A 57,671-nucleotide genomic window follows, 5' to 3' on the forward strand; every position below is an offset into this window, starting at 1 on the left:
CCGACCGTCAGACGGGCGGCACCTCGGGAAGCCCCGTGCGCAGCTCGAACGGCAGGTGGGCGACGTCGTTGTGGCTCACGAGCGTCCAGGGTCTGCCCTGCTTCTGCGCCAGCACCGTGAGGCCGCAGTTGGCCTGGTTGAGCGTCATCCAGCGCCATTCCGCCGCGCCGAGGACCTCGCGCACGAACCAGGAGATGACGAAGTTGTGCGAGATGATCAAGTCGTGCGCGTCGCCCTGTTTGCGCACGAGGAACTCGCCGATCGCGTCGGACATCTGCGCCGTGCCGGCCTCGATCTCGGCGTCGCTGATCCCCCCGAAGAACGGCTCGTACACGGACGGCGTCTCTTCCGTCATCCCCGTCGGGACGCAGTCGAACAGGAGCGCGTGCGGCTGCGGATCGATCGCCGGCATGCGCTCGGCGAGGATCTTCGCCGTCTCGGTCGCCCGGACGAGGGGAGAGTGCCAGACGGAGTCGAAGGGAACGCCGGACAGCCGATCGGCGAGCAGCGCAGCCTGGCGCACACCGCGCGGCGAGAGAGGGCCGTCTTCGAGCCCGTGCTCCGCGTGCTGATGCTCGCCGTGGCGGACAAGATAGATGTAGTGCGTCACAGCCGTTCGCTTCGTCGATTCGATTCGGGCGCAGCGGACCGTTCGGGCACCGTTGCTCCCCCACCCTACCGCGACGCGACGCGGTCGAGCCGCGACAGCTGCGCACGAGTGAGAAGCGTTCCCGCCCCCTGGGCCAGGTCGTCGATCTGGTGCGTCGCGAACGCGTCCACGACCGGTGCCACGACGCCCGGCTGCGCGAGCGACCAGGCGAATGCCGTCGCCGACGGCGTCAGCCCCGCTTCGTTCGCGACGTGCTCGAGCACGCGCAGAAGCCGCCCCCGACGCCGCAGGAGGCGGATCATGCCGCGCCGACCGGACGGCACATGGTCCCGGCGCAGGAAGCCGCGTGGAACCGTGCGCGACGGCATGACGGCGATCCGCTGCGGCAGCACGACGTCGCGGAGGTCCTCCTCGTATCCCGCGCGGTCGCCGAGGCTGTACGGAACGTCGAGGACGTCGATCCGCGGATACCCCGCGGACGCGAAGACGCGCGCCTCCAGGAGCTGGGCCGCGTCGAGACCGTGCGCGCCGAGCACACGCACGACGCCGCTGCTGACGAGGCGCTCCGCCACGGCGAGCGCGTCCTCGAAGTGCGCGCGGGCCGATGGATCCGCCGACGCATCGAGCACGAGGACGTCGATCCGATCGGTGGCGAGCCGCGTGAGCATCTCATCGACGGCCCGCGAGAGGCGATCGGCGTCGAGCCCCGGCTCGGCCGACGCGCCGACGCGAGCGGTCACAACCATGTCGTCGCGCACGCCGCGCGAGCGCATCCAGTCGCCGACGACCTGCGCAGATGCCGCCCCGGCGTCGTCCGACACGTGGATGGCGTTTCCGCCGACCTGCGCGTACCGGTCGAGGACGGCCGTGGCGACGCGGGACTCGGCGAGGGTCTCGAACTCGGCCGTGCCGAGGGCGAGCGGAAACACCTCGATTCCCGTCCTCCCGAGCGGTGACCGCACCCCCGCGCCGATCGGCGGGCCCACTTCCGGCAGCGGAGCGGACGGATGAGGCGAGACGACTCCCGTCGCCTGCCCGCGAGTGATCTTCTGCGAGGCCTCGTCTGTTCGCGAAACCGGTACGTCGGTATCCATGTGTCCCCCTGTGCTCAGTAGAACCCACGCGGGGGAACGAACGGCGAAGACACGCGCACGATCCGATGACGAACAGCGGGCCGCCGGATGGTGTGAGCGACGCGCGACGCCCGCGATCCTTGCGGAACGCCACACGGCGTCCGCGCGGCACGGTCGGCTACGCTGATATCCCGCATCCCCCACCCCGAAACGGAGTGTGACAGCCGACGATGGACTCGCCCGCGAGCCCGAGGCCGGTCTCAGAAGAGCCGCACCACCACCCCTTCGCGGTCGCCGCGGCCCGCGGCCGCCGCCTCGGCGAGGTGAGGCCCGCGTGATCATCGCGGCGCTCCTTCTTCTCGCAGGGATCCTCGCCGTCCTGGCGATCATCGCGGCCAACGGCTACTTCGTCGCCCAGGAATTCGCCTACATGTCGGTCGACCGGTCGCGACTTCGCGCCCTCGCCGAGTCGGGTGACGTGCGCGCCGAGCGCGCGCTGCGTGTCACGCGACGCACGTCGTTCATGCTGTCGGGTGCCCAGCTCGGCATCACCGTCACGGGACTGCTCATCGGCTACGTCGCCGAACCGCTGATCGGAGAATCCCTGGGGAAGCTGCTCGGCGGCGCCGGCCTGCCCGCCGCGGTGAGCATCACCATCGGCACCGTGGGCGCCCTCGTCCTCGCGACGATCGTGCAGATGATCTTCGGCGAGCTCTACCCGAAGAACCTCGCGCTCGCGAGCCCCGAGCCTCTGGCAAAGGCCCTGTCGCGGTCGACCCTGATCTACCTGACTGTGTTCGGCTGGCTCATCGCCGTGTTCGACCGGGCCGCGAACGGTCTTCTGCGGCTGCTCCGCATCGAGCCCGTGCACGACATCGCCCCGACGGCCTCGCCGGAGGAGCTGCGGCGCGCCGTCGCCGACTCTCGAGAGAGCGGGCACCTCCCCGCGGAGCTCTCTCTGCTCATCGACCGCGTGATCGAGTTCCCCGATCAGGACGTCGCCCACGCGATGGTCCCGCGATCGCGGGTCGACACCGTACGAGAACACGCGTCGGTGCGAGAGGTCCGCCGGCGGATGGCGGAGGGACACACGCGGTACCCCGTCCTGGATGTGGACGACATGCCCACGGGCGTCGTCGACATGGCGGCCGTGCTCCGCCTCGACCCCGCTCGCGGTGAGGACCCGGTGACAACCATCATGCGCACGCCGCTCATCATCCCGGAGCTGATGCCGCTTCCGGACGCGCTCACGCGGATGAGCGCCGAACGGCGCCAGCTCGCCTGCGTCATCGACGAATACGGCGGGTTCGCCGGCATCCTCACGATCGAGGACATCGCCGAGGAGATGGTCGGCGAGCTGACGGACGAGCACGATGCGGAGAGACAGGAGGAGGCCGTGTCGATCGGCGACGACGTCTGGCACATGGACGGCGACGTCCACATCGACGAGGTGCGCCGCGCTGTCGGCCATTCGCTGCCGGACGGCGACTACGAGACCCTCGCCGGCCTCGTCATCGCGACCCGCGGAGCCCTCCCCGCGCCCGGCGAGCGCGTCGTGATCGACCTGCCGCGCGACGCCGTCGACCTCGTCGCGGACGAGTCGGTGCGCCGCTCGATCGACGTCGAGATCCTCGAGGTGGAGAACCACGTGCCGAGCGAGCTGCGGATCCGACTCGTCGAGCACCCGGCGGACGACGATAGGGAGACGGCATGATGCCCGTGGTCGTGGTCATCGTCACCGTCCTGCTCATCGGCGCGAGCGCGTTCTTCGTGGTCATCGAGTTCGCGCTGCTCGGCGCGCGCCGCACGCGCCTCGAACAGGACGCTCCGAACAGCGCCGCTGCGCGCGCCGCCCTCCGCGGCATGAACGAGCTCACGATGATGCTCGCCGTCGCCCAGCTCGGCATCACCGCCTGCACCTTCACGCTCGGCGCCGTCACCAAGCCGGCGGTCGATGCGTGGCTCGTCGTCCCGCTCGAGGCGACGGGACTCCCCTCGTGGCTCGCGGACGTCGTCGCGTTCGCGCTCGCGCTTCTCATCGTCACCTTCCTGCACCTCGTCGTGGGCGAGATGGCGCCGAAGTCGTGGGCGATCGCGCATCCCGAACGCAGCGCGAAGCTGGTCGCGCTCCCCGCACGCGCACTGGAATGGGCGCTGCGCCCGCTTCTCGTGTGGATCAACCGCATGGCGAACCGCCTGGTCGCCGCGAGCGGCGTGGAGCCCGTCGATCGCGCCGCCGTCGGCGGACAGGATGCCGAGACGATCCGACAGCTGGTCGAGCAGTCGGCCGCCGCCGGCACGCTCGACGCCGGCTTCCGCGCCCAGCTCGACGAGATCCTGGGTCTGCAGAAGTCGTCGGTGCGCGACCTCGTCGCGCCCGACCACCTCCCGACGTCGGTGCCTGCCGGCACCACGGTCGGCGAGGTGCAGGAGGCCGCGGCACGATCGGGACACATGCGGATCCTCGTCGTGCGCGACGATCGGCGAGACACCCGCGTCGTGCACGTGCGCGACACCCTGCTCGACGACCCATCCGATGCCGCCGCTCCGCATTCGCGGCCAGCGCTCGCCCTCGACGGCACCACCACCGCGGGCGAAGCTCTGCAGATCATGCGCGAGAGCGGAGAGCAGCTGGCCGTCCTCGTCGAGGACGGCCGCCTCGACGGCGTCGTCACGGTGAGCGACGTCCTCGCCCACGTGCTCCCCCGCTCGCGCTGACACCGACGGAAGACGCGGAACGGCCCGACCGCTCGAGATGAGCGATCGGGCCGTTCCGTCTGGTGCGGAGGATCAGGCCTCTGCGGGAGCCTCCTCCGAGGCTTCCGCTGCCACGTCCTCCTGGACGAGCTCGAGCGAGAGCTTGCCGCGGTCGTCGACCTTCGAGATCTTGACGAGGACCTTCTGGCCCACCGAGACGACGTCCTCGATGTTCTCGACGCGCTTTCCGCCGTTGAGCTTGCGCAGCTCGGTGACGTGGAGCAGGCCGTCCTTGCCGGGGAGGAGCGAGACGAACACGCCGAACTTGGCGATGTTCACGGCCGTACCGAGGTACTGCTCGCCGACCTCGGGGTTGGTCGGGTTGGCGATCGCGTTGACCTGGGCACGGGCGGCATCGGCCGCCGGGCCGTCGGTCGCGCCGATGTACACCGTGCCGTCGTCCTCGATCGAGATCGTCGCACCGGTCTCGTCCTGGATGCCGTTGATCGTCTTGCCCTTCGGGCCGATCAGCTCGCCGATCTTGTCGACGGGGATCTGGACGCTGATGACGCGCGGCGCCGTCGGCGCCATCTCGTCGGGAGCGTCGATCGCCTGGTTCAGGACGTCGAGGATCGTCAGACGCGCGTCCTTGGCCTGCGTGAGCGCGCCGGCGAGGACCGACGACGGGATGCCGTCGAGCTTCGTGTCGAGCTGCAGTGCCGTGACGAACTCGCTGGTTCCGGCGACCTTGAAGTCCATGTCGCCGAGCGCGTCCTCGGCGCCGAGGATGTCGGTGAGGGCCGCATAGCGGGTTTCGCCGTCGACCTCCTCCGTCACGAGGCCCATGGCGATGCCGGCGACGGGAGCGCGGAGCGGAACGCCCGCGTTCAGGAGCGACAGCGTCGAGGCGCAGACCGATCCCATCGAGGTGGATCCGTTCGAGCTGAGCGCCTCGGACACCTGGCGGATCGCGTAGGGGAACTCCTCGCGCGACGGCAGGACCGGGACGAGCGCGCGCTCGGCCAGGAAGCCGTGGCCGATCTCGCGGCGCTTGGGGCTGCCCACACGACCCGTCTCACCCGTCGAGTAGGGCGGGAAGTTGTAGTGGTGCATGTAGCGCTTGCTCGTCGTCGGCGACAGCGAGTCGATCTGCTGCTCGAGCTTGAGCATGTTGAGCGTCGTGACGCCCATGATCTGCGTCTCGCCGCGCTGGAAGATCGCGGAGCCGTGCACGCGCGGAATGACCTGCACCTCGGCGTCGAGCGGACGGATGTCGGCGAGACCGCGACCGTCGATGCGGGCGCCCTCCGTCAGGATGCGTCCGCGCACCACCTGCTTGGTGACGCCCTTGTACGCGGCAGAGAACTCGAGCGGCGCCGCCGCGGGGAGCTCGTCGGCCTCGACCTTCGCGAGCAGCGCGGCCTTGGCGCGAGCCTTGAGCTCGTCGTCGGCGGTCTGGCGCTCCTGCTTGTCGCTGATCTGGTAGATCTTCTCGAGCTCGGCGAGCGTCTCGCCCTTCACGAAGTCGAACGTCTCGTCGCTGTACGCCGGGAAGGTCGGGAACTCGAGCGGCTCGCGCGTCGACTTCGCGGCCATCTCGGCCTGCGCCTCGACGAGCTGCTTGATGAACGGCTTGGACGCCTCGAGGCCGCCCGCGACGATCTCCTCGTTCGGCTTCGTCGCGCCGCCGCGGATGAGCTCCCAGCTGTGCTCCGTGGCCTCGGCCTCGACCATCATGATCGCGACCTCTCCGTTGTCGAGCACGCGGCCCGCGACCATCAGGTCGAAGACGGCCTCGGAGAGCTGCTCGTTGTTCGGGAACGCGACCCACTGGTCCTCGTTCTGCCCGAGCCCCGGGATGAGCGCGAGACGCACACCGGCGATGGGACCCGAGAACGGCAGACCGGAGATCTGCGTCGAGGCGCTGGCGGCGTTGATCGCGAGCGCGTCGTAGAACTCGCCGGGTGCGATCGAGAGCACCGTGACGACGATCTGCACCTCGTTGCGGAGACCGCCGACGAACGAGGGGCGCAGAGGCCGGTCGATGAGGCGGCAGACCAGGATCGCGTCGGTCGAGGGGCGACCCTCGCGACGGAAGAACGAGCCGGGGATCTTGCCGGCGGCGTAGGAACGCTCCTCGACGTCGACCGTCAGCGGGAAGAAGTCGAATCCCTCGCGGGGGTGCTTGCCGGCGCTGGTCGCCGACAGGAGCATCGTCTCCTCGTCGAGGTATGCCGCGACGGCACCCTGCGCCTGCTGCGCGAGGCGACCGGTCTCGAAGCGGATCGTGCGGGTGCCGAAGCGGCCGTTGTCGAGAACGGTCTCCGCGGCGGTGATCTCAGGACCTTCCAAGAGGTCTCTCCTTCTGTCGTGCCCGCGTCGTGCGGGCGCTGAAAGGAGCAGGAGCGAGGAGTGACGTGCTGGCCACCAGGAGAAATCCACCGGACGCGCCGGGAGACCACTTCTAGGGACCAGCTCCTGCGAGCCTGCTCCGCGGGTGTTGAATTGTGAATCCGTCAGACGGATCCCCCGTCAGCCTATCAGCGCGGCGCCGATCAGAGGGCGGGGGCTCCGTCGGACCCCTGACGCTCATCATCCCGCCGACGGCCGGGCACGATGACATAGTCGCCGTGCTTCGCGACCATGCCGTCGCCGGCCCGGCGGCCGTGGAGACGCCGCCAGATCCACGGGAGCGCGTGACCCGTGAGCCACGGGCGCCCGTCGCCATCGACGTCGGTGTGGAGCGCATCGTCGAGGTCGGCGAGGGCGACCGCATCCGGGATCCCGAGCACCTCCGCCGCTCGATACGACAGCAGTCGGTGTCCGCGCGACGCGAGATGGACCCGGTCCTCGGCGAACATCTCGAGCGCCGTCAACTCGGGCAGCGCCTCGACGTCGACGAGCATCGACTCCGTCTCACGGGCGACGCGGCGCAGTTCGTGAGCGAAGCGCGCGAAGCGTCCCTGCATCACGCGCACCGACCGCCGCCGCGGCAGGAAGGGCGTCACGAGAAGGACATCGGCGCCGGACTCCCGGAGCCGGACGACGCCCTGCTCGAGCTCGCGCGCGGTCCGCTCGGGATCCGCCATGTGTCCGATGAGGTCGTTGGAACCCATGAACACGGCCGCGAGGTCGGGCTTCAGGTCGAGGGCGGCGGGGATCTGATCCTCGATGAGGTCGCGCACGCGCCGGCTGCGCACGGCGAGGTTGGCGTAGCGGAAGTCCTCTCCGGCGCTCTCGGCGAGCATCGTCGCCAGACGATCGGCCCAGCCGCGGTACTGCCCGCTCTCCATGCGCGAGGTGTCGCAGAGGCCCTCCGTCAGCGAATCGCCCAGCGCGACGAACTGACGCCAGCTGCGGCGCTCAACCGGGGCGACAGGTGCGAGGGGGCGCGTCGCGGATCGCACGACGAGGCTGTCGTCGAAGCCGCGCAGGCGCGTCGCCTCGACGTAGTGGCCGACCAGCTGCTCTGTGAGCGCGCCCCACGTGCGCGCGCGCACGCCCTCGCGCGCCGCCTCGCCGAACGAGCGGCGCTTCGCCTCGTCGCCCAGCAGGTCCTCGACGCGCGCGCGGAGATCCTCGAGATCGCCCGGCGTGTAGAGCCACCCGTCGATCGAGCTGCGCACGAGGTCGACGGGCCCCCCGGATCCCGTGGCGACGACCGGGACGCCGCTCGAGAGCGCCTCCTGCACCGTCTGACAGAAGGTCTCGGACTCGCCGGGATGCACGAAGACGTCGAAGCTCGCGACGGCGCGACCGAGGTCGTCGCCGAGGAAGCCCGTGAAGACGGCGTCCGGGAGCTCGCGCTCGAGGCGCGCCCGCTCCGGGCCGTCCCCGACGATGACGAGGCGCGTGCCCGGCAGATCCGCGAGCACGCGCAGATCCTCCACCTGCTTCTCCGGGGCCAGGCGCCCCACGTATCCGACGATCCGCTCGCCGGGCGCGATCTGCGCACGCCAGTCGTCGTCGCGGCGCGCGGGTGAGAACCGCTCCGCGTCCACACCCCGCCCCCATCGCCACAGCCGGTCGACGTCGAGGGCGGCGAGCTGCTGCTCCGCCGCGGTCGACGGCACGAGCGAGAGCGTCGCCCTCCGGTGCAGGCGGGCGACGTGCGCCTCCGCGAGGGCCGCGACACCGGGGACGCCGTACTTGGCGGTGTAGGCGACGATGTCGGTCTGATAGATCGCGACCGTCGGGATCCCGAGGCCGTCGGCTGCGACGAGCCCCTGCCACCCGAGGACGGCGGGCGAGGCGAGGTGGACGACGTCCGGCCGGTAACCCGCGAGGATCCGCCGCAGCTGAGCGACGGGGGCGAGGGCGACGCGCACCTCGGGATAGCTCGGCAGCGGCACCGAGGTGAGGAGCGCCGTCTCGCTCGGCATCTCGACGCCCGCCACCCCGTCCGGCTGGCCCGACGCCTTCGGCGCGATGACGAGGGTGTCGTGACCGAGCGCCTTCAGGTGGCGCACGACCTGGAGCACGGAGTTCGTGACCCCGTTCATGTGCGGGAGATAGCTCTCGGCGACGATCGCGACTCGCATGGGGCCAGAATGACGTGCGCGCCCCGCCCAGAAAGCCGGAAACGGGCGCCTTCGCGAGATGTTCACGGCGTGCATCCGACTGTTCAGCGGCTGGCTCCCGCTGTTCACCGTCGGTTCGCCCGCGGTTCTCCCGCGGCGAGCCGGCCGTGCGCGCACGCGTCCGCCGTGCGCCTCTGCGATGTCAGAGACGCACGGCGGACGCATGGTCGCGCGACAGCGCCGCGGTGCGCTACGGCACGGCGTCGTACGAGACGTCGCCCGCGTACTCCGTGCCGTCGGCGCCGATTCCCGTCACCGTGATCGAGCCCGCGGCCAGCTCGCCCGAGCGCGTGTTCACCCGCGCCGACTCGGTCTCGCCCGGCCCCACCGTCATCTCCCGCGTGCCGAACTCGGTCGACACCGTGACATCGGCCGCGGTGTCGTCCGGGTTGTGCACCGTGGCGACGAGGTGCACGAACGGGCCGTGCCTGCGCGTCTCGACGCTCGGCTCGAGGTCCAGGTGCTCCGCCTCCTCGCCCGCCACCGCGAGCCACGAGATCACCGGATCGGAGGTCCCCGCTCCCTCGCTCGTGACCAGGTAGTCGACGGTCGCCGCCTCGTCCAGCGTGAACGTCAGATCCGCCGACACGCGGTCGTTCGCCCCCGACAGATCGATGTCGCTCGTCGCGAGCTGCTCCCCGTCGACCGACACCGACTGGATCATCGGGCGCGTGACACCCCACCACTCGGCGAATCCCGCGGTGAGCGTGTATGTGCCCGCTTCCAGCGGCAGCCGATAGCTCAGGTCGGAGGTGTCCTGCCAGAGCCCCGTCGAGTACTTGTCACCGAGGTCGGCGCTGCCCTTCACGTGCATGCCGTCCGGACGGTGGCCCCACTCGCCGGCGCCCGCGGACGCGCGGTCGGCGACGTCGTTGCGCAGATCGGGGAAGGAACCCTCCACGGCCAGATACTGCGGGGACTCCTCGCCGGCGCCCGAGTCGACGTAGTACCGGATGCCCTCCGGCACGACCTCGTACTCGGCCTCGACAGCGGTCGTCTCGTCGATCATCCCGCGCACGGCGAGCGTCTCATAGGCAGTGCGGGAGGCGTCGACCGACTCCTCATCCCACGTCACGGCACGCTCGGTGCCGTCGACGACCACGGTCTCGGGAAGCTCCGCGTCCGCGGAGACCGCACCGGCGAGGCCGATCTCCTCGACCTCGACGGCGTCGAGCTGCTCGGCCGCGCGGTCGAGACGCTCGGCGAGGCCGTTCGCCCCCTCCGTGTCGAGGCCATGGGCCAGCGGATCCGCCGCGGCCGCGCGGGCGTGGGCCAGCGTCGTCTCCACGAGGGCCCACTTGTCCGGATCCTTCCCGTCGCCGGTGAGCTCCTCCGCCTCGGCGATCGCGTCGGTCAGCCTCGACGCATCCGCCTGCTCGGCGTCGGCCATCCGCTTCACGACGCCCACGGCATCGATGTTGAATTCGGCATCGTCGGCCGTCTCGAACCGCACCGTGTGCTCGCCGTCTGGCAGTCCGCGCAGCCGCAGCGCGGTCTTCTCCGACCCCGCCTGCTGCGTCGGCGCACCGGTCAGGATGCGCTCTCCGTCGACCGTGACGTCGAACGTGGTCTCGCCCGAGTTGCTGCCGATGAGGTCGAGCCCCGTGCCGGTGAAGGCGTACGTCATGCTCGCGCCCTGCCCCGTGGTGAGCGAACGGGTCCGCTGCCACTCGTACATGCTCTGGCCGTTGACGTGCTGCCAACCGTCGTCGAACTGGAGCACGGGTTCGGACGAGTCCGCCCAGCTGACCTGGTGCATGCCGTCGACGACATCGGTGTAGTACGGCGTATAGCCGTCGATCGGCGTGACCCGCAGATTGTCGAACTGCACGAACGAGAAGCTCGAGCCGAGCTGGATGCGGCCGGTGGCCTGGGGCGACGGGTCGACGTACTCACCGACCTCGACGCCGTTGACGAGTGCGGTGTAGGTGTCGCCCGCCACTCGGACGGCGATCGTGTTCCACACATCGGGTCCGGTCGCGAAGCCGGCGTCGGGAGCATCCGCCGTGCGGCCTTCGGCCACCGTCTCACCGTAGCGCTGCAGTGACCACGCCCCGTCCGGATCGAGCCGGAGCTCCGCGGCCGATACGTTCTGCCCGTTCGAGGTGCCGCCCTGCTCGCGCGCTCCGATCGAGGCGTACTGATCATCGCCCGGCTCGAACAGCACGTCGGCCGACGCGGTGTAGTTCGCCCATCGGAAGTCGCCGATCGTCGTCTTCGGGTCGCCTCCGTTCCAGGCACCGCCGACCATGTCGGGGCCGATCTGCTGGCGCAGCACGCGACCGTGCTCGGTGTCGTCCGTCGCGACGGACTCGAACGCGCCGTTGGTGTCGTGCGTGTACCGCGGCGTCGCACCGGCGTCCTCGACCCCGGCGCCCGGCGTGCCCTCCGGCTTCGGCTTCGCGCCGCGGGACTCGAGATATCCCTCATCCGAGTCGACGAGCTCTCCGCTGTCCGGGTCGTACGTGACGATCGCGCCCTTCTCGTCGTAGTCGAAGTCATCGGCATAGATCACGCCGTCGTCGACGACGCCGTTGTCTGTGCCCGTCGCGTCCGTGTCGAGCACGTCGCGACCGCCGTCCTCTGCGGTGTGCTCGGGCGCCGTCGGAAGCCGGTTGCCCGCGCCCTCCCTCGGCACGAGCGCGCCGTCGTCGCCCACCGTGGCCTGATCGAGCGTCGTCGCGGTGACCGCGGACCACGGCTCGACGGTCACCGTGTAGGTGCCCGCTGCGTCGGGCTGCAGCTCGGCGACGGGCGAGACGTAGTCTGCGTCGTAGGCCTCACCATCGTCGGCGGCGCGCGACTGCCACACCTCCATCGTCGCGTCGTCGCCCAGACCGAGGTCGCTCGCGGTGATCTCGTACGTGCGGGTATACGAGCTGTCGTTGACGATCACCGTCGAGAAGTCGGACGCATCAGGGGCGGCGAGGGTCGTGTACGAGTTCCCCCCGGCCAGGGCGCCGCTGGGCGGGTTGCCGCGCCCGAGCGTGCTGTCGGAGGCCTGCGGGATCGCTCGCCAGATGCCGTTCGCGTCGGCGTCGCCGGTGGGGTTCTCCCACCCGAGCTGCGCGAACTGCGTGAAGTGCTGGAGGACGGCGAGCCCCGCGTCGTAGTACAGCCATCCCGACCAAGGATCGCGGGCGCTTACGAGCTCCTTCGAGGAGTACTGGAACCCGTCGTAGAACGAGCCGATGGCCGGCTGGTAGATCGTCATGGTGCGGCGCGACGCATCGAATCCGGTCGTGATCCAGTTCGCCATCTCGAGCGGACCGTTCACACCGCCCATGTCGGTGCCTGTCCCGCCGGCGCCGTCGTCGTTGGTGTTGTTGGGCCGGTCCGCCGAGTTCGAGAACGTCGCCTGTCCCTCGGAGTTCCACACCTCCATGTCCAGCTCCTCGGCGGCACGCGTCATGTTGCCGTTGCCGTCGTCTGCGCTGCTGTAGTGGAAGGCGGCGATGTCGACCGCGTCGCGCAGCGTCGCATCGTCCGGATCCGTCAGTCGGTCGCCGAAGTCGGTCGGGGGCGTGCCGACGGTGTCACCTGCGACGGTCTGGATCGCCTGGAAGAGCGCGCGCTCCTCGTCCGACACGTATCCGTTGTTCGGGTCGTCGGCGGTCACGCCTTCGTACCCGGCCTCGTCCGCGGCCACCTGCGCCGAGAACTCGACGAAGACGCCCTCATCGGGGTCGTGGGTCTCGTTGTGGTCGGGGTTGATCGAGTCGACCATGATGCCGTACTCGCGGTACGCCGCGAGGGCCGTGTTCTTGAACCAGATGTACTCGTCAGCCTTGTCCGTCACCCAGGCGGGGGTGGTCCAGCGCAGGAGACTCAGATGGATGTCGCCGTCCGCGACGCGCTCTGCGTCGGCGGCGAGCTGGAATCCGGGTTCGCGCTGCACGTTCGGATACTCATCGCGGCCGCGCATGGTCGACGCGTTCGGACCGGTCGAGGTGTTGCGGTCGTTGCCCATCTCGATCTTGACGGTGTTCATGATCGGGCGCTCGCCGCCGTAGAGCACCTCGAGGAGCTCCCAGTACTTCTCCGGCTGCTCGGCCTTGTAGTCCATCAGCAGCGAGCTGGTCGAGTTCGCCGACAGCACGCCGAACCCCTTGAACGTGAGTCCGTTGCGATTCTCCGCGGCCGCGGCGACGTCGGCGCCGGTGACGGCGACCGAGACGACGTCCTCCGGCGCCGCGGTCGCGACGCTCGGCGTCACGAGCGCGCCGACGACGGCGACCGCGGTCGCCCCTGCGGCGAGCACCCGGCCTCGTGCTCGGCCGGTGATCGGTGGGCATGGTCGTGTCATGTCGTTCCCTCTGCGTGTCACGGGCGGCGTCGTCGCCGCCGCACGGCCGCGCCGTCGCTCAGGCGTCGCGCGGGCAACTGCGTCGTTGCCTGCCCCAGTAGAGGGGCACGCCCGGACACCGGTCAAGGGAAACGAACACGTTCAATCCGGTTGGGTCCGAGTCGAACAATTTCGAGCGTGATTGCGGCGGATCAGCCGCGCGGCAGGTTCGTCAGCAGGTCCGCGAACGATCCCCCCTCGCCGAGGTACGCCTCCGGGCTGTACGGATCCGCTCGACGCTCCTGAGCTCCGCCGACGATGCGCTCCGCGAGCTCGCGCGCCCCGCGGTCGACGCGCTTCTGCAGCGGCGCCACCTGATCGGCGCTCTCCCCCCAGTCCGCGCTCGCCGCGAAGACCGCGGTCGACACGGGCTCGGCGTGCAGGTACGTGAGGACGGGGCGGATCGCGTAGTCGAGCGCGAGCGAGTGCCGCGGCGTTCCCGCGGTGGCACCGATGAGAACGGGTGTGCCATCGAGCGCGTCGCGGTCGAGCACGTCGAGCCAGCTCTTGAACAGACCCGAGTATCCCGCCTGGAAGATCGGCGTCACGACGATCAGCGCGTCGGCCGCCGACACGTCGGCGTTCATCTCGGCGAGCGCCGTCGGAGCGAAGCCGGTCAGCATGCTGTTCGTGATGTCGTGGGCCACGTCGCGCAGCTCATGCACGCTCGCTGCGGCCTCGATGCCGCGCTCGCCCAGCTGGTGCGTCGCCGAGATCAGGAGCCTGTCGGCGAGCATGCGGCTCGACGACGGGTCCGAGAGCCCTGCCGAGACGACGGAGATCCGCACCGATTCGGATGTCACCGGTCTGCCGCCTTCCCGAACGCGGAGACCTCGGGCTGCGCGGTCGCATCCTGGTACGGAGAGCCGCCCGTCACGTTGTCGCCGCGGTTGTCGTTCGGACGCGGCTGCCGCGCCGGCCCGTCGCCGTACTTCTCGGCGACGCGACGCGCGTGCGTGGGGGCGTCGGGGACGTTCGCCGGGCGATCCTTCCGCAGCTCCCGGCGAAGTACGGGGACGACGTCCTCACCGAGGAAGTCGATCTGCTCGAGCACCATCTTGAGCGGCAGGCCCGCGTGGTCCATGAGGAACAGCTGGCGCTGGTAGTCACCGAAAGTCTCGCGCATCGATGCGTAGCGGTCGATCACCTGCTGCGGAGATCCCACGGTGAGGGGCGTCATCTCCGTGAAGTCCTCCATCGTCGGACCGTTCCCGTATACGGGTGCGCTGTCGAAGTACGGACGGAACCTGTCGACGGCGTCCTGCGAGTTCCTCGCCATGAACGCCTGCCCGCCGAGACCGACGATCGCCTGCTCGGGAGCGCCGTGACCGTAGTGCGCAAACCGCTGGCGATACAGGTCGATGAGCCGCTGGTAGTGCTCTTTCGGCCAGAAGATGTTGTTCGCGAAGAACCCGTCGCCGTAGTAAGCGGCCTGCTCGGCGATCTCGGGCGTGCGAATGGATCCGTGCCACACGAACGGCGGCACGTCATCGAGTGGACGCGGCGTCGAGGTGAAGCCGCTGAGCGCCGTGCGGAACTTCCCGTCCCAGTCGACGACGTCCTCGCGCCAGAGTCGATGCAGCAGGTTGTAGCTCTCGATCGCGAGGGGAAGGCCCTGGCGGATGTCCTTTCCGAACCAGGGATACACGGGCCCCGTGTTGCCGCGCCCCATGACGAGGTCGACGCGCCCACCGGCGAGGTGCTGCAGCATCGCGTAGTCCTCGGCGACCTTCACGGGATCGTTCGTCGTGATGAGCGTCGTCGCCGTCGAGAGGATGATGCGCTCGGTCTGCGCCGCGATGTACGCGAGCGTCGTCGTCGGCGACGACGAGAAGAACGGCGGATTGTGGTGCTCGCCGATCGCGAAGACGTCGAGACCGGCCTCCTCCGCGTGCCTCGCGATCGTCGTGATGTCGCGAATCCGCTCGGCCTCGCTCGGCGTCTGCCCCGTCACGGGGTTGCGCGTGATGTCGCTGACGGAGAAGAGCCCGAACTGCATGCCCTTCCAGCTCTCGGCTCCCGCTGTCTGCTCACTCATGGTGTGCTTCCCTTCGTCGCGGGTGGATCCGCGAAAGTTCATGCGACTGAATATACATGAGTCAACGTCGAGACGTCGAGAGTATTCCGCGCCCACCCCTGGGAGTCGCCTGCACGCACGAAGAAGCCGCCCCACACCGTGGGACGGCTTCTCAGAAGTCAGATTGAACGCTGGTGCGCTCTCACCACCTGGTGCTCAGCGACGGAGGCCGAGACGCTCGATCAGCGCACGGTAGCGCTGAATGTCCGTCTTCTGCACGTACGTGAGCAGGCGGCGACGCTGGCCGACCAGCAGGAACAGGCCACGGCGCGAGTGGTGGTCGTGCTTGTGGCCCTTCAGGTGCTCGGTGAGGTCGCTGATGCGACGCGTCAGGAGAGCGACCTGCACCTCGGGGGATCCGGTGTCACCGGGGTGCGTCGCGTACTCTTCGATGATCGACTTCTTGACGTCTGCTTCCAGTGCCATAGAACGATCCCCTTTCGTGTCGTTGCGCGGCGCCCGTCACCTGATGCGACGAGCTCTCTTTATCCGCGGCCGATGAAACGGCAACTGCTCAAGAATACCCCATGACGGCCACCTGCGCCCCCAGAGTCCTCCCAGACGACGGATCCCCGCCCCGCCGAAGCGGGACGGGGATCCGGATCCTCGCGATGCCTACGCCTGCAGCGCACCCTGAAGGTCGAGGGTGATCTTGACATCCTTGCCGACGAGGACGCCGCCGGTCTCGAGCGATGCGTTCCACGTCAGCCCGAAGCTCTCGCGGTCGATCTTCCCCACAGCCGTCGCGCCGGCCTTGTAGTTACCCCATGGGTCGGTGCCGAAGCCGCCGAGCTCGAGCTCGAACGTGACGGGCTTGGTCACGCCCTTGATCGTGAGGTCGCCGTCGACGAGGACGTCATCGCCATCGGCGCGAACTGCCGTGCTCTCGAACGTCATGTAAGGGAACTTCTCCGCGTCGAAGAAGTCCTCGCCGCGCAGGTGCGCGTCACGCCCGTCGTCGCCCGTGTCGATCGAGGCGACCTCGACCTTCGCCGCGACGGATGCCTCGAGCACGTTCTCGGGAAGCGTGATCGTCGCCTCCTTGACCGCGAACTGGCCGCGGACCTTCGAGATCATCATGTGGCGGACTTCGAAGCCGACCTCGCTGTGGGCCGGGTCGAGAACGTAGGTGCCTGCCTTGTAGCCGGGGATGTCGAGTGTCATGAGTGCTCCTGACGATGTCGGGGTCGGATCCGCTGGTCGCGGTGACGAGCAACAGAATAATCATGCATGCGCATGGAAATCAAGTCAAGTGAATACAACTGAAACAGTCCGCAACACGCCGATGACGCACGAAGGGCGGGCCCGGAGGATCCGGACCCGCCCCTGTCTCACCTGCGTCAGGCCGACTCGATGAGGTCGATGATGAAGATGAGGGTCTTGCCGCTGAGGAAGTGCCCGGCGTTTCCGTAGGCGAGCTCGGGCGGCACCGTGAGCTGACGGCGTCCGCCGGCCTTCATGCCGGGAATGCCCTCCTGCCAGCCCTTGATGAGCATGCCGAGCGGGAACTGCGCGGGCTCGCCGCGGTTCCAGGAGGAGTCGAACTCCTCACCCGTGTCGTAGTCGACGCCCGCGTAGTGGATCGTCACGGTCGCGCCGGCCTTGGCCTCGGCGCCATCGCCCACGATGATGTCGCGGATCTCGAGCTCGGCGGGCGCGGGCCCCTCGGGGGCGTCGAACTCGGGCTTCGTGCGGTCTGCAGTCATGGACTCCATCCAACCTGCTGGCGCGCACGGCGTCAAAGGACCGAGCCGGATCCCTCAGCGGATCCATACCCTCGCAACGCCCTCACACAGAGAACCAGCGCCCGGGTCTCGGCGATGCCGGAGGACTCTCGAGGCGCTGGTCTATGACTACAGAATGCGCCTCGCAGCACAGGTTGTCAACGGATTTCTCGATGTCGAGATCCGGCGCGTCACCGTGCAGCCGGCGCGAGCAGCTCTGCCCGTCGCCGCATCATGCGCGCGAGCAGCACGTGCTCGTCGTACGCCGCCTTCGGGTCGCGCCCCGTGAGCGCGCGATGTCGAGCGCCCGCGAGCCTCGCGCCGTCGTGGATGAAGCGCTTGAGCACGCCGCGCCGCCCGCCTGGCAGCGTGGCGGCCCAGGCGAGCCCGGCTCGGCGCCCCGCGCGCGTCGACAGCATGTCGGCTTCCTGGGGAGTGAACCACCCCGCCCGCACGTAGTCGTCCAGCGCGACGCGACGGATGCGCAGCTCTTCGCGGCGGATCCGGATGGCGCCCGTCACGAAGATGGCGAACAGGGGCATCTGCACCACGACGTACGGGATCAGGAAGCCGGCGAAGACGGACGACGCGTTCCAGATCATGTGCAGGAGGATCGCCCCGGCGAGTCCCGCCAGCCAGGGCAGAAGCACATTCTTCCCGCGCCGCACCGCCAGTCCCACTGCGAAGCCGCACACGGCGGTGAACATGATGTGCGCGAACGGCGACAGGACGGCGCGCAGAAAGAACGTGTGCGTCATGTCCGAGATGCCGCCGAGGAAGAGCGAGTCGACGAAGTACTTGATGTTCTCGACGAATGCGAAGCCGGCCCCCACGAGGCCGCCGTACACGATGCCGTCGAGCGCGCCGTCGAACGTGCGGCGCCCCATCGCGAGGATGAGGAGGATCCCGATGCACTTGAGGAGCTCTTCGACGATCGGCGCGCGCACGACCGGTCCGAACCAGGAGCTCGCGAGGACCTCGGGCCAGACGATCGCGATCGCCGTGCCGATGATGAGCGTGAGGATGATCGACACGCCGCCGCCCCAGGCGGCGGCGAACACGAGGAGTGCACGGGGCTCCGGCTCCCAGCGATCGAGCCAGACGAGCGCGAGGACGACGGCCGCGAACGGGATGAGGGCCAGGAGGAACGGGATCACCGGCGCCACGAGTCCGTAGCTCACGACGAAGAACGCGATCGTCGCGACGGCGAACAGCCCGAGCACCGCCCAGAGCCACGGCCACACGCGACGCCCCTGGCGGACCAGCTCGGGCTCGGGACGCGGGGCGACGGCGATGTGCGGCTCGGCCGCGGGCGCTTCCCCGATCGGGGCGCCCGGCGCATGCAGGGGCTGGGCGAAAGCGCTCTGATAGCTCGGCTGCGCGCCGGAGGTGCGAGGGATGTGCGGCATCCTCGCGATCCTATTCCTCCCGCACGCACGCGGGAGTCTCACCGGCCGCGCCGATAGGCTGGTGACCATGCGTTTCGCCCACGTGCGCCTCCCCGGCGCCGATGCCCCAGAACTCGCCCACGTCACCGACGCCGGGGTGCTTCCCGTCGCGCAGCTCGTCGACGGCGGCCCGCGCACGCTCGAGCAGCTGCTCGCCGGCGGATCCGCGCTTCTCGATGCGGTCCGCTCGGCGGGCGATGCCTTCTCCGGCGAGCGCACCCCGACCGCCGACGTGACGTTCGCGGCCGCCGTCACCGCTCCCCCGTCGATCATGGCCGTCGGCCTCAACTACGGCGCGCACGCGGGCGAGCTCAACCTCAAGAGCGACGACACCCCGACGGTGTTCACGCTGTGGCCCAACTCCCTCGCCGGCCACGAGGGCACCACGACGTGGTCGCGTGCTCAGAGCGAATCGGTCGACTACGAGGCCGAGCTCGGCGTCATCATCGGATCGCCCACCAAGAACGTCTCCGAAGAGGAGGCGCTCGACCACGTGTTCGGCTACACGGTGGTCAACGACATCTCGGCACGCAACATCCAGTACTCCGAGGCGCAGTGGTGCCGCTGCAAGTCGCTCGACGGCTTCACGCCCGTCGGCCCGTACGTCGTCACGGCCGACGAGATCCCCGACCCGCAGGCCCTCTCGATCTGGACCCGCGTCGACGGCGAGCTGCTGCAGGACGCGACGACGGGCCAGATGATCCGCTCGGTCGCGAAGCTCATCTCGCACCTCTCGCAGGGCATCACGCTGCTGCCCGGCACGCTCATCTCGACGGGCTCGCCCGGCGGCTCCGGCTACTCGCGCACGCCGCAGGTCCTGCTGCAGGACGGATCCACCGTGACGGTGGGCGTGGAGGGCGTCGGCGAGCTGACGACCCACTGCCGCACAGTCGCCTGACGACGGACATGCGAGAGCCCCGGCCCTGTGGCCGGGGCTCTCATCGTGTCACGGGAGGTCCTCCGGGGAGATGACCGAGACCGCCGTCGTGATCGGCTCGAGGCCCGAGAGCCGCTCGGGGCGCAGCTGCTTGTCGACCTGCGCGCGATCCATGAGGCCGGCGTCGACGACGAGATCGCCGACGTCGCGTCCTGTGAGCAGCGCCGTCTTCGCGAGCGCGGCGGCCGACGAGTAGCCGATGAACGGCGTGAGCGCCGTGATCACGCCGACGCTCCGGCCGACCATCGCGCCGAGGCGCTCCGTGTTCGCCGTGATGCCGTCGACGCAGTTCACGCGCAGCGTGCGCATGGCCTGGCGCATCCAGATGATCGACTGGAACAGCGAGTGGGCGATGACCGGCTCGAACGCGTTGAGCTGGAGCTGCCCCGACTCGACGGCCATCGTGACGGTCGTGTCCGCGCCCGCGACGGCGAACGCCACCTGGTTGACGACCTCGGGGATCACGGGATTGACCTTGCCCGGCATGATGCTCGAGCCCGCCTGCCTCGCCGGGAGGTTGATCTCGCCGAATCCCGCCTGCGGGCCCGACGAGAGCAGCCGCAGGTCGTTGCAGATCTTCGACAGCTTCATCGCGGTGCGCTTGATCGACCCGGAGAACGACATGAACGCGCCCGTGTCGCTCGTCGCCTCGATGAGGTCGCGCGCCGTGCGGAGCGGCAGACCGGAGATCTCGGCGAGGTGCACGCGCACCGCATCGGCGTAGCCGCGCGTCACGTTGATGCCCGTGCCGATCGCCGTCGCGCCCATGTTGATCTCGAGAAGGAGCTTCGAGTTGTCCGTCTGGCGGTGCCAGTCCTCGCTGAGCGTGTTGGCGAAGCCCTGGAACTCCTGGCCGAGCGTCATCGGCACGGCATCCTGGAGCTGCGTGCGCCCGACCTTGAGGATGTCGTGGAACTCCGTGCCCTTGCGCCCGAATGCGCGACGCAGCTCGTCGAGCTCATCGAGCGCCGAGACGTGCGCGAGCAGGACCCCGATCTTGAGGGCCGTCGGGTACACGTCGTTCGTGGACTGCGAACGGTTCGTATGGTCGGTCGGCGACAGGTAGGCGTAGTCGCCCTTCTCGCGCCCGGCCATCTCGAGCGCGATGTTCGTGATGACCTCGTTCGCGCACATATTGGTCGACGTGCCCGCGCCGCCCTGGATGACCCCGACGGTGAACTCCTCGTGGAACTCTCCGTCGATCACCCGCTGGGCCGCGCGATCGATGAGGTCGGCCCGCACGTCGTCGATGTCGCCCAGCTGCCTGTTGGCACGGACGGCCGCCTGCTTCACCATCGCGAGACCCGTGATGAGCTCGGGGTAGACCGAGATCGGGCGCTTCGTGATGTCGAAGTTCTCCTGTGCACGGAGGGTGTGGATCCCCCAATAGGCGTCGGCGGGGATCTCCCGCGAGCCCAGGGAGTCGGTTTCGGTTCGCGTCTTCGCGGATTCCATGCCGTTCAGCGTATGTCGCGGATCCTCTCGACACGCTGGCCTCGGGGGCGAAACTCAGCTTCCCGAGCAGACACCGCGGACCTTGCTCTTCCCGAGGCCGTCAGGCGCGCTTCCGGGAGAAGAACTCGAGTCGCTCCTCCGGCGCCATCGCGTCGACTCGGCGGTACCACTCCGGCGTGAAGAACGCGGCCGGGTCGGCGGCGTCGACCGGCACGACCGTCGACGTGACCTGGTCGTCGTAGACGTGCACCAGGTGAAACGACTGCCCGGCGTCCATGCCGTTGACCTCGCGCGCCGGCCGGGCGACATCCATCGTGTAGCAGCTGGCTGCGGCGACGAACGTCGGGATCCCGTGGAAGGAACCGCTCATCGAGTAGTGCAGGTGCCCCGCGAGGATCGCGCGCACGTCGGAGCCCTCGATCGCCTCCGCGAAGCGCGGCTGGTCACGGAGCTCGAGGATGTCGAACATCGGGATGTGGCTCGGCAGCGGCGGATGGTGCAGCGCAAGGATCGTTCCCCGCGGGGCGTCTTCTGCGAGCTGCGCCTCGAGCCATTCGAGCTGGGCGTCGTCGAGCGCGCCGTGGTGCCATCCCGGCACGGATGAGTCGAGCGCGATGAGACGCAGTCCACCCAGATCCCACGCTCGCACGATCGCGTCCTGGGTCGCCTTCTCGCCGAGGAGATCGCGCCGCATGGCGGGGCGCTCGTCGTGATTGCCCGCGACCCACGCGACGGGGACCCCCATGCGCGCGGCGACGGGATCGACCAGATCCTTCAGCTCCCGGTACGCGCCGGGCTCGCCGAGGTCGGCGAGGTCGCCCGTGAAGACGAGCGCATCGGCTCGGTCGAGCTGCTCGATGCGCGCGAGCAGCGCGGAGAGGTTCGCCGTCGTGTCGTAGCGGCCGCCCAGTCGGGCATCGCCCGCGAGCAGGTGGGTGTCGCTGACGTGGACGATCGTGCGCGCCGCGGGCGCGTGCTGGCCGTACTGCATGCGGCCAGGCTATCGGCGGCTCGCGACCAGCGGGCATCACCTAGCGTGGGTGGGTGACTTCCGACGCATCCGCTCCCGTGAGCCCGTCCGCCCCGATCGCCCAGAAGGTTCCCGTGCGGCGCACGCATCACGGCGACGCCTTCGTGGATCCCTACGAGTGGATGCGCGACAAGGAGTCGCCCGAGCTCGTCCGGCATCTGGAGGCCGAGAACGCGTATGCCGACGCCGCGCTGGCCCATCTCGAGCCGCTGCGCGAGAAGATCTTCCAGGAAATCAAGGGCCGAGTCCGCGAGTCCGATCTGTCGGTTCCCGTGCGACAGGGTGACTGGTGGTACTACGGGCGCTCGATCAAGGGGCAGCAGTACGGCCTGCAGTGCCGCGCGCCGATCGCCTCGGCCGACGACTGGACGCCGCCGAATCTGACCGCCGAGCAGGACGTCCCCGGCGAGCAGGTGCTGCTCGACGCCAACATCGAGGCCGAGGGCGAGGAGTTCTTCTCGCTCGGCGCGTTCAGCGTGACGACCGACGGATCCCGCCTGCTCTGGGGCGTCGATGTCCGGGGAGACGAGCGCTACCTCGTGCGCGTGCGCGACATCGCCACGGGGGAGATGCTGCCCGACGTGCTCGAGGAGATCGGCGCCGGCGCGCAGTTCACGCCCGACGGATCCTTCATCCTCTACTCGACCGTCGACGAGGCCTGGCGCCCGGACCGGGTGTGGCTGCACCGCGTCGGCGACCCGACGCGCGAGCACGACGTCGAGATCTTCCACGAACCCGATGAGGCCTTCTGGGTCGGCGCGGGGTTCACCCGCAGCGATCAGTTCCTCGAGATCGTGTCGGCGTCGAACACGACGAGCGCCGTCGACATGATCCGCACGGCCGACGTCCCCCGGCTCTACGCCGGCGGCGACGACGTCGATTCGATCTCCGTCTTCTCCCGCGACGAGCACGTCGAGTACTCCGTCGACCATGCGGTCATCGACGGGCGCGACTGGCTCTACGTGCTGCACAATCAGGGCGCGCAGGACTTCACCCTCGTCCGCCTTCCGGCAGACGACGAGAACGCGACGCCAGAGACCGTCATCTCCCACCGCCAGGGAGTGCGCCTCGAGGACGTCGACTGCCTGCGCGACTTCGCGGTGGTCGAGTACCGCTCAGGCGGGATCCCCCGAGTCGGGATCCTCGACTACGCGACGCACGAGGTGCGGGAGATCGCGTTCGACGAACCGCTGTTCACCGCCGGCTCCGCCGGCAACCCCGAGTGGGAGCAGCCGACCGTACGTCTGCACTTCGGATCCTTCGTCACACCCGGCACGGTGTACGACTACGACGTCGCGTCGCACGAGCTGCACCTGCGCAAGCGCGCGACGATCCTCGGCGACTACTCCCCCGACGACTACGGCCAGGAGCGCCTCTGGGTACCCGCCGGCGACGGCACGGAGATCCCGGTGTCCCTCGTCTGGAAGCGCTCGTTCGGCGCCCCCGGATCCGCCCCTCGCCCCGTCCACCTGTACGGCTACGGCGCATACGAGCACTCGATCGACCCCGCGTTCTCGACAGCGCGCCTGTCGCTGCTCGATCGCGGCGTCGTCTTCGCGATCGCGCACGTGCGCGGCGGCGGCGAGATGGGCCGCGCCTGGTACGAGGGCGGCAAGCTGACGCACAAGCGCAACAGCTTCACCGACTTCGTCGACGTCGCTCGCCATCTCGTGAACGGCGGCTATACGACGCCCGCGCAGATCGTCGCCGAGGGCGGATCCGCAGGCGGCCTTCTGATGGGCGCGATCGCCAACCTCGCGCCGGAGATGTTCGGCGGCGTGCTCGCGGACGTGCCGTTCGTCGACACGCTCACGACGATCCTGGATCCGTCGCTCCCCCTGACCGTCATCGAGTGGGAGGAGTGGGGCGACCCGCTGCACGATCCCGATGTCTACGCCTACATGAAGTCGTACTCGCCGTACGAGAACGTGCGCGAGGGCGTGCACTACCCGCGGATCCTCGCGATGACGTCGCTCAACGACACGCGCGTGTACTACGTGGAGCCGGCCAAGTGGGTGCAGCGCCTGCGCGAGGTCGGCGCCGACGTGCTGCTGAAGTGCGAGATGGTCGCCGGACACGGCGGCGTGAGCGGCCGATACAACGCGTGGCACGAGCGCGCCTTCCAGCTCGCCTGGATGCTCGACGTGCTCGGCATCCGGGACTAGTCCGACGCGACAGGAGGGGGTGGAGGCGCACAGCGCCTCCACCCCCTCCTCGCTGGGTCGTGTGGGTCAGCCGAACAGCGCCGCGGCCTCGTCGAATCGCTGCTGCGGGACCTCGTTGAGCTCGCCGAGCGCCTCGTCGAACGAGACGCGCGCGATGTCGGTGCCCTTCATCGCGACCATCTGTCCCCACGCCCCCTCGACGACCGCGTCGGCGGCGTGGAGGCCCAGACGCGTCGCGAGCACGCGGTCGAACGCCGAGGGCGACCCGCCGCGCTGGATGTGGCCGAGCACGGTCGAGCGGGTCTCGATGCCGGTCTTCTGCTCGATCATCGGGGCGAGCACTTCGCCGATGCCGCCCAGGCGCGGACGGTTGAACGCGTCGAGCCCTTTGTCGGAGTAGGCCTCTTCCTGTCCCTTGAGCTTGAAGCCCTCGGCCACGACCACGAGCGGCGCACGGCCGCGCTCGCTCGCGCTCTCCACCTGCTCGCAGATCTCCTCGATTGTGAGGGGGACCTCGGGGATGCAGATGATGTGCGCGCCGGCCGCCATCCCCGAATGGAGGGCGATCCAGCCGACGTGGCGTCCCATGACCTCGGCCACCATGCAGCGCTGGTGCGAGTCGCCCGTCGTCCGCAGGCGGTCCATCGCCTCGGAGGCGATGTTCACGGCCGTGTCGAAGCCGAACGAGTAGTCGGTGGCTCGCAGGTCGTTGTCGATCGTCTTCGGGACGCCGACCACGGGGACGCCGTCGTTCCACAGGCGGTTGGCCGCCGCGAGCGTGCCCTCGCCGCCGATCGCGATGACGCCGTCGAGCTTGTGGCCCCACATCGTCTTCTTGATGTTGTCGGCGCCGCCGCGGTCGCCCTCGTACGGGTTCGTGCGGCTGGTCCCGAGGATCGTGCCGCCGACCTTCGACAGGCCCTTCACATCGCGGCGCTGCAGGGGGAAGAAGTCGGCGTCGACGAGGCCCCGCCAGCCATCGCGGATGCCGACGAAGTCGATGCCGTACTTGCGCGAGCCCTTGAGGACTGCTGCGCGGATGACGGCGTTGAGGCCTGGGCAGTCGCCGCCCGAGGTGAGGATCCCGATCTTCATGAGTTCGACACTATTGCCTCACAGCTCACGACGCACAGCGACGGCCCGGGAGTTCACGCGCGCCGCGCTCAGGATCCGAGTTCGTCGCGCAGGAGCGACTTGAGAGCCGCCAGCTGCACCGACTCGACGGCGTCGTCGCCCGTCTTCTCGCCGTCGAGTGCCCGCGCCGCGAGACCCTCCTTCTGGTCGATGAGCTCGGCGATCTTCTGGTCGATCGTGTGCGCCGCGATGATGCGCCACGCCGTGACCGGCTCGTCCTGGCCGATGCGGTGCACACGGTCGATCGCCTGCGTCTGCTCGGCCGCCGTCCAGCTCAGCTCGGCGAGCACGACGTTCGACGCCGCCTGCAGGTTGACGCCGACGCCGGCAGCCGTGAGCGAGCAGACGGCGATCCCGACCTCGGGGTCGTCGTTGAAGGCGTCGATCGCCTGCTGGCGGGACGTGGTGCTCTGCTCCCCGCGGATGGAGACCGACGAGATGCCCGCCTCCTTGAACTGCTTCTCGGCCTGATCCATGACGTCGATGTGCTTCGCGAAGAAGACCACCTTGCCGACGGACCGCACGAGCTGCGCCGCGTAGTCGGCGGCCAGCTGAGCCTTGCCCTGGCCGATGCGGCGCACCATCGTGAAGACGTTGTCGCCGTCGCCTCCCGCGGCGCGCGACTCCTCGAGCTCCCCCATCGCCACGAGGTGCACGATGTCCTCGTCGATCTCGCCGGGTTCGAGGCCGCGGTCGCCGCGCGCCTCGAGGATGCGGCGATAGCGGGCCGCGAGGCGCCGCGCGAGCTCGCGCTCCGCCTGAGCGATCGAGCGGCCGAACTCGTCGTCGAGCTGCACGGGCATGTCTGCCACGAGCTTGTCGGGCAGGTCGCGCGCGACGTCCTTCTTGCGGCGGCGGACGATGCCCAGGTCGATGACCGCCTGGCGGGCGGCCGGATAGAACGACTTGTCGGCGGGCGTGTAGCCCGTGGCGTCGAGGCGATCCATGAGCTCGGCGCCGGGCTTGGTGCCGTCGGTCCAGCCGAGGAAGCGCCAGATGGCGTCGAAGTCCTCGACGTCGTTGATGAGCGGGGTGCCGGTCAGCGCCATCATGAGCGGGTTGCCGTCCGGCGTCGTGTCGCGCACGCGCTGGGACAGGGCGAGCACGTTCTGCGAGCGCTGCGACGAGAGGTTCTTGATGAAGTGCGCCTCGTCGACGACCATGCCGCGCAGCCCCACCTCGGCGAGCCAGCCGAGATGGCGGTCGAGGATCTCGTAGTTGACGATGAAGACGTCGGCGAATGCATCGATGTCGTGGCCGTCGCCCATGATCACGCTGGCCGTGCGCTGGGGCGTCCACCGCTCGACCTCGCGCGCCCAGTTCATCTTCACGACGTTGGGCACGACGACGAGCAGCGGGTACGCGTTCGCAACCGACGCCGCGAGCACCGACTGGGCCGTCTTGCCGAGGCCCGGCTCATCGGCGAGCAGGAAGCTGCGGTGGCCCTCGCGGACCGATTCGAGGAAGCGCGACTGATGCGGCATGACGGTGAGCCCGCGCGGGGAGAGCCGGTCGAACTCGGGAATCTCGGGCAGCGGCATGACGGCCGGGCCGCCGCCGGCGCCCTGTGCGAATGACTTGTAGAGCGGTCCCATGAGCTCCCAGTCGTCGAGGCGATGACGGGAGTGCGGCGTCGGCTCGAGGCGGGCGGGATCCGGCGCGAGGAAGGGATTCGACTCGATGCGCGCGTCGACCTGCGACGGACGGACCGCGCGCTCGGACGCGACAGCCGGCACGATCGACTGCTGCGCGACGGGCTTCGCATCGTCGATCACGAGCTCCTCCGGCGCGAGCTCGACGCCCGCGTCGAGCAGCCAGTCGCGGCGCATGCGCTTCGCGACCGGTGTCGTCGCCTGGTCGACCTCGAGCAGCTGGATCAGCGACGTGTCGCGCGCCGCCGTCTTCGCCAGGATCGTCGCGACGCCGTCGAGGCGCTTGAGCAGATCCGCGCGTCCGGCGTCGCCCAGCGATGCGTCGGCCTTCACGCGAGCTCGCTCCTCGCGGACGAGGAACGCGATCACCTGGAACTTGACGCGGTTCGTCGGCCCGAGCTTGTTCTTCTGGGCCTTCGCCTCGACCTCGCGCACCTTGCGCGCGAGGATCGGGATGATGGGCGCCTCGTCATCGCGACGGGCGGACGAGGACTTCTTGCGCTGTCGCGCGGGCGCCGTGGTCGGCATGCTCCTCCTGAGCGTTGATCACCGCGGGCCGTGAAGCCGGCGGGCCGTGAGATCGTGCGTCCGCGGAACAGGGCGCAGGACCTGCCATGGTCGAGCGCGAGCCGGAGAGCCCGGCCGAAGTGCGCCGCGGGTGACGACGGACAGTCTACGCCATGTCGCGGCGTGTCCGCGGATTCTCGCAGGTAGCCTGGGGATATGGCAGTCGAGCTCACAGAAGCACACGTCGCGCAGGCGATCGATCACGCGATCCTCAAGCCCAACTTCACGCGGGCGGAGGTCGATCGCGAGCTCGACATCGCGGCCGAGTGGGGCGTCTTCAGCGTCTGCGTGCGCCCATCCGACATCCCCTACGCCGTGAAGCGCCTCGACGGCACGGGCGTCGCGGTCGGCACCGTCATCGGCTTCCCGCACGGCACCACGTCGTCGGCCGCGAAGGTCGCCGAGCTGCGGCAGGCAAAGGCAGACGGCGCGATCGAGTTCGACATGGTGATCCACATCGGCGGCCTCCTCTCGCGCGAGGACGAGCGCGTCGTCGACGACATCCGTGCGGTCGTCGAGGCGGCCGACGGATCCGTGTCGAAGGTGATCCTCGAGACCAGCTTCCTCGACGACGAGCAGATCGCGCGCGGCTCGCGACTCACCGAGCAGGGCGGCGCGACGTTCGTCAAGACGTCGACCGGATTCGCAGGCGGCGGCGCGACCATCGAGCACGTGTCGCTCATGCGTGCGAGCGTCTCCCCCGCGGTCCAGGTCAAGGCCTCGGGCGGCGTGCGCGGCCTCGAGGCGGCAGAGGCGATGCTCGCGGCCGGTGCGACGCGGCTCGGAACGAGCGCCAGCGCGACGATCCTCGGCGAGCTGCGCGCCCGCACCTCCGGCCTCACGGCGACCCTCTCCGAGGACTCCTCGAGCTACTGAGCGGGCGTCAGCGCAGCAGCTCGCGCGCACGATCGACATCGCTCCGCATCTGCGCGATGAGCGGCTCGAGGCCGTCGAAGGCGACCATGCCGCGGATCCACGCGACGAACTCGACGTCGACGCTGCGGTCGTAGAGGTCGAGGTCGTCGCGATCGATCACGTGCGCCTCGACGACGCGCTGCGGGACGTCGTCGAAGGTCGGGTTCGTCCCGACCGAGATCGCCGCGGGATAGCGCGACCCCGTCCCCAGCTCGCCCTCGGGGCGGCGCACGATGAGCCAACCCGCGTAGACGCCGTCAGCGGGCACGAAGCCCGCGAGGTCGGGCGCGAGATTCGCGGTCGGGAAGCCGAGTTCGCGCCCGCGCTGGAGTCCGTGCACGACCTCGCCGCGCACCGCGTGGCTGCGGCCGAGCAGCTTCGCCGCCCGCTCGACGTCGCCCTCGCTCAGCAGCTCGCGGATCCACGTCGACGAGACGCGCCTGCCCGCATCGGCGCCCGCGGCCGCGGCGCTCGCGACGTCGCGCATCTTCTCGACCGTGAACCCGTGCTCCGCTCCCATGCGGCGCAGCAGGTCGACATCGCCCGCGCCGTGCGCGCCGAAGCGGAAGTCCTCCCCGACGAGCACGCGCTGCGTGCGCAGCCCCTCGACGAGATAACGCATCACGAAATCCTCAGCCGGAACGGACGCGAGCGCCTCATCGAAGGTCAGGACGAGCGCGGCGTCGAGGCCGGTTGCCGCGAGGAGATCGATCTTCTGCTCGACGCCGACGACCTGCTCCGGACACCGCTCCGGGGCGATCGTCGCCAGCGGATTGCGGTCGAAGGTGACCGCGACCGTGCGCGCGTCGCGCGACGCGGCATCGACGAGGAGCTTCTCGACGATGGCGCGATGACCCGCGTGGAGACCGTCGAACTTGCCGATCGCGACGACGCTCTCGCCGAAGTCGCTCGGGATCGACGAGGCGTCGCGGAAGACGATCACGCGGCGCGCTCCGTGTGCGGCGGGCGATGGGCGCGGAGGTACCACATCCCGAGGACCGGCAGAACCAGCGGGATCCACACGTAGCCGGCCCCGTACAGCGACCAGACCGTCGCGTCGGCATGGAAGACATCGGGCATCGCCCAGCTGAGCGTGCCGATCACCAGGACGCCCACCAGCTCGAACGCGACCGCGATCTGCGCGATGCGATGCCACGTGCCGCTGCGCGACAGCAGCAGTGCGACGGTGGCGAGGATGTACACCACTGCCGCGAGTGCGCTCAGCAGATACGGAACAGGCGCCTCGTCGAACCGGCCGACGATCTGCACGAACGAGCGGCCCGTGGCGGCGAGCGCCATGACCGCGTACACGAAGGTGAGAACGGTTCCGACGCCCGTGATGCGGCGCCCCGAGACGGTGTCAGGCATATCGGTTCGATTGTAGTCGGCGCGTCCGACGCGAGCGTCTCGCCGATGCCGCTGCGGCACAGCGGCGGAAGGAGTGCGTTCCGGGTGCGCGTGTCGATCTCCGAGGCGCCGACGGCACCCCGCGCGCGAGTCGCTCACGCGATCTGCACGGTCCAGATGACGTGCATGCGGTAGATCATGACCGCGACGGCCAGCGCGAGCACCCCCATGACGACGACGCTCCACCGGCCGCGATCGACGAACGCCCACACGATTCCTCCGACGGGGAGGATCGCGGCGGACACGAGATACGTCCAGAACTCGAGCAGGCTTCCCGTCGGAACGTTGCCGACGAGCGGGGCGACGATGGCCAGGACGATCTGCGCGAGCAGCAGGAGCTGGACGAGGATCAGGGACCCGACCGAGACGTCACCGGGGCGCCGGCCGACGAGGCCGAGCACGATGCAGAGCGCGCCCGCGGCGCACGCGATCGCGATCTGCGCGATCGTGAACCAGAGGATCATCGCTGCCGTTCCGGCATGTTCATGACGCTCTTCATCGCCGAGCCGCGACGCTCCACGACGCCGACGAGCTCGCCGTCCGGGTCGATCGCCGCGCGCTGCCCGTCGAATGACTCGGGCACGTCCGTGCGCTTGCCGTGCCGCAGGTCGCGCGCCGTATCAGCCGGCACATCGATGCGGCCGAGCACGAGCGCCGCCGCGTCGGCCGGCGAGGTGAGGGTCGCATCCGCGATCTCGTCGACGACGGCCGCCCCCGCGACCTCGAACCGCCCCACGTGCGTCCGGCGCAGCATCGTGAGATGGCCGCCGACGCCGAGATCCGCTCCGAGGTCCCGTGCGAGAGCGCGGATGTACGTGCCGGAGGAGCACACGACCTCGACGTCGAGCTCGATCGCGTCCTCCGCGCGACGCACGTCGGCGACGTCGAAGCGGGAGATGACCACGTCGCGTGCCTTCAGCTGCACGTCCTCCCCCGCGCGCACGCGGTCGTATGCGCGCTTCCCGTCGACCTTGATCGCCGACACGGCGCTCGGGATCTGGGAGATCTCCCCCGTCAGCGCCGCGACGCCTGCGCGGATCCGCTCCTCCGTCACCCGCGCGATCGCCTCCGACGATGCCACCCCGACGATGTCGCCGTCGGCGTCGTCGCTCGTGGTCGTCTGGCCGAGACGGATCGTGGCGCGGTAGGTCTTGCCGAGGCCGACGATGAACGTGAGCAGCCGGGTCGCACCTTCGACCCCGACGATCAGGAGCCCCGTCGCCAGGGGGTCGAGCGTTCCCGCGTGCCCCACCTTGCGCGTCCCGAGAGCCCTGCGCGTGCGGGCGACGACGTCGTGACTCGTGATTCCCTGCGGCTTGTCGACCAGCAGGATCCCGGATTCGGCCATGTACATCAGCCTATTCTGGGTCGATGCCTGCTTCCTCCGAACCCGCTCTCCGCACCGCTCGCGTGCGGGAGATGGACCCCGTCACCCTGTACCGCCTTCTTCAGCTGCGGGTCGACGTGTTCGTCGTCGAGCAGGAGTGCCCGTACCCCGAGCTCGATGGCCGCGACCTCGAGCCCGACGCCCTCCTTCTGTGGTTCGAGGCGGCGGGCGAGGTGCTCGCGACCGTGCGCCTCCTGCACGACGGCGACGAGCGGCGCATCGGCCGCGTCGCGACGTCGAGGGCCGCACGCGGACGCGGCCTGGCCGCCGACCTCATGCGCGAGGCGGTGCGCCTCGCGGGCGGCCGCACCGTGCGCCTCGACGCGCAGGCGCACCTGCAGTACTGGTACGCGCGGTTCGGCTTCGCGGTCAGCGGAGCCGAGTTCCTGGAAGACGGGATCCCCCACGTGCCCATGGTCGGGCGAGCCGCCGACAGCGCGGCACGCTAGGTCGATCAGCGGCCGACGCGGCGCTCAAGGCCGTCGAGAATGAGGTCGAGACCATCGGCGAACCAGTTGCGGTCGGCCGCGGGCGCGGGAGCGGCGATGAGCTGGCGCAGGTGAGGGAGCGCCGAGAGTTCGACGTCGTGGAGGCGCTCACGCCAGGCGGCGCCCGGATCGGAGCCGGCTGCGGAGGACTCGCCGAGCGCGATGCGGGCGCTTCCGTGGACGTAGTGATTGATGGTCATGACCCCGCGCGCCGCGTCCGCGCCGGAGATGCCGGCGTCTTCGAGGACATCGAGCGCCCATTCCATCGCGGCGAGTGACGCGGTGCCGAACGGCGGCGTGACCGTCGCGGTCGCGGCGAGCATCCAGGGGTGCGCGGAGAACGAGGCGCGGTCCTGTTCGGCGAGAGCGTGCATGCAGCCGCGCCAGTCGAGGCCCGCGCGGTCGGGGTAGGCGAAGTCGGTCGTCACTCGCTCGACCATCGCGGCGACGAGGTCGTCCTTGTCCGAGACGTGACGGTAGAGCGACATCGCTCCGGTTCGGAGCTGCCCGGCGACACGGCTCATCGTCACCGCCTCGAGGCCGCCGTCGTCCGCGAGGCCGATCGCCGCGTCGACGATCCGCTCACGCGACAGGGGACCGGACGGGCCGACTCGTGGACTCATAGCGCACCTCCCTCGTCAGTCTATTGCGTTGCGTACGCCATACGCTATCGTTGCGTATTCAATACGCAACGCTGATCGGAGATCGCATGTCCACCTCTCGAACTCCTGCGGCGACGGATCGAGCACGATGGCTCGGGCTCGCCGTCCTGACTCTGCCCGTGATCCTGACCTCGATGGACATCACGATCCTGCACATCGCGATCCCCACGCTCGCCCGAGAACTCGAGCCCTCCGCCAGCCAGATGCTGTGGATTCTCGACGCCTACGGCTTCCTGCTCGCCGGGCTGCTGATCGTGATGGGAAACATCGGCGATCGCATCGGCCGACGCCGGCTCCTGTTGATCGGTGCAGTCATCTTCGGCGGTGCCTCCGCCGTGGCGGCGTTCTCGCCGACTCCGGAGATCCTCATCATGGCGCGGGCGCTCATGGGCGTCGGAGGGGCGACGCTGATGCCGTCGACCCTCTCGCTGATCCGGAACATGTTCACCGATCCGGCGGAGCGCACGAAGGCGATCGGGATCTGGACGGCGAGCCTGTCCGCGGGCATCGCCCTCGGTCCGATCGTCGGCGGCCTGCTGCTGGAGGTGCTGTGGTGGGGATCGGTGTTCCTCGTGAACGTCCCCGTGATCGTCGCCCTTCTGATCGTCGCGCCGCTCGTCATCCCGGAGTATCGCCACGCGCAGCCCGGTCGGCTCGACCTGGTGAGCGTCGTCCTCGCGTTCGCCGCGATCCTGCCCGTCGTGTGGGCGGCCAAGGCGGCCGCCGAGGACCTCACGCTGTCGGCCCCCGCCTGGGTCGCGTGCGGCATCGGCGTGTTCGCCGGGGCGATGTTCGCGGTTCGGCAGCACCGGATCGCGAGCCCGCTGGTCGACATCTCTCTGTTCGCCCATCCACGATTCGCGGGAGCGATCATCGGGGCGGGGCTGGCGATGTTCGCGCTCGTCGGCGTCATGCTCTTCCAGGCCCAGTACCTGCAGCTCGTCGCCGGGCTCTCCCCGATCGTCGCGGGACTGGCGATCCTGCCGGTCATGATCGCCGTCGGCGCGACGGCGATCATGGCCTCGCCGCTCGTGCGGCGCTTCGGCTACGCGGCCGTGTTCGGTGCGGGGGCGACCGTCGCCGCGGCCGGCATGCTCGCCTTCAGCGGGGTGCCCGCCGACGGAGGCCTGCCGCTGGCGATCGTCGCCTCCGCGTTCATCGGGGCCGGCATCGCGCCGATGATGACCCTCGCGACGGACGTCGTCGTCGGATCCTCACCTCCCGGGCGCTCCGGTGCGGCCGCCGCGCTCTCCGAGACGGCGAGCGAGTTCGGCGCCGCCCTGGGAGTCGCCGTCCTGGGATCGATCGGGTCCGCGCTGTACCGCTCGCAGGTGCTCGAAGGGGTACCCGACGACGTTCCCGCGGAGGCGGCCGAGGCGATCGGATCGAGCCTGGGGGCGGCACTCGGGGTGGCGGAGCGGCTCCCGTCCGACATCGCCGTGCAGCTCGCCGATCTCGCGCGTCACGCCTTCGTCGACGGCCTCAGCGTCGCATCCGTCGTCGGGAGCGTCCTTCTCGTCACGGCGGCGATCGTCTGCCCGCTTCTGATCCATCGCGGTCGAGAGCGCGGATCTCTCGACTGAGCGACGCGCGTGCTCGCTCCGCTACGCGCAGGCCTCGTATGCGGGCTCTTCGCCTGACAGCACCGAGACCGAAACGGCGCCGTCGTAGCCCTCGACGTACGTGAATGTCATGTCGACGTCGCCCTCGGCCACGGCGACGAACGACCGCCCCTGGATCACGGATGCGACCTCGGCCGCGTCGTCGTACGTGCTGAGGACCTCGGACTTCGTCGAACCGAGGCCGAGCCCCTCCTCGGTGCGCGGGCCCACGCCCATCGTGTCGCCGTTCCACCCGATGCTGACCTCGACGATCTCGTCTGTGCCGTCGTAGCGGTCCTTGATGACGAGGATGTCGTAGGCGTTGTCGGAGGCGGCGCCGTACGCCACGCCATCGCACAGCGGGCCGACGTTCGTCGTCTTGATGTCGTCGATGGCCGAATCGAAGTCGGCGCCGACATCGACGGGCCCGATGCCCTGCTCGGTGATGACCCACGAATCGGGGTCCTCCGGGTCATCGCGCCGCGTGTCGGGCTCGGACGTCGGCGTCGGCGTGATGATGTCGGCCGTGGCCGGGGTCGACGCGGTCGGGTCGGGCGAGGACGGCTCCGAAACCGTCGGGACCGGTGTCGTGCACGCCGCGAGAAGTCCCGCTCCGACGAGAAGCGCCGCCGCCGTCGCGACTGCTCGTCGTCCGTGCCTGTGCACCATCGTTCCTCCGGGTTCCGTGATCGCGAATTCCACCTCCGGGAACGTTACGCGGCTCAGGACACGAGCGGATCACGAAAGGGGGCGGTTTCACAACCGTTCGATCACGATCACCTGATCGTAAGATGACCGGATGCCATCCACGGATCTCTCGTCCATCCTGGTGCCCTGGTATCAGCGCGAGGCGCGCGACCTCCCCTGGCGTCGCGAGGGCTTCGGCGCGTGGGGAACGCTCGTCAGCGAGTTCATGCTGCAGCAGACGCCCGTCGCCCGCGTGATCCCGCTGCTCACCGCGTGGCTCGAGCGGTGGCCGACACCGGCGGATCTCGCGGACGCGGCGCCGGCGGATGCCGTCGAGCAGTGGGCGAACCTCGGCTATCCGCGGCGCGCGCTCTGGCTCCACCGCGCGGCCGTCGAGATTCGGGACCGCCACGACGGCGTCGTCCCGCGCGACGTCGACGCGCTGCTCGCGCTCACGGGGATCGGCGACTACACGGCGCGCGCCGTCGCCGTCTTCGCCTACGGCGACCGCCATCCCGTCGTCGACACGAACACGCGACGCGTGCTGGCCCGCGCGATCGAGAGCAGGGCGCATCCCGGTGTCGCCCATCGCCGCGACCTCGCCGTGATGGCGAGTCTCCTCCCGGAGGACGCCGAGGCCGCCGCGGTCATGAACGCGGCCGTCATGGAACTCGGTCAGACCGTGTGCACGGCCCGCTCGCCCCGGTGCTCCGCATGCCCGATCCGGCACCGCTGCGCCTGGGTGGCCGCCGGCTCCCCCGAGACGCCCGATCTGCGACGACGGCAGGCGAAGTACGAGGGCAGCGACCGGCAGGCGCGCGGAATCGCGCTGAAGGCCCTGCGGGACGCCTCTCCCCGCGCGATCCCGCTCGACGCCCTCCTGGCCGACTGGCACGACCCCTCCCAGCGCGACCGCGCTCTCGCGTCGCTGTTCGACGACGGTCTCATCGTCCCGGACGGCGAGCTCGTCTCCCTCCCGCGCTGATGACGATGGGCCGCACTCCGTCGGAGTGCGGCCCATCGTCATCTCGTGCCCTGATCAGGCGTCGCGGTCGTCCTCGTCGTCGTGACGGTACGGATCCGCATCGCCGGCGTATGTTGCGTTCGCCGCGAGTCCGTGCACCTGCTCATCCTGCTCATGCGCCTTGCGCAGCAGCTCCGTGAGGTGCGAGGCCTCCTCGGGAAGCGCGTCGGCGAAGAACTCGAGCGTGGGCGTCAGACGCGTATTGAGCCCGCGGCCGACCTCGCTGCGGAGCAGACCCGTCGCGGCCTTCAGCGCCGCCGCCGTTCCCTCGCGCTCCTCGTCGGTTCCATAGACCGTGTAGAACACCGAGGCGTTCTGCAGGTCGCCCGTCACGCGCACGTCGGTGATCGTGACGAAGCCGAGCCGCGGATCCCGAAGGCCCTTCTGCAGGCGCTCCGACAGAATCACGCGAATGCGGTCCGCCACACGGGCACGTCGTTCGAATCCGGCCATGATGTCCCCCTTCCGGGACGATCCTGCCGGGCGCCCCGTGAGGAGGCGCCCGGCAGATCCTTCAGCTGAGAGTGAGGCTACGCGATCAGGTGCGCGGCTTCTCGACCATCTCGATGGTCTCGACCTCGTCGCCGATCTGGATGTCGTTGTACTTTCCGAGCCCGATACCGGCCTCGAAGTCGGTCTTCACCTCGGTCACGTCGTCCTTGAAGCGACGCAGCGACTCGATGGCGAGGCCATCGGCCAGCACGACGCCGTCGCGGATGACGCGCGCCTTGGCATTGCGCGTGATCGTTCCCGACCGCACGATGACACCGGCGATGTTGCCGACCTTCGACGAGCGGAAGACCTCGCGGATCTCTGCGAGACCCGACTGGACCTCCTCGTACTCCGGCTTGAGCATGCCCTTGAGCGATGCTTCGACATCGTCGATCGCGTTGTAGATGACGTTGTAGAAGCGGACGTCCACGCCCTCGCGCTGAGCTGCTTCGCGTGCCTTCGTATCCGGACGCACGTTGAAGCCGAGCACGATCGCGTTGTCGATCGTGGCGAGGTTGATGTCGCTCTCGGTGATGGCACCCACACCGCGGTGGATGATACGCAGCTGGACGCTGTCATCGACCTCGATCTTCAGGAGCGACTCCTCGAGCGCCTCGACGGCACCCGAGACGTCACCCTTGATGATGAGGTTGAGCGACTCGACCTTGCCCTCCTCGAGAGCCTTCGTGAAGTCCTCGAGCGACATGCGCTTGCGGGCCTTCGCGAGAGCCGCGTTGCGCTCAGCCGCTTCACGCTTCTCAGCGATCTGACGAGCCGTGCGGTCATCCTCGGGAACGAGGAACAGGTCGCCGGCGCGGGGCACCGAGTTCAGACCCTGCACCTGGACCGGACGCGACGGAGCCGCCTCCTGGACGCGCTCGCCGTGCTCGTCGATCATCGCGCGGACGCGGCCGTAGGCCGTTCCGGCGACGATCGGGTCGCCGACGCGGAGCGTGCCGCCCTGCACGAGAACGGTCGCGATGGATCCGCGCCCCTTGTCGAGCTTGGCCTCGATCGCGATGCCGCGCGCCTCCTTGTGGGGGTTCGCGCGGAGGTCGAGACCGGCGTCAGCCGTGAGCAGGACCGCTTCGAGCAGGTCCTTGATGCCCGTGTTCTGACGAGCCGACACGTCGACGAACATGACGTCTCCGCCGTACTCCTCGGCCACCAGTCCGTACTCGGTGAGCTGCGAGCGCACCTTCGCCGGGTTGGCATCGGGCTTGTCGACCTTGTTGACCGCCACGACGACCGGCACGCCGGCCGCCTGTGCGTGGTTCAGCGCCTCGACCGTCTGCGGCATGATGCCGTCGTCGGCCGCGACCACGAGGATGGCGATGTCGGTGACATCGGCACCACGTGCACGCATGGCGGTGAACGCCTCGTGACCCGGGGTGTCGATGAACGTGATCGCACGCTCGTGCTCTTCGTGCTCGGTCCAGATCTGGTAGGCGCCGATGTGCTGGGTGATGCCACCGGCCTCGCCCTCGATCACGCTGGTGTCGCGGATCGCGTCGAGAAGGCGCGTCTTACCGTGGTCGACGTGACCCATGACGGTGACCACGGGAGGACGGATCTCGAGGTTCTCGTCGTCCTCCTCGAGCTCCTCCTGCTCGAGGTTGAGGCCGAAGCTCTCGAGGAGCTCCTTGTCCTCGTCCTCGGGCGAGACGACCTCGACCTTGTAGCCGATCTCGGCGCCGAGCACCTCGAACGTCGACTCGTCGAGCGATTCCGTCGCCGTCGCCATCTCACCGAGGTGGAACAGCACCGTCACCAGGTTTCCGGGCTGAACCGGAACACCGTGCATCTGCTCGAGCTTCTCGGCGAAGTCGGCGATCGATGCGCCGCGGCGCATCCGGACGATCGTGTTGCCGTCGCCCTTGGGAACCTTGACGCCGCCGACGACAGGCGCCTGCCTCATCTCGAATTCCTGGCGCTTCGCGCGACGCGACTTCCGCTGCTTCGACTTGCCGCCGCCCTTGCCGAACGCGCCGGCCGTGCCGCCGCGACGACCACCGGGACCGGGGCGGCCGCTGAAGCCGCCGGCGGGACGCACGCCCGGACCGCGCTGCTGGAACGGCGCGCCGCCGGCACCACCGGCACCGGGACGACCGCCACCGGGTCCGCCCGGACGACCTCGACCGCCGGGACCGCCGGGGCGACCAGGCTTCGGGGCGCCGGGGCGCGGAGCCTGCGGCTTGGGGGGACGAGGGATGTTGCCGGGCGTCGGACGCTGCCCCATGCCCTGCTGCGAGGCGAAGGGGTTGTTTCCGGGACGCGGGCCGCCGGGGCGCTTGCCCATTCCCTGCTCAGACGAGTAGGGGTTGTTGCCGGGACGCGCCTGGCCGGGCTTGGGAGGACCGGACTTCGCTCCGCCGGGCTTGGGGGCGCCGGGCGTCGGCGTGCCGGGCTTGGGCGCACTCGAACCAGGTGACGGGGCGCTTGAACCGGGCTGCGGGGCGCTCGACCCGGGCTGCGGGGCGCTCGACTCCGACTGCGGGGCGCTCGACTCCGACTGCGGGGCGCTCGAACCGGGCTGCGGGGCCGAGGACTCGGCCTTCTCAGCCGGCTTCTCGTCGGCCTTGGGCTTGGCCGGACCGGGCTTGGGGCCCGGCTTCGGAGCGCCCTGTGCGCCGGGGCGCGCGGGCGCCGGGCGGCCGCCGGGCTGGGGCGCCGGCTTCTTCTGCTCGGCGGGCTTCGCGGGTCCGTCGGACTCGAACGCGGCGCGCAGCTTGCGCGCGACGGGGGGTTCGACCGTCGACGACGGGCTCTTCACGAACTCTCCGAGCTCCTTGAGCTTGGCAAGCGCCGTCTTGCTGTCGACGCCGAGTTCGGCCGCGATCTCATGTACGCGTGGTTTTGCCACAATTCTCCTGTCTGGGCGGCCTGCCCCGGACAGGGCAGACCTCTAAAGGCGGACGGGTCTCATTTCGAGCCGTTCACTTGATTTCCATAGCTGTTCAGCCGTTCCTCGAGTGTCTGCGTATCGAGCGGTCCCGACACACGGAGTGCTCGCACGAATGCGCGCCGCTGGAGAGCCAGCTCCAGGCACGTGCGCGTCGGGTGAACCCACGCGCCCCTCCCCGGCATCGATGCACGCTCGTCGATGACGAGGTGGGATTCGATGGCGACGATCCGCAGAAGTGCGGTTCGGGAAGCACGCGTGCGACAACCAACGCACGTTCGTACGGCATCCATCTTACACGCCTCGCTCTGAGCGGCCGCGCCGCGTGTCAGTCCTCTTCGAGGATGCTGTCGGGCTGGATGTCGATCTTCGCCCCCGTGAGCTTGGCCGCGAGGCGGGCGTTCTGCCCCTCCTTGCCGATCGCCAGCGACAGCTGATAATCGGGGACGAGAGCGCGCACGGCCTTCGTCTTCTCATCGAGCACGAAGCTCGAGCTGACCTTGGCAGGCGACAGGGCATGCGCGACGAACGACGCGAGGTCGCTGTCGTAGTCGACGATGTCGATCTTCTCGCCCGCCAGCTCGTCCTGGACGGCGCGGACGCGACGTCCGAGCTCGCCGATGCACGAACCCTTCGCATTGATCGACGGATCGTTCGCGATCACCGCCATCTTCGTGCGGTGGCCCGCCTCGCGCGCCATCGATGTGATCTCGACCAGCCCGGACGCGATCTCGGGAACCTCGAGCGCGAACAGCTTGCGCACGAGACCGGGGTGCGTGCGCGAGACCGTGATCGCCGGCCCCTTGGCCCCGCGACCGACGCTCGTCACGTAGACGCGGATGCGGGATCCGTGCGTGTACTCCTCACCGGGGACCTGCTCCTCCGGCGGAAGAATCGCCTCGACGGTGCCGAGATCGACGTGGATCATGCGCGGGTTCGGCCCCTGCTGCACGATGCCGGCGACGATGTCGCCCTCCTTGCCGCGGAACTCACCCAGCACGGCGTCGTCGGCGAGGTCGCGCAGACGCTGGCTGATGACCTGCTTCGCGGCGTAGGCGGCGATGCGCCCGAAGTCCTCGGGGTTCTGCTCCTCTTCGCCGACGATCGCACCCTCGTCGTCGGTCACGGGGACGAGCACCGCGACATGTCCCGTCTTGCGGTCGAGTTCGGCCCGCGCCCCCTCGGGGGGCTCTCCGGTCTGGGTGACGTGCTTGGCGAACGCCGTCAGCACGGCCTGTTCGATGATCCCTGCCAGCTCGTCGAACGGAATCTCTTTCTCACGCTCGATCGAACGCAGCAATGCCAGATCGATGTCCACAGCGGCCTCCCTATTCAGCTCTCCCACCGACGCAGAGTTCACGCCGATATCTGCTCGAGCTTACCGGATCGCTCCCGGCATCACTCTGTGTGCCCGTGCAGGTGGTCTCGGTGCTTCTCGGCCTGGCTGCGCCTCGTGGGGAGGTCGATCGGCCCAGTGACGGAGTCGGCGTCCTCCCAGCAGCTGATGCCCGTCACGTCCGGCATGAGCGCGCGCGTGAAGACGGGATCCAGCCCCTCGCGCCGCTGCTGCGTGTAGTCCTTGAGAAGGCGGAACACGAGCCCCGACAGGAGAGCGACGGCGACGAGGTTGATCACGGCCATGACGCCCATCACCGCATCGGCCGTCGTCCACACGAGACTCGCCGACACGACGGATCCCGCGAGGACGGCGAGCACCACGAGGATCCGGAACGTCGTCAGCACGGAGCTCTTCGACGAGATGAACTCCATGCTCGACTGGCCGTAGTAGTAGTTCCCGATGATCGAGCTGAACGCGAGGAGGAACACCACGATCGCGAGGGCGACCGACGCCCAGCTTCCGAGCGATGTCGTGAGCGCCGTCTCGGTGAGCTCGATCCCGCTGAGCCCGTCCCGCTCAAGAGGAACGGCCACGAGGATGATGAACGCCGTGATCGAGCACACGATCATGGTGTCGAAGTACACGCCGAGCGACTGCACGAGCCCCTGCTTGACCGGGTGCGTGACGGCGGCGGAGGCGCCGGCGTTCGGGGCGGATCCGAGGCCCGCCTCATTCGAGAACATCCCCCGCTTCACGCCGGTCATGATGATCTGCCCGAGAGTCGCGCCGAGGACCTCGTTGAACCCGAACGCCTCGGTGAAGATCGACGTGATCGCCGCGGGGAGCTGCTCGATGTTCATGACGATCACCGCGAGGCCGAGCAGCAGGAACGCGAGCGCCATGAGCGGCACGAGCGCCTGGGTGACGTGCGCGATGCGACGCACTCCGCCGAAGACGACGAGTGCGGTGAGCACCGCCGTGACGATGCCGACGCCGAGAGGAACCCAGCTGCCCTCGGGGCCGCCGAGCGTCGAGAGCGCCGACGTCATCGTCACGGCGATCGTGTTCGCCTGCAGGGCGCTGAATGCGAACGGGAAGCAGAAGATGAGGATCACGGCGAACAGCACGCCCATCCAGCGTGCGCCGAGACCACGCGACATGTAATAGGCGGGCCCCCCATGGAAGCCGTCGCGGCCGCGCTCCTTGAAGAGCTGCGCGAGCGACGACTCCGCGAACGCCGAGGCCGCTCCGATCGTCGCCATGAGCCACATCCAGAACACCGCACCGGGGCCGCCTACGGCGATCGCCGTGCCGACGCCCGCGATGTTGCCGGTGCCCACGCGCGACGCGGCCGACATCGTGAACGCCTGGAACGCGGACACGGACTGCGGCTTGCCGCTCTCGTCGCGGGGCGTCTTGTCGGTGAGCGTGCGGAACATCTCGGGGATCAGGCGCAGCTGCACAGCGCCGCTGCGCACCGTGAGATAGATGCCGAGCACCGCGACGATGGGGAGAACGATCCAGGTCCAGAGAAGGTCGCCGCCTCCGGCGAGCCAGGATTCCACGGCAGTCATGTCGGACAGTATGGCCGCAGTCAGCTGGGTCGCACCAGGGTGCGAACGGGCCCCACCTCGCGTCGGCGAGGTGGGGCCCGTTCAGCGATGCGGGATCAGCAGGCGCCCAGCGACTCCCATGGGCCGTGCTTCCCCGCGGGATTCTGGTTGCGCGTCCACCACTGCGCCTCGAACACCTCGCCGCCGCGCGTCACGTGCTCGCCGCCCTCGTATACCTGCGAACGCGTCCAGGACGCGATATCGCCCTGCTCGCAGGCGACGATCTCGCCCTGTTCCATCCAGGATCCCCAGGGCGTCGTGCCCGGCTTCTCGGTCGTCCACCACTGGGCGACGTACGTCGCTCCCTTGTGCGAGACGATGTCGCCGTCGGTGTAGACGTCGCCGCGCGTCCACTCGGCCGCCGGCTGCTCGGTCTCGGGCGCCTCGATGCCGACGAGGATCGGGTTGTGGTCGCTCGCGCGGAACACCGACTCGTCATACAGCAGCGTCGCGTTGTAGTTGTAGCGGCTGTATTCGTAGCCCACCTGCTCCTGGGCGTTGATCTGCCACACGTCGACGCCGGTGACGAGATCCATGGCCGACTCGTTCGCGAAGACGTGGTCGAGGGATCCGTCCTGACCGTCGTAGTTGTACGTCGCCTCGCCGCCGTTGAGCGCGTAGTTGAGGTTCGTGAATCCCCCGGCCTCGATCGCACGCGCGGGATCCTCCGCCGCGTAGGCGTTGAAGTCTCCCGCGAGGAACACGCTGTCGATGTCTGTGAGCTCCTGCACCTCGGCCGAGTACTCGACGAGGGCCTCGGCCTGCGCGACGCGGTCGGGGTTGGCATTGCCCTGGCCCGTGCCGTCGTCGGTGCCGGACCCCTTCGACTTGAAGTGGTTCGCCGACACGAGGAACGCGTCGTCGTCGTCCGCTCCCGCAGCCTTGAAGCCCTGGAACAGCGGTTCGCGCGCGTTGTGGAAGGCGGGGTCGCCTGTGAGGATGTGCGACGCGCCCACGAGCTCGACGTCGGCCGTGCGGAAGATGAAGGCGTTGCGGATCACATCCTCGTCGGACGGCACGCCCTCGGGGCTCGCGGCGTAGCTCCACACGCCCTCGCCGTCCTTCTCGTTGAGGGCGGCGACGAGCGTCTCGACGGCGACGTCGCGGTCCTTGCCGTAGTGCGACGAGTTCTCGATCTCCTCGAGCGAGACGACCGACGCGCCGGTCCCGCTGATCGCATTCACGATCTTCGTCTCCTGGCGCTCGAAGCTCTCGGCCGTGGCCGCTCCGCGCGGACCGTTCGGCTCGCACCGGTTCGCGCCGATCGGCGTGCCCTCGCGGTCGTCGTACGTCGTGCAGGTGCCGAGCCCCTCGGCGACGAACTCCTCGGCCGTCGTCGGGAAGTAGTTCAGGACGTTGAAGGTCGCGAGCGTCAGGTCTCCCCCGACGTCCGCCGGTGCCGCGTTCTCGACGCGCTCATCGGAGAACGTCACGACATCGGAGCCGTCGCCGGAGATCGGCGTCGTGGGCTGCAGCGCCCAGCCGCCGTAGCGGTAGTCGAGGACGAACGGCTGCTCGAACGCGACCTGCGCCCCGACGCGCACCGGGCTGTCGGTCGTCAGGTAGGACAGCGGCACGTCGGTCCGGCTGGAGAAATTCGTGCTGCGCGCGTCATCGAGCGTGATCGACTTCGCGGCGTTCTCGCGCTGCGCCTGCTCGATCGCCTGCACGTCGTGCGGGTCGATGTCGGCCGTGGGCTGACGCAGCGTCTCCTCGCCGACGGCGAGCCCGAAGGATCCGTAGAAGTTCGCGTCGTAGTTGTCGGTGACCGTGAACGGCGCCTCGACATGGACGAGCTCGCTCTGGTGCGCGTGCTTGCCCTCGTCGGTCGCGACGGCCTCCCAGTCGGTCAGGGGCTCGACGTCGCCGAGATCCTCGTCGAGCACGACGATGTCGTCGACCGTGATCTCGGTGAGGCCGTCGTACTCGCTCACCTCGCCCGAGACGCGCACGCTCTCGCCGATCTCGGCGCGGGCGCTGTCGCCCCACGCGAAGATCGCGTCGGACGCGCCGTCGGTCGGGTCGCCCGCCGGATCCTGCATTGTGAACCCGTTGAAGCCGCCCTCTCGCCAATCGGCCGTGACGACGCCCTCGACGACGACCGTCTGCCCCTGCATCTCGGAGGCGTCGCCCGTGCCCTGCACCTCGGCGATCGTCGCCTCGACGACCGGCTCGTCGGTGGGGTCGGGCGTCGGCTCGGGCTCGCCCGGTGCGTCGCCCTCGCCGGCCGCGTTCGTCGGCGCCGGCGCGCCGACGGCGAAGTCGGCGGAGTTGTCATCGGTGTCGGCGCCGCCCTCGGCGCGCGACGCGCTCGTCGTGTTGCTGAGGCTCGGCGTCGCCGCGCCCTCGAACGAGACGGCGGATCCGTAGCCGACCATGTCGACGAGCCCTTCCGCGCCCGCGATGTCGCCCTCCGCGCCGTCGAACTGGCCGGTGCCCTCGTAGAGGTAGACACGCCCGTTCGATCCCGACAGCGCAAGCGAGCCGGTCTGGTCGGGCGCGGGAAGCGCCTGACTGCCGCCGCTGCCCTGGGCGAGCTGCACGAGGAAGTGCCCGCCCGGCTCGACAACGCCGTCGAGGTCGAGCGCGCCTCCCGATCCGCCGGCCGCCGACTTGTACTCGAGCCTCAGCTCGGCGAGGTCGACCGCCTCATCCGTCGGGTTGAACAGCTCGACGAAGTCGTGCGTGAGCGTGGCGCCGCTGTTGCCGCCGCCCCCGTAGACCTCGCTGATGACGAGGCCGGAGCCGTCGGGAGCGGCGACGGCCGCCGTGGGTAGCGCGACGAGGCCGCTTGCGATGAGGCTGGCCCCGAGAAGGGCCGCCGCACCGCGCCGCGCGTGAGGTCGTGTCTTCGATGACATGCGAAGGGGTCTCCTGATGAGGTCGTCGGGTGAACCGGCGAGCGCCGGCGACTCCACGAGGGTGCCACCGGCGCGCTTCCGGATGCTTTCCCGCAGATGAACGGAACGGAAACTGGTCCGATCCTGCCCGTCATCTGCCGCCCAGGGAAGGCCCCTTCGTCGTTCGTCAGGCGGTGAGTCGCGCGAGCGCGTCGGCGAGCGGCATCGTCGCTCGGTCGCCCGACCGGCGATCCCAGAGCTCGACCTCGCCGTCCTTCGCGCCGCGTCCGACCACGACGAGCTGCGGCATGCCGAGCATCTCGGCGTCGCCGAACTTCACGCCCGGCGAGACCTTGGGGCGATCATCGAGCAGGACCTCCCTGCCTGCCGCCTCAAGGCCCGCGACGAGCTCGTCGGCGAGGTCGTAGGCCTCCTGCCCCTTGCCGGTGGCCACGACATGGATGTCGAACGGCGCGACCGGCTCCGGCCAGATGAGCCCCTTGTCGTCGCTGAGCAGCTCGGCCATGATCGCCAGGACGCGCGTGACGCCGAAGCCGTACGAGCCCATCGTGACGGTGACCTGCTTGCCGTTCTCGTCGAGCACCTTGAGCCCGAGCGCCTCGGCGTACTTGCGACCGAGCTGGAAGACGTGTCCGATCTCCATGCCGCGCTCGAGCGTGACGGGACCGGATCCGTCGGGAGCCGGGTCGCCTTCGCGCACGTTCGCGACCTCGACGACGCCGTCGGCGGAGAAGTCGCGGCCCGCGACGAGACCGTGGACGTGGCGATCGGCGGCATTCGCACCGGTGATCCAGACCGTGCCCTCGACGACGCGCGGATCGAGCAGGTAGCGGATGCCCGAGGCCGACTCCTCGCCGAGCACGGCACCCGACTCGGACCAGGGGCCAATGAACCCCCGGACCAGCTGCGGGTGCTTCGCGAGATCCTCCGGCGTCGCGGCCTCGACCGCCGCGCCGTGGAAGGCGACCTCGGCGCGCTTGTCGTCGATCTCGCGGTCGCCGGGGAGACCGACGACGACGACCTCGCGGTCGCCGCCCGCGGGCGTCACCGCGAGGACGACGTTCTTGAGAGTGTGCGCCGCCGTCCAGCCGCCCGCGGGCGCTCCGGCGACGACGTCGTTCGCGTGGGACACGAGCGTCGCGATCGTCGTCGTGCCCGGCGAGTCGAAGACCGTGGGAGCGGGCCGGTCGTCGAACGGGACCGGGTCGGGGACGACGGTCGTGAACGCCTCGACGTTCGCCGTGTAGCCGCCCGCGCTGCGCACGAAGGTGTCCTCTCCCACCGGCGTCGGGTGCAGGAACTCCTCGCTGCGGGATCCGCCCATCGCTCCCGCGTCGGCGTCGACGATCTCGTACTCGATGCCGAGGCGCTGGAAGATGCGCTCGTAGGCGTCGCGCTGAGCCTGGTAGCTGTCGTCGAGGCCGGCGTCGGTGTGGTCGAACGAGTACGCGTCCTTCATCGTGAACTCGCGTCCGCGCAGCAGGCCCGCGCGCGGGCGCGCCTCGTCGCGGTACTTGTCCTGGATCTGGTAGATCGTGAGCGGCAGGTCCTTGTAGGACGTGCAGAGGTCCTTCACGAGCAGCGTGAAGGCCTCCTCGTGCGTCGGCGCGAGCAGATAGTCGGCGTCCCTGCGATCCTTGAGGCGGAACAGGGCGTCGCCGTATTCGTCCCAGCGGCCCGTCTGCTCGTAGGGCTCACGCGGCATCAGGGCCGGGAAGTGCACCTCCTGCGCACCCGCGGCCTCCATCTCCTCGCGGACGATGCGCTCGATCTTCGCCTTCACCTTGAGCCCCAGCGGGAGCCAGGCGAAGATGCCGGGCGCCTGGCGGCGGATGTACCCCGCGCGCACGAGCAGCTTGTGACTGCGCACCTCGGCGTCGGAGGGATCTTCACGGAGGGTGCGAACGAACAGCTTCGAGAGACGAGTGACCACGGGATGAGTCTAGGCCGGGCCCCTGGCAAACGACGCGCAGGAGCGCGCGAGAACGCATCCGCGCGCGGCTGGGTAGCGTGAGGGCATGAAGTTCTCGCTCTGGCTCCCCGCGAATCTGCCCTGGCGCGAGCTGCGCGCCGCCGCCCTGCATGCCGAGGCCGCGGGGTGGCGCGGAGTCTGGCTCGAAGACCATTTCATGGACAACACGGCAGAGCCCAACGACGGCTCCCGCGGCGAATGCCTCACGCAGCTGTCCGCGCTCGCCGCCGTCACCGAGCGCGTGCGCCTCGGCTCGATGGTTCTCGGCAACACGTACCGCTCCCCCGCGATCGTCGCGAAGCAGGCGGCGGCCCTGAGCGACATCGCGGACGGACGGTTCGTTCTCGGGATGGGCGCCGGGTGGCAGGAGAACGAGCACCGCGCGTTCGGTATCGAGTACGGGGACGTGCCGAGCCGGATCCGCTGGTTCCGCGAGGGACTCGAGGTCATCACGCGCCTGCGCGACGAGGAGTTCGTCGATCACTCCGGCGAGCGCTACGCCCTCGAGCGCGCGTCGCTGAACCCGCGGCCGCACGGGAGCCTGCCGGTCCTCGTCGGAGGCAAGGGCGAGAAGGTCATGCCGAAGATCGTCGCGCGCTACGCGGACGAGTGGAACATGTGGTCGACGCCCGACCTCTTCTCCCGCAAGAACGCCATCTTCACGACGGCGCTCGAGACCGCGGGCCGATCGTCGTCGTCGCTCTGGCGCACGACACAGGCGCTGGTGTTCTTCGACGACGCCGAGAAGGCCGCGGCCGTGAACGCGAAGGGACGCCCTGCGATCGGCGGGTCGTCGCAGCAGCTCGTCGACCTCATGGGCGCATACGCCGCGGCGGGCGTCGACGAGTTCCTTCTGCCGGTGACGGCTCTGACGGACGCCTCGGCGATCGCCGATGCGTCCGACCGCTTCCTCGCCGAGGTCGCGGCGAAGGTCGAGTGAGAGCCACGGCGCCGGCCGACCTCTTGCGCCGCGCGGATCCGCCCCGCACGATGGCGAGATGACCGCCGCCATGGATCCCCGCATCAGCCTCGTCACGCTCGTCGTCGACGACGTCGAGCGCAGCCGCTCCTTCTACGTCGACGGCCTCGGCTGGCCGGCGGAGCTGATCGTGCCCGGCGAGGTGCTCATGATCCGCGTCGGCACGCGACAGATCCTCTCGCTGTGGCAGCGCGACAAGGCGCAGGCAGAGCTGGGCGAGATCGCCCGGGGCGAGGGAGCGCCGCCCCTCACCCTGGCGCACAACGTCGCCTCGCGCGCCGACGTCGACGCGGCCGTGGAGGTCGCGCGTCGGGCCGGCGCGACGATCGTCGCCGAACCGCTCGCGCGCGAGTGGGGCGGCTACTCGGCCTACATCGCGGATCCCGACGGGTTCCGGTGGGAGATCGCGCACAACCCCGGCCCGCTCGGAGACTCCCTGCTGCCGTGAGGCGACGCTCGCGCTATGCGGTGATGACCTGCGCCGTGCCGGGAGCCGCGTCGGGACCCATCTCGTCGGCGAGGCGGTTCGCCTCCTGGATCAGCGTCTCGACGATGTCGGCCTCGGGCACCGTCTTGATGACCTCGCCCTTGACGAAGATCTGGCCCTTGCCGTTGCCGCTCGCGACGCCGAGGTCGGCGTCGCGCGCCTCGCCCGGCCCGTTGACGACGCAGCCCATGACCGCGACGCGCAGCGGCACCGTCATGTCCTTGAGGCCCTCGGTCACGTCGTCGGCGAGCGTGTAGACGTCGACCTGCGCGCGACCGCACGACGGGCACGACACGATCTCGAGCGTGCGCTCGCGCAGGTTGAGCGACTGCAGGATCTGATGGCCGACCTTGACCTCCTCAGCCGGCGGAGCCGACAGCGAGACGCGGATCGTGTCGCCGATGCCCTCGCCGAGGAGGATGCCGAACGCCGTCGCCGATTTGATCGTGCCCTGGAACGCCGGGCCCGCCTCGGTCACGCCGAGGTGGAGCGGCCAGTCGCCGCGTTCGGCGAGCATGCGGTACGCCTGCACCATCACGACGGGATCGTTGTGCTTGACGGAGATCTTGAAGTCGTGGAAGTCGTGCTCCTCGAAGAGCGACGCCTCCCAGACCGCCGACTCGACGAGCGCCTCGGGCGTCGCCTTGCCGTACTTCTCGAGCAGACGCCGGTCGAGGGATCCGGCGTTGACGCCGATGCGCAGGCTCACTCCCGCGTCCTGCGCCGCCTTCGCGATCTCGCCGACCTTGTCGTCGAACCTGCGGATGTTGCCGGGGTTGACGCGCACAGCGCCGCAGCCGGCGTCGATCGCCTCGAAGACGTACTTCGGCTGGAAGTGGATGTCGGCGATGACGGGGATCTGGCTCTTCATCGCGATGATCTTGAGCGCCTCCGCGTCCTTGTCGGTCGGACACGCGACGCGCACGATCTCGCAGCCCGACGCCGTCAGCTCGGCGATCTGCTGCAGCGTGGCGTTGATGTCGTGCGTCTTCGTCGTGGTCATCGACTGCACGCTCACGGGGGCGTCGCCGCCGACGGCGACTTTGCCCACGTCGATCTTCCGCGACTTGCGACGCGGGGCGAGGGTCACGGGAACGCGGGGCACACCGAGGTTCACTGCTGGCACGTCCCCCAGCCTACGCCGCGACGCCCGATGCGACCCGCAGTTGCGGGGATCCACAGCCGGTGTGTAGCGTCTGGTTCGTGTTCGCGATTCAGACCTGGTGGTGGCTCGCTCTCTAGGCGGCCCCCTTCGCGAACCTTCGAAGAACGACCGTCGATCCCGGCGGTCGTTTCGCGTATGCGGGGCCTCCGCCTGAACCACACGAAGTGAGTCCCAGATGGCAGAGAACCCCGCCGCCCTCCTGTCCGCGCTCGCCGCCGACCCGCAGAGATCGTTCGCGCTCCTCGCGCGCGACGGCGCGTCCACCGTGGAGGTGCTGACAGGCGACGTCGTCGACGTCGATCTGCTCGCCGACATCCCCCTCGCGGATCCGTCCGGCGCGCCCCGTGAGGTGCTCGCGATGGTGCCGTTCGGACAGGTCCGCGAGCGCGGATTCGACGCGCGCCCCGACGACGACGCTCCCCTGCGCTGCCTGCTGGTCGACGCACACGACTCCTTCCCCGCGTCCGACGTCATCGACGCTCTCCCGCACGACGAGATCCCGCTCGCGGACGCGGGCTTCGACATCGCCGACGACGACTACGCCGAGACCGTGCGCACCGTGATCCGCGACGAGATCGGACGCGGCGAGGGCGCGAACTTCGTCATCCGCCGCGACTACACGGCATCGGTCGAGGCCGACCCTCGCGTCGCCGCGCTCACGTGGTTCCGCGCACTGCTCGAGCACGAGCGCGGCGCGTACTGGACGTTCGCGATCGTCACGCCCGGACACATCGCCGTCGGCGCGAGTCCGGAGGCGCACGTGACCGCCGTCTCGGACGGATCCGCCGATGCCCGCACCGTGACCATGAATCCCATCTCCGGTACATTCCGCCACCCCGCCGGCGGGGCGACGGCCGAGACGCTCGGTGCCTTCCTCCGCGACGCGAAGGAGACCGAGGAGCTGTTCATGGTCGTCGACGAGGAGCTCAAGATGATGAGCGCCGTCTGCAGCGACGGCGGACGCATCACCGGCCCGCACCTCAAGGAGATGTCGCGCCTCACGCACACGGAGTACGTCCTGAGCGGAAACTCGAAGCTGGATCCCCGCGAGATCCTGCGCGAGACGATGTTCGCGCCGACCGTCACGGGCTCGCCCATGCAGAACGCGTGCGCCGTCATCCGCCGCCACGAGCACGCCCCGCGGGGCTACTACTCCGGCGTCGCCGCGCTGTTCACCCCGCGCGAGGGCGGGCACGACCTCGACGCGCCGATCCTCATCCGCACGGCGTACATCGAGAACGGCCGCCTGCGCGTCCCCGCCGGGGCCACCCTCGTTCGCCACAGCGACCCGTACGGCGAGGTCAGCGAGACGCACGGCAAGGCGGCGGGCGTCCTCGGCGCGATCGGGGCGATCCCGCGCGCCGTCACCACCGTCGCGGGGACCGACGACGACGCCCCGCGAGCAGAGCGGGCGCAGCTGGCCGACGACCCCGAGATCGCCGAGCTGCTCTCCTCGCGCAACGCCCGACTCGCGTCGTTCTGGCTCGACGACCAGTCCCACGCCGCGGCGGCCCCGCCGCTCGCGGGGCGTCGCGCCGTCGTCGTCGATGCCGAGGACCGCTTCACGACGATGCTCGCCCACCAGCTGCGGCGCCTCGGCATCGCCGTCGAGATCGTCCCCTGGAGCGCGGCCTCCGACGACGTCGTCGATGCGGCGGAGCTCATCGTGGCCGGTCCGGGGCCCGGCGACCCGCGCGACATCGAGAGCCCGCGGATCCGCCGGCTTCGCGAGATCGTCGCGCGCCGCGTCGCCGGGCGCGCTCCTCTGCTCGCGGTGTGCCTCAGCCATCAGGTCCTCGCGGATCGTCTCGGCATCGAGATCGCGCCGCTCGACAGTCCGCACCAGGGCCTGCAGCTCACGGTCGACCTGTTCGGAGAACCTGCCGCGATCGGGTTCTACAACACCTTCACCGCCCGCGTCCTGCCCGGCGTCACGCGCCTCACGCCGAGCGAGCACCGCTGCGGTCTCGTCGGCGAGGTCCAGATCGCGGCCACCGAGCGCGGCGACGTGCACGCGCTGCGCGGCGCCGGCTTCGCGAGCGTGCAGGGGCACCTCGAGTCGATTCTGTCGCGCGACGGGATCCGCACCCTCGAGCGCCTCGTGACCCACGCGCTGCGAGGTAGCGTGGAGGCGTGACCAGTTTCGACGTCGACGCCGTGGTGGTGGGGTCGGGCCCGAATGGCCTCGTCGCCGCCGTCACGCTCGCCGAGGCGGGCTGGCGCGTCGTCGTCATCGAGGCGCAGGACACCCCCGGCGGCGGACTGCGCACCGACGAGGTGACGCTGCCCGGATTCCGCCACGATCACTGCGCGTCGACGCATCCCATGGGGGTCGCGAGCCCGGCGTTCCGCGCACTCGGCCTCGAGCGCGAGGGCCTGCGGTTCGCGCAGTCGGACGTCGCCCTCGGGCACCCCATCGCTCCCGGATCATCCGGCCTCCTCCTGCGCGACGTCGACCGCACCGCGGCGGGGTTCGGCGCCGACGAGAAGCTCTGGCGCGCCGTCGTCGGCACCTTCGGGAAGCGCTGGGAGCCCCTGTCGCGCGGCATCATGAACCCGCTGCGCCCGAACCTCGACGTGCTCGCACTGGGGGCGACGAGCGTGTGGCCCACCACCTGGATCCTCCGCGCCCTGCGCGACGAGCGCACCCGCGCGGTCGTCGCGGGTCTCGCGGCGCACTCCATCCTCGATCTGAAGCAGCCCGCCGCCGCCCTCGTCGGCGTCGCGCTCGGCGCCTTCGCGCACGGCGTCGGCTGGCCCGTCGCGGTCGGCGGATCCCAGTCGATCGCCGACGCGCTCATCGCACGACTGCGTGCGCTCGGAGGAGAGCTCGTGACGGGAGAGCGCGTCACGAGCATCGACCGCCTGCCGAGCGCACGCGCCGTGCTGCTCGACACGTCGCCGCGCGATGCGCTGAGGATCGCCGGCCACCGCATGGCGCCGCGCTATGCGCGCGCTCTCGCGAGCCTGCGCCACGGCCCCGGCGTCTACAAGGTCGACTGGGCCCTCGACGGGCCGGTGCCCTGGGCGGATCCGTCGATCGCCGACGCCGGCTTCCTGCACCTCGGCGGCACGGCCGGCGAGGTCGTCCGCGCCGAGCACGAGGTCGCGCGCGGCCGCGTTCCCGACGAGCCGTTCCTGCTCATGTCGCAGGCCTCCGCCGTGGATCCGTCTCGTGCGCCCGCGGGGAAGGCGGCCTTCGGCGGGTACTGCCACGTGCCGGCGGGCTTCGACGGCGACATCACCGACGCGATCGAGCGGCGCGTCGAGCACTTCGCGCCCGGCTTCCGCGAGCGGATCCTCGCGCGCCATGTGACGGATCCGGACGCGATGGAGGCCCACAACGCGAACCTCGTCGCGGGGAACATCGACGGCGGATCCCCCGATCTGCGTCAGCTCCTCGCCCGGCCCACGCTCTCGCTGACCCCGTGGGCCACGGGAGACGCGCACGTCTTCTTCTGCTCCGCCTCGACGGTCCCCGGCCCCGGCGTGCACGGGATGTCCGGCCGCCTCGCGGCGCAGACCGCGCTCGCGCGACTGGGGTGAGAGCGCGCGGTCAGCGCGCGGCTCCGGGCGCCGCAGCGCGGATCCTCCACACCGTCTGGACCACGATGCGCCGGCATCGATACGCTCACGAGCAGGCGTTCGGAGACCCGCTCCACGCGAGGCTCCGACGCCCGCGCCGTCTCGCCTGATTCGGCGCGATGCCGTTCCCGTGATCGACGACGATGAACAGGAATCACATGACTCGCTCCCCCGCTCCCTCCCGTCGCCGCGCGACGATCGCCCTCGCCTCGGCGGTCGCTCTCGGCGCTCCCCTCGCCGCAGCGGTGCCCGCCGCCGCGGATCCCTCCTTCCCCGATACCGGGGGCACAACGCCCACATCGTCGATCCTCGACTACGACGACGTGGTCGCGGAGCTCGACAAGCTCGAGCGCACCTCGCGATTCGGCGTCGACGCATTCACGCTCGCCGAGGTCGGCACCGAGGTGAGCACCTCCGAGCAGGGGCGCGATCTCCACGTCGCGACGGTCGGCGACGGCCCCGAGAGCATCTGGCTGCAGGGCCGGATCCACGGCAACGAGCCGTACGGCGCCGAGTCGCTCCTCGCGATCCTCAAGGAGCTCGGTCGGAACGGATCCGCGGAATGGGATCTGCTGCGTGAGAAGTACACGTTCCACGTCATCCCGATGTACAACCCGGACGGCTCCGAGGCGAACATCCGTCACACGATCCTCGAGGACACGGGCGACCGCATCGACCTCAACCGGGACTGGCAGCCCGGAGAGTTCGTGGCCGACGAGTCGGTCGCGTTCTACGAGTACTGGACGATGGTCGACCCCGCGCTCGCGATCGACATCCACCACCAGGGCCTCAAGACCGAGCACGGCACGGGCGACGACGTGACGATGTCGCTCGGCGTCTCGCTCGCCCCCGGCGGGCCGACGCTCCCGGGCATCGCGGACGGAGCGTACGACGTGCTCACGCGCCAGCTGCACGTGCACGTCTTCGACGAGCTCGACGCCCTCGGCTACGCGAACGTCGATCGCTATCAGGTGGGCGGCGATCTCGAGATCGACATCCACGGCGGCGTCGTGTCGGCGATGATGCTCGGGCTCGACGAGTTCGGCCTGAACCCCGAAGGCCACAGCCACCCCACCATCTTCTTCGAGACGAGCGGGAACACATCCGATGGCAGCCTCGGGCAGAAGGCGCGGGGTCGCTCGATCCAGCAGAACATCGTGGCGGTGCGCACCGCACTCGTGGGCTTCGCCACCGGCGAGGCGCAGGCGGAGGATCCCGCCCGCTGGGACGACATCCCCCACGCCCCCACGACCGGCTACCAGACCGACGACGGCGTCGTGCCGATCTCGTTCTGACACCTCGTCTCCGCGGCCGCGTCCTCCTCGAGGGCGCGGCCGCGCTCTATCCCGCGCCCAGGAGGTCGACGGGGTTGAAGATGTCGGCGGCGAAGAGGAGCGCGCCCATGCCGATCATGAGCACGACGACGACGAGCGTGAGCGGCACGAGCCGGGTCGCGTCGGCGGGCTTCGGCGCGGGCCGGCCCGTCAGCTTCGCGAACAGGCGCTTGATCCCGTCCCAGAGCGCGACGACGACGTGACCGCCGTCGAGGGGCAGCAGCGGGATGAGGTTGAACACCATGAGCGCGATGTTGAGGGACCCGAGCAGGCTGAGCATGACGGCGACGCGCTCGATGATCGGGGCCTCCGTCGCCGCGACCTCGCCCGCGATCCGGCCGACGCCGATGACGCTGATGGGCCCGTCGGGGTCGCGCTCGCCGCCCGTGAAGAGGTCGACGGCCGTGTCGTACAGGCGCACGGGGAGCTCGACGATGATGCCGGCGACGGCGCCGACGTTGTCGAACGCGGCCTCCGCGCCCATGTAGATCGGCTGGCGCACGCGCTCCGTCGTGGGGCTGAACCCGACGAAGCCGACCTCGGCGGTCACCTGCTCACCCGACGCGTCGACGTAGTCGTTCGTCGCGAGGACGGGCGTGACGCGGAGCGTCTCCGAGGATCCGTCGCGATCGACCACGACGTCGATCGCCTCGCCGGGGTGGTCGCGGACGATCGCGGACGCCTCCGCGAACGTCGAGACCGATGTGCCGTCGACGGACGTGATCACGTCGCCGGGTTCGAGCCCGGCGGCCGCGGCCGGGGATGCGGGGTCGTCGGGCGCGCACTCCGTCTGGGTGGATCCGGCGGGCAGGACGCACTCGGACACGCTTGCGACGGTCGTCGTCGACTGCTGCAGGCCGATGCCGCTGAACAGGATCGAGAAGATGAGGACGGCGAGGACGAGGTTCATGAACGGGCCGCCCAGCATGACGACGACCCGCTTCCACGTCGCCTGCCGGTACAGCACGCGCGTGTCGCCCGCCTCGGTGATCGTCTCGTCGTTGGCGGCGCGGGCGTCCTGCACGAGGGTCGACCACAGGCGCTTCTTCGCTCCCTCGGCCTGCGGACTCGGCGGATACATGCCCGCGATCGAGATGAAGCCACCGAGAGGAAGCGCCTTGAACCCGTACTCGGTCTCGCCCATCTGCCTCGACCACAGGGTCGGACCGAAGCCGATCATGTACTGGCCGACCCGCACGCCGAAGGCCTTGGCGGGCACGATGTGCCCCAGCTCGTGCAGGGCGATCGAGACGGCGAGCCCGACGAGCATGACGAGCACGCCGACGATGAAGGCGATGACGGCCATCAGTCGTCTTCGTACGGGTTGGGCCAGACGCGGTCGGGGGCGGGCCAGCCGGCGGCGATGAGCGCGCGGCGCGACAGCTCACGCGCCGAGTAGCCCCACTGGACGCCCTCGATGTCCCGGTAGTTCTGGTGACCGGGCCCGGCCCAGAGGATCGCGTCGCCGGGGCCGGCGAGGGAGACGGCGGCCACGACCGCGCGCTCGGGCGGCGAGACCTCGTGGATCTCGTGATCCGGATCCGTCGCCCGCGCGCCCGCGAGCAGCTGCTGACGGATCGACGCGGCATCCTCGTGTCGCGGGTGGTGATCGGTGATGACCACGACGTCGCTGCCCTCGACCGCCGTGCGTCCCATGTCGTGGCGCTTGGTCGCATCGCGATCGCCGTCGGCGCCGAAGAGCATGATCGTGCGACCGGGCGTCACCCGGCGCACGGCCGCGAGGGTCTTCTCGAACGCGTCGGGCGTGTGGCCGAAGTCGACGAACACGGCGGGACCCTCGGTCCCGGAGACGAGCTGCGTGCGGCCGGGAACCCAGGCGATGAGCCCGCCGTCGCGCTCGAGCGCATCGCGGATCCTCTCCCACGGGTAGCCCGCTTCGAGCAGCATGACGACGCAGAGGCCGGCGTTCGAGGCCATGTGGGCGCCGATCACGGGCACGGTCGTCTCGAGCACCCGCCCGTCCGGGCCCGACAGGCGGAACGACGTCCCCTGCTGGCGCTCGGCCGTGATCTCGACGATCCAGTCGGCGCGCTCGGCGAGCCCGCGGTCGGCCGCGATCTCGGGAGTGGCGATCGTCGTGACGGGCACCTCGGTGTCGGCGAGGATCCGGGACCCCGGCGCCGAGTCGAGCGAGACGACCGCGCGCTTCGCATGCGCGGCGGTGAACAGCGGCGCCTTCGCCGCGTAGTACGCCTCCATGTCGCCGTAGTCGTCGAGGTGGTCGTGGCTGAGATTCGTGAAGGCCATGACGTCGAAGACGACGCCGTCGACGCGATGGCGAGTGACGGCCTGGGCGCTGACCTCGATCGCGACGGCCTCGACGTCGGCCTCGCGCATGCGCGCGAGCTGCGCATGGAACTCCGTGGCCTCGGGGCTCGTGAGCCCGGCCACGACGCGTTCGCCCGCGACGACGCGCTCGGCGGAGGTCGAGGCGCCGGCGACGACGCCGATCTGAGTGAGCAGCCCCTCGAGGAGGTGCGTGACGCTCGTCTTCCCGTTCGTGCCGGTCGTGCCGAGCAGGAGAGGGAGATCATCGGACGCGGTGGTGCGATTGACCCATGCGGCCGCCTCCGAGAGCACGGCCCGCGGGCTCTCGACGACGACGATCGGGAGCCCCGTCGCAGCGGCGATCTCTGCCCCCTCGTCGTCGGTGAGGACGGCGACCGCTCCGCGTTCCGCGGCGGCGGCCGCGAACTCGGCGCCGTGGCGGTTCGCGCCGCGGATCCCGACGAACACCTCGCCCGGCACGAGATCGCTCGACGAGAGCGTGATTCCGCGGATCGACGTGTCGGGGTCCCCTCTCAGCTCACCGTCGAGCCGCGCGGCGAGGTCTCCGACGCGGCGCTCGGCGGGATGCTCCGGCCGGAGCATGGTGGGGGCCGTGCGCCGGACGCGCGGCAGCTGGGTGAGGTCGATGTCCGAGGTCACGAGACCGATTCTCTCAGCGCGACGCGAGGATCCGCTGATCGGCGGCCCCGCGCGCCCATCGTTCGGCTTCAGCGAGCGTCTCGAGCGTGAGCTCCCCGGGCGCGTCGTGCTGCTGGACGACCTCCTCGACCATGTCGACGATCTCGGTGAATCCGATGCGCTTCTCGTGGAACGCGTCGACCGCCTGCTCGTTCGCGGCGTTGTACACGGCCGGGAATGTGCCCGCCGCCTGGCCGACCTGACGCGCGAGACGCACGGCGGGGAACGCCTCATCGTCGAGCGGCAGGAACTCCCACGACTGCGCGGCGGTCCAGTCGATCGGCTCGTC

At 69.9% G+C, this 57,671-nt stretch carries 45 protein-coding genes (1 of these 45 only partly in view); 13 read left to right on the forward strand and 32 right to left on the reverse strand.

Annotation, left to right across the window (positions count from 1 at the left end):
* Positions 1 to 7: 7 nt before the first annotated feature.
* Positions 8 to 610: a histidine phosphatase family protein gene (locus KOL93_RS12275; protein WP_221585679.1), complete on the reverse strand. Its 603-nt coding sequence runs from the start codon at positions 608 to 610 to the stop codon at positions 8 to 10.
* 65 nt (positions 611 to 675) lie between these two features.
* Positions 676 to 1,704: an aldo/keto reductase gene (locus KOL93_RS12280; RefSeq protein ID WP_221585680.1), complete on the reverse strand. Its 1,029-nt coding sequence runs from the start codon at positions 1,702 to 1,704 to the stop codon at positions 676 to 678.
* Positions 1,705 to 2,017: 313 nt separating this feature from the next.
* Here KOL93_RS12280 and KOL93_RS12285 point away from each other — a divergent pair, with 313 nt between their 5' ends.
* Together KOL93_RS12285 and KOL93_RS12290 are read left to right on the forward strand one after the other, a co-directional pair.
* Positions 2,018 to 3,397, forward strand: coding sequence for a hemolysin family protein (locus KOL93_RS12285; protein WP_221585682.1), 1,380 nt, complete (start codon positions 2,018 to 2,020; stop codon positions 3,395 to 3,397).
* Positions 3,394 to 4,401 carry a CNNM domain-containing protein gene (locus KOL93_RS12290; protein WP_221585683.1) on the forward strand — a complete coding sequence of 336 codons (1,008 nt, stop codon included), beginning with the start codon at positions 3,394 to 3,396 and terminating at the stop codon, positions 4,399 to 4,401. Before KOL93_RS12285 ends, KOL93_RS12290 begins: the two co-directional genes overlap by 4 nt.
* Positions 4,402 to 4,473: 72 nt before the next feature.
* Here KOL93_RS12290 and KOL93_RS12295 read toward each other — a convergent pair whose 3' ends face one another.
* From KOL93_RS12295 to KOL93_RS12335, 9 genes are all read right to left on the reverse strand, one after another.
* A complete protein-coding gene (locus KOL93_RS12295) occupies positions 4,474 to 6,732 on the reverse strand; it encodes a polyribonucleotide nucleotidyltransferase (RefSeq protein WP_221585684.1) in 2,259 nt (752 codons plus the stop codon).
* Positions 6,733 to 6,935: 203 nt separating this feature from the next.
* Positions 6,936 to 8,921: a glycosyltransferase gene (locus tag KOL93_RS12300; RefSeq protein WP_221585686.1), complete on the reverse strand. Its 1,986-nt coding sequence runs from the start codon at positions 8,919 to 8,921 to the stop codon at positions 6,936 to 6,938.
* Between the two features lie 229 nt (positions 8,922 to 9,150).
* A complete protein-coding gene (locus KOL93_RS12305; protein ID WP_221585688.1) occupies positions 9,151 to 13,221 on the reverse strand; it encodes a family 16 glycoside hydrolase in 4,071 nt (1,356 codons plus the stop codon).
* A 236-nt stretch (positions 13,222 to 13,457) separates the two neighbouring features.
* Positions 13,458 to 14,108 carry a CE1759 family FMN reductase gene (locus KOL93_RS12310; protein WP_221585689.1) on the reverse strand — a complete coding sequence of 217 codons (651 nt, stop codon included), beginning with the start codon at positions 14,106 to 14,108 and terminating at the stop codon, positions 13,458 to 13,460.
* Positions 14,105 to 15,343, reverse strand: coding sequence for an LLM class flavin-dependent oxidoreductase (locus KOL93_RS12315; RefSeq protein WP_221585691.1), 1,239 nt, complete (start codon positions 15,341 to 15,343; stop codon positions 14,105 to 14,107). Before KOL93_RS12315 ends, KOL93_RS12310 begins: the two co-directional genes overlap by 4 nt.
* Before the next feature lie 195 nt (positions 15,344 to 15,538).
* A complete protein-coding gene (gene rpsO, locus KOL93_RS12320; RefSeq protein ID WP_221585692.1) occupies positions 15,539 to 15,808 on the reverse strand; it encodes a 30S ribosomal protein S15 in 270 nt (89 codons plus the stop codon).
* 189 nt (positions 15,809 to 15,997) lie between these two features.
* Entirely contained in the window at positions 15,998 to 16,546 is a 549-nt protein-coding gene (locus KOL93_RS12325) for a YceI family protein (protein WP_221585693.1), read from the reverse strand.
* A 176-nt stretch (positions 16,547 to 16,722) separates the two neighbouring features.
* Positions 16,723 to 17,088, reverse strand: a complete 366-nt coding sequence (locus KOL93_RS12330; protein WP_221585694.1) for an FKBP-type peptidyl-prolyl cis-trans isomerase — start codon at positions 17,086 to 17,088, stop codon at positions 16,723 to 16,725.
* A 209-nt stretch (positions 17,089 to 17,297) separates the two neighbouring features.
* Entirely contained in the window at positions 17,298 to 18,515 is a 1,218-nt protein-coding gene (locus KOL93_RS12335) for a PrsW family intramembrane metalloprotease (RefSeq protein ID WP_221585695.1), read from the reverse strand.
* Positions 18,516 to 18,582: 67 nt separating this feature from the next.
* Between KOL93_RS12335 and KOL93_RS12340 the strand changes: the two genes are divergently transcribed.
* Positions 18,583 to 19,452 carry a fumarylacetoacetate hydrolase family protein gene (locus tag KOL93_RS12340; protein ID WP_221585696.1) on the forward strand — a complete coding sequence of 290 codons (870 nt, stop codon included), beginning with the start codon at positions 18,583 to 18,585 and terminating at the stop codon, positions 19,450 to 19,452.
* A 48-nt stretch (positions 19,453 to 19,500) separates the two neighbouring features.
* Here the strand turns inward: KOL93_RS12340 and KOL93_RS12345 are convergent, their stop codons facing one another.
* Positions 19,501 to 20,946: an aspartate ammonia-lyase gene (locus tag KOL93_RS12345; protein WP_221585697.1), complete on the reverse strand. Its 1,446-nt coding sequence runs from the start codon at positions 20,944 to 20,946 to the stop codon at positions 19,501 to 19,503.
* A 100-nt stretch (positions 20,947 to 21,046) separates the two neighbouring features.
* The gene (locus tag KOL93_RS12350; protein ID WP_221585698.1) at positions 21,047 to 21,937 is read right to left on the reverse strand and encodes a phosphodiesterase; all 891 of its coding nucleotides are present in this window, start codon (positions 21,935 to 21,937) and stop codon (positions 21,047 to 21,049) included.
* A gap of 53 nt (positions 21,938 to 21,990) precedes the next feature.
* Here KOL93_RS12350 and KOL93_RS12355 point away from each other — a divergent pair, with 53 nt between their 5' ends.
* Complete coding sequence (locus KOL93_RS12355; protein WP_221585700.1) at positions 21,991 to 24,141, forward strand: S9 family peptidase; 2,151 nt, start codon at positions 21,991 to 21,993, stop codon at positions 24,139 to 24,141.
* A 66-nt stretch (positions 24,142 to 24,207) separates the two neighbouring features.
* Here the strand turns inward: KOL93_RS12355 and KOL93_RS12360 are convergent, their stop codons facing one another.
* Positions 24,208 to 25,236, reverse strand: a complete 1,029-nt coding sequence (locus tag KOL93_RS12360; protein ID WP_221585702.1) for a 6-phosphofructokinase — start codon at positions 25,234 to 25,236, stop codon at positions 24,208 to 24,210.
* Positions 25,237 to 25,304: 68 nt separating this feature from the next.
* A complete protein-coding gene (locus KOL93_RS12365; protein WP_221585703.1) occupies positions 25,305 to 27,455 on the reverse strand; it encodes a DEAD/DEAH box helicase in 2,151 nt (716 codons plus the stop codon).
* Positions 27,456 to 27,650: 195 nt separating this feature from the next.
* Here KOL93_RS12365 and deoC point away from each other — a divergent pair, with 195 nt between their 5' ends.
* Positions 27,651 to 28,370, forward strand: coding sequence for a deoxyribose-phosphate aldolase (gene deoC / locus KOL93_RS12370; protein ID WP_221585704.1), 720 nt, complete (start codon positions 27,651 to 27,653; stop codon positions 28,368 to 28,370).
* Between the two features lie 7 nt (positions 28,371 to 28,377).
* Here deoC and KOL93_RS12375 read toward each other — a convergent pair whose 3' ends face one another.
* The 4 genes from KOL93_RS12375 to truB form a co-directional block, all read right to left on the reverse strand.
* Positions 28,378 to 29,352, reverse strand: a complete 975-nt coding sequence (locus tag KOL93_RS12375; protein WP_221585705.1) for a bifunctional riboflavin kinase/FAD synthetase — start codon at positions 29,350 to 29,352, stop codon at positions 28,378 to 28,380.
* A complete protein-coding gene (locus tag KOL93_RS12380) occupies positions 29,349 to 29,777 on the reverse strand; it encodes a hypothetical protein (protein ID WP_221585706.1) in 429 nt (142 codons plus the stop codon). Before KOL93_RS12380 ends, KOL93_RS12375 begins: the two co-directional genes overlap by 4 nt.
* Positions 29,778 to 29,911: 134 nt before the next feature.
* Positions 29,912 to 30,280: a hypothetical protein gene (locus tag KOL93_RS12385; protein WP_221585707.1), complete on the reverse strand. Its 369-nt coding sequence runs from the start codon at positions 30,278 to 30,280 to the stop codon at positions 29,912 to 29,914.
* Positions 30,277 to 31,164, reverse strand: a complete 888-nt coding sequence (gene truB, locus KOL93_RS12390; RefSeq protein WP_221585708.1) for a tRNA pseudouridine(55) synthase TruB — start codon at positions 31,162 to 31,164, stop codon at positions 30,277 to 30,279. Before truB ends, KOL93_RS12385 begins: the two co-directional genes overlap by 4 nt.
* A gap of 23 nt (positions 31,165 to 31,187) precedes the next feature.
* Here truB and KOL93_RS12395 point away from each other — a divergent pair, with 23 nt between their 5' ends.
* Positions 31,188 to 31,652, forward strand: a complete 465-nt coding sequence (locus tag KOL93_RS12395) for a GNAT family N-acetyltransferase (protein ID WP_221585709.1) — start codon at positions 31,188 to 31,190, stop codon at positions 31,650 to 31,652.
* 5 nt (positions 31,653 to 31,657) lie between these two features.
* On the opposite strand, the gene KOL93_RS12400 is transcribed toward KOL93_RS12395, so the two are convergent.
* On the reverse strand, positions 31,658 to 32,314 hold the full coding sequence (locus tag KOL93_RS12400; protein WP_221585710.1) for a TetR/AcrR family transcriptional regulator: 657 nt from the start codon (positions 32,312 to 32,314) through the stop codon (positions 31,658 to 31,660).
* A gap of 86 nt (positions 32,315 to 32,400) precedes the next feature.
* Here KOL93_RS12400 and KOL93_RS12405 point away from each other — a divergent pair, with 86 nt between their 5' ends.
* Positions 32,401 to 33,936, forward strand: coding sequence for an MFS transporter (locus tag KOL93_RS12405; protein ID WP_221585711.1), 1,536 nt, complete (start codon positions 32,401 to 32,403; stop codon positions 33,934 to 33,936).
* A 21-nt stretch (positions 33,937 to 33,957) separates the two neighbouring features.
* On the opposite strand, the gene KOL93_RS12410 is transcribed toward KOL93_RS12405, so the two are convergent.
* Positions 33,958 to 34,623 carry a hypothetical protein gene (locus KOL93_RS12410; protein ID WP_221585712.1) on the reverse strand — a complete coding sequence of 222 codons (666 nt, stop codon included), beginning with the start codon at positions 34,621 to 34,623 and terminating at the stop codon, positions 33,958 to 33,960.
* A gap of 130 nt (positions 34,624 to 34,753) precedes the next feature.
* On the opposite strand from KOL93_RS12410, the gene KOL93_RS12415 reads away from it, so the two are divergent.
* Positions 34,754 to 35,626 (forward strand): HhH-GPD family protein, encoded by an 873-nt coding sequence (locus KOL93_RS12415; protein WP_221585713.1) that lies wholly within the window; start codon positions 34,754 to 34,756, stop codon positions 35,624 to 35,626.
* Positions 35,627 to 35,680: 54 nt separating this feature from the next.
* Here the strand turns inward: KOL93_RS12415 and rbfA are convergent, their stop codons facing one another.
* The 7 genes from rbfA to KOL93_RS12450 form a co-directional block, all read right to left on the reverse strand.
* Complete coding sequence (gene rbfA, locus KOL93_RS12420; RefSeq protein ID WP_221585714.1) at positions 35,681 to 36,118, reverse strand: 30S ribosome-binding factor RbfA; 438 nt, start codon at positions 36,116 to 36,118, stop codon at positions 35,681 to 35,683.
* A gap of 85 nt (positions 36,119 to 36,203) precedes the next feature.
* On the reverse strand, positions 36,204 to 39,020 hold the full coding sequence (gene infB, locus KOL93_RS12425; protein WP_221585715.1) for a translation initiation factor IF-2: 2,817 nt from the start codon (positions 39,018 to 39,020) through the stop codon (positions 36,204 to 36,206).
* Positions 39,021 to 39,079: 59 nt separating this feature from the next.
* Positions 39,080 to 39,352 carry a YlxR family protein gene (locus tag KOL93_RS12430; protein ID WP_221585716.1) on the reverse strand — a complete coding sequence of 91 codons (273 nt, stop codon included), beginning with the start codon at positions 39,350 to 39,352 and terminating at the stop codon, positions 39,080 to 39,082.
* Between the two features lie 35 nt (positions 39,353 to 39,387).
* Positions 39,388 to 40,377, reverse strand: coding sequence for a transcription termination factor NusA (gene nusA, locus KOL93_RS12435; protein ID WP_221585717.1), 990 nt, complete (start codon positions 40,375 to 40,377; stop codon positions 39,388 to 39,390).
* Between the two features lie 80 nt (positions 40,378 to 40,457).
* On the reverse strand, positions 40,458 to 41,972 hold the full coding sequence (locus tag KOL93_RS12440; protein ID WP_221585718.1) for an alanine/glycine:cation symporter family protein: 1,515 nt from the start codon (positions 41,970 to 41,972) through the stop codon (positions 40,458 to 40,460).
* Positions 41,973 to 42,067: 95 nt separating this feature from the next.
* Complete coding sequence (locus KOL93_RS12445; protein ID WP_221585719.1) at positions 42,068 to 44,872, reverse strand: ExeM/NucH family extracellular endonuclease; 2,805 nt, start codon at positions 44,870 to 44,872, stop codon at positions 42,068 to 42,070.
* Positions 44,873 to 45,038: 166 nt separating this feature from the next.
* Positions 45,039 to 46,805 (reverse strand): proline--tRNA ligase, encoded by a 1,767-nt coding sequence (locus tag KOL93_RS12450; RefSeq protein ID WP_221585720.1) that lies wholly within the window; start codon positions 46,803 to 46,805, stop codon positions 45,039 to 45,041.
* A gap of 85 nt (positions 46,806 to 46,890) precedes the next feature.
* Here KOL93_RS12450 and KOL93_RS12455 point away from each other — a divergent pair, with 85 nt between their 5' ends.
* Together KOL93_RS12455 and KOL93_RS12460 are read left to right on the forward strand one after the other, a co-directional pair.
* Complete coding sequence (locus KOL93_RS12455) at positions 46,891 to 47,784, forward strand: LLM class flavin-dependent oxidoreductase (RefSeq protein WP_221585721.1); 894 nt, start codon at positions 46,891 to 46,893, stop codon at positions 47,782 to 47,784.
* A 58-nt stretch (positions 47,785 to 47,842) separates the two neighbouring features.
* The gene (locus KOL93_RS12460) at positions 47,843 to 48,271 is read left to right on the forward strand and encodes a VOC family protein (RefSeq protein WP_260406559.1); all 429 of its coding nucleotides are present in this window, start codon (positions 47,843 to 47,845) and stop codon (positions 48,269 to 48,271) included.
* 13 nt (positions 48,272 to 48,284) lie between these two features.
* On the opposite strand, the gene ispG is transcribed toward KOL93_RS12460, so the two are convergent.
* A complete protein-coding gene (ispG, locus tag KOL93_RS12465; RefSeq protein WP_221585991.1) occupies positions 48,285 to 49,415 on the reverse strand; it encodes a flavodoxin-dependent (E)-4-hydroxy-3-methylbut-2-enyl-diphosphate synthase in 1,131 nt (376 codons plus the stop codon).
* 235 nt (positions 49,416 to 49,650) lie between these two features.
* Here ispG and KOL93_RS12470 point away from each other — a divergent pair, with 235 nt between their 5' ends.
* From KOL93_RS12470 to KOL93_RS12480, 3 genes are all read left to right on the forward strand, one after another.
* The gene (locus KOL93_RS12470; protein WP_221585722.1) at positions 49,651 to 51,612 is read left to right on the forward strand and encodes an anthranilate synthase family protein; all 1,962 of its coding nucleotides are present in this window, start codon (positions 49,651 to 49,653) and stop codon (positions 51,610 to 51,612) included.
* The gene (locus tag KOL93_RS12475; RefSeq protein WP_221585723.1) at positions 51,609 to 53,021 is read left to right on the forward strand and encodes a phytoene desaturase family protein; all 1,413 of its coding nucleotides are present in this window, start codon (positions 51,609 to 51,611) and stop codon (positions 53,019 to 53,021) included. Before KOL93_RS12470 ends, KOL93_RS12475 begins: the two co-directional genes overlap by 4 nt.
* A 197-nt stretch (positions 53,022 to 53,218) precedes the next feature.
* The gene (locus KOL93_RS12480) at positions 53,219 to 54,355 is read left to right on the forward strand and encodes a M14 family zinc carboxypeptidase (RefSeq protein ID WP_221585724.1); all 1,137 of its coding nucleotides are present in this window, start codon (positions 53,219 to 53,221) and stop codon (positions 54,353 to 54,355) included.
* Between the two features lie 46 nt (positions 54,356 to 54,401).
* Here the strand turns inward: KOL93_RS12480 and KOL93_RS12485 are convergent, their stop codons facing one another.
* From KOL93_RS12485 to dxr, 3 genes are all read right to left on the reverse strand, one after another.
* On the reverse strand, positions 54,402 to 55,700 hold the full coding sequence (locus KOL93_RS12485; RefSeq protein WP_221585725.1) for a M50 family metallopeptidase: 1,299 nt from the start codon (positions 55,698 to 55,700) through the stop codon (positions 54,402 to 54,404).
* Positions 55,700 to 57,286: a Mur ligase family protein gene (locus tag KOL93_RS12490; protein ID WP_221585992.1), complete on the reverse strand. Its 1,587-nt coding sequence runs from the start codon at positions 57,284 to 57,286 to the stop codon at positions 55,700 to 55,702. Before KOL93_RS12490 ends, KOL93_RS12485 begins: the two co-directional genes overlap by 1 nt.
* A 70-nt stretch (positions 57,287 to 57,356) precedes the next feature.
* Positions 57,357 to 57,671, reverse strand: partial view of a 1-deoxy-D-xylulose-5-phosphate reductoisomerase gene (gene dxr / locus KOL93_RS12495; protein WP_221585726.1) — the 3' end only. It continues 771 nt past the right edge of the window; only the last 315 of its 1,086 coding nucleotides appear in the window; the start codon falls outside the window, past its right edge; the stop codon is at positions 57,357 to 57,359.

The sequence above is a fragment of the Microbacterium salitolerans genome (genome assembly GCF_019720895.1).
Classification (GTDB): domain Bacteria; phylum Actinomycetota; class Actinomycetes; order Actinomycetales; family Microbacteriaceae; genus Microbacterium.

What these genes read in the sequence shown, in the direction of transcription:
- KOL93_RS12280 (WP_221585680.1), bottom strand. Translation starts at nt 1,704, where the DNA reads ATGGATACCGACGTACCGGTTTCGCGAACAGACGAGGCCTCGCAGAAG.
- KOL93_RS12290 (WP_221585683.1), top strand. Translation starts at nt 3,394, where the DNA reads ATGATGCCCGTGGTCGTGGTCATCGTCACCGTCCTGCTCATCGGCGCG.
- KOL93_RS12300 (WP_221585686.1), bottom strand. Translation starts at nt 8,921, where the DNA reads ATGCGAGTCGCGATCGTCGCCGAGAGCTATCTCCCGCACATGAACGGG.
- KOL93_RS12315 (WP_221585691.1), bottom strand. Translation starts at nt 15,343, where the DNA reads ATGAGTGAGCAGACAGCGGGAGCCGAGAGCTGGAAGGGCATGCAGTTC.
- rpsO (WP_221585692.1), bottom strand. Translation starts at nt 15,808, where the DNA reads ATGGCACTGGAAGCAGACGTCAAGAAGTCGATCATCGAAGAGTACGCG.
- KOL93_RS12325 (WP_221585693.1), bottom strand. Translation starts at nt 16,546, where the DNA reads ATGACACTCGACATCCCCGGCTACAAGGCAGGCACCTACGTTCTCGAC.
- KOL93_RS12330 (WP_221585694.1), bottom strand. Translation starts at nt 17,088, where the DNA reads ATGACTGCAGACCGCACGAAGCCCGAGTTCGACGCCCCCGAGGGGCCC.
- KOL93_RS12335 (WP_221585695.1), bottom strand. Translation starts at nt 18,515, where the DNA reads ATGCCGCACATCCCTCGCACCTCCGGCGCGCAGCCGAGCTATCAGAGC.
- KOL93_RS12340 (WP_221585696.1), top strand. Translation starts at nt 18,583, where the DNA reads ATGCGTTTCGCCCACGTGCGCCTCCCCGGCGCCGATGCCCCAGAACTC.
- KOL93_RS12345 (WP_221585697.1), bottom strand. Translation starts at nt 20,946, where the DNA reads ATGGAATCCGCGAAGACGCGAACCGAAACCGACTCCCTGGGCTCGCGG.
- KOL93_RS12350 (WP_221585698.1), bottom strand. Translation starts at nt 21,937, where the DNA reads ATGCAGTACGGCCAGCACGCGCCCGCGGCGCGCACGATCGTCCACGTC.
- KOL93_RS12360 (WP_221585702.1), bottom strand. Translation starts at nt 25,236, where the DNA reads ATGAAGATCGGGATCCTCACCTCGGGCGGCGACTGCCCAGGCCTCAAC.
- KOL93_RS12365 (WP_221585703.1), bottom strand. Translation starts at nt 27,455, where the DNA reads ATGCCGACCACGGCGCCCGCGCGACAGCGCAAGAAGTCCTCGTCCGCC.
- deoC (WP_221585704.1), top strand. Translation starts at nt 27,651, where the DNA reads ATGGCAGTCGAGCTCACAGAAGCACACGTCGCGCAGGCGATCGATCAC.
- KOL93_RS12380 (WP_221585706.1), bottom strand. Translation starts at nt 29,777, where the DNA reads ATGCCTGACACCGTCTCGGGGCGCCGCATCACGGGCGTCGGAACCGTT.
- KOL93_RS12385 (WP_221585707.1), bottom strand. Translation starts at nt 30,280, where the DNA reads ATGATCCTCTGGTTCACGATCGCGCAGATCGCGATCGCGTGCGCCGCG.
- truB (WP_221585708.1), bottom strand. Translation starts at nt 31,164, where the DNA reads ATGGCCGAATCCGGGATCCTGCTGGTCGACAAGCCGCAGGGAATCACG.
- KOL93_RS12395 (WP_221585709.1), top strand. Translation starts at nt 31,188, where the DNA reads ATGCCTGCTTCCTCCGAACCCGCTCTCCGCACCGCTCGCGTGCGGGAG.
- KOL93_RS12400 (WP_221585710.1), bottom strand. Translation starts at nt 32,314, where the DNA reads ATGAGTCCACGAGTCGGCCCGTCCGGTCCCCTGTCGCGTGAGCGGATC.
- KOL93_RS12405 (WP_221585711.1), top strand. Translation starts at nt 32,401, where the DNA reads ATGTCCACCTCTCGAACTCCTGCGGCGACGGATCGAGCACGATGGCTC.
- KOL93_RS12410 (WP_221585712.1), bottom strand. Translation starts at nt 34,623, where the DNA reads ATGGTGCACAGGCACGGACGACGAGCAGTCGCGACGGCGGCGGCGCTT.
- KOL93_RS12415 (WP_221585713.1), top strand. Translation starts at nt 34,754, where the DNA reads ATGCCATCCACGGATCTCTCGTCCATCCTGGTGCCCTGGTATCAGCGC.
- rbfA (WP_221585714.1), bottom strand. Translation starts at nt 36,118, where the DNA reads ATGGCCGGATTCGAACGACGTGCCCGTGTGGCGGACCGCATTCGCGTG.
- KOL93_RS12430 (WP_221585716.1), bottom strand. Translation starts at nt 39,352, where the DNA reads ATGGATGCCGTACGAACGTGCGTTGGTTGTCGCACGCGTGCTTCCCGA.
- KOL93_RS12440 (WP_221585718.1), bottom strand. Translation starts at nt 41,972, where the DNA reads ATGACTGCCGTGGAATCCTGGCTCGCCGGAGGCGGCGACCTTCTCTGG.
- KOL93_RS12445 (WP_221585719.1), bottom strand. Translation starts at nt 44,872, where the DNA reads ATGTCATCGAAGACACGACCTCACGCGCGGCGCGGTGCGGCGGCCCTT.
- KOL93_RS12455 (WP_221585721.1), top strand. Translation starts at nt 46,891, where the DNA reads ATGAAGTTCTCGCTCTGGCTCCCCGCGAATCTGCCCTGGCGCGAGCTG.
- KOL93_RS12460 (WP_260406559.1), top strand. Translation starts at nt 47,843, where the DNA reads ATGACCGCCGCCATGGATCCCCGCATCAGCCTCGTCACGCTCGTCGTC.
- KOL93_RS12470 (WP_221585722.1), top strand. Translation starts at nt 49,651, where the DNA reads ATGGCAGAGAACCCCGCCGCCCTCCTGTCCGCGCTCGCCGCCGACCCG.
- KOL93_RS12480 (WP_221585724.1), top strand. Translation starts at nt 53,219, where the DNA reads ATGACTCGCTCCCCCGCTCCCTCCCGTCGCCGCGCGACGATCGCCCTC.
- KOL93_RS12485 (WP_221585725.1), bottom strand. Translation starts at nt 55,700, where the DNA reads ATGGCCGTCATCGCCTTCATCGTCGGCGTGCTCGTCATGCTCGTCGGG.
- KOL93_RS12490 (WP_221585992.1), bottom strand. Translation starts at nt 57,286, where the DNA reads ATGCTCCGGCCGGAGCATCCCGCCGAGCGCCGCGTCGGAGACCTCGCC.